The organism is Pseudoalteromonas sp. Z9A4 (genome assembly GCF_011378845.1).
GTDB classification, from domain to species: Bacteria; Pseudomonadota; Gammaproteobacteria; order Enterobacterales; family Alteromonadaceae; genus Pseudoalteromonas; species Pseudoalteromonas arctica.
Genome location: NZ_WTLA01000011.1, coordinates 57,672 through 115,342, shown reverse-complemented (window position 1 = coordinate 115,342; position 57,671 = coordinate 57,672). Strand labels below are relative to the sequence as shown.

General features: G+C 38.3%; 47 protein-coding genes (1 of these 47 only partly in view). 19 read left to right on the top strand and 28 right to left on the bottom strand.

Annotation, left to right across the window (positions count from 1 at the left end; translation table 11 throughout):
* Positions 1–489: 489 nt before the first annotated feature.
* Positions 490–1,617 (bottom strand): cysteine desulfurase DndA, encoded by a 1,128-nt coding sequence (gene dndA, locus GQR54_RS10425; protein WP_166377561.1) that lies wholly within the window; start codon positions 1,615–1,617, stop codon positions 490–492.
* 135 nt (positions 1,618–1,752) lie between these two features.
* Between dndA and dndB the strand changes: the two genes are divergently transcribed.
* Genes dndB through dndE form a run of 4 tightly spaced genes read left to right on the top strand, consistent with a single transcriptional unit; the run spans position 1,753 to position 6,799 of the window.
* Positions 1,753–2,844 (top strand): DNA sulfur modification protein DndB, encoded by a 1,092-nt coding sequence (gene dndB, locus GQR54_RS10420; protein ID WP_166377560.1) that lies wholly within the window; start codon positions 1,753–1,755, stop codon positions 2,842–2,844.
* The gene (dndC, locus tag GQR54_RS10415; RefSeq protein WP_011329737.1) at positions 2,834–4,501 is read left to right on the top strand and encodes a DNA phosphorothioation system sulfurtransferase DndC; all 1,668 of its coding nucleotides are present in this window, start codon (positions 2,834–2,836) and stop codon (positions 4,499–4,501) included. Before dndB ends, dndC begins: the two co-directional genes overlap by 11 nt.
* On the top strand, positions 4,491–6,449 hold the full coding sequence (gene dndD, locus GQR54_RS10410) for a DNA sulfur modification protein DndD (protein WP_166377559.1): 1,959 nt from the start codon (positions 4,491–4,493) through the stop codon (positions 6,447–6,449). Before dndC ends, dndD begins: the two co-directional genes overlap by 11 nt.
* The gene (dndE, locus tag GQR54_RS10405) at positions 6,449–6,799 is read left to right on the top strand and encodes a DNA sulfur modification protein DndE (RefSeq protein WP_166377558.1); all 351 of its coding nucleotides are present in this window, start codon (positions 6,449–6,451) and stop codon (positions 6,797–6,799) included. The genes dndD and dndE overlap by 1 nt, the downstream gene beginning before the upstream one ends.
* Positions 6,800–6,885: 86 nt before the next feature.
* On the opposite strand, the gene GQR54_RS10400 is transcribed toward dndE, so the two are convergent.
* The 5 genes from GQR54_RS10400 to dptF form a co-directional block, all read right to left on the bottom strand.
* Positions 6,886–7,815, bottom strand: a complete 930-nt coding sequence (locus GQR54_RS10400) for a hypothetical protein (protein ID WP_166377557.1) — start codon at positions 7,813–7,815, stop codon at positions 6,886–6,888.
* Positions 7,816–7,817: 2 nt separating this feature from the next.
* Complete coding sequence (locus tag GQR54_RS10395) at positions 7,818–9,491, bottom strand: hypothetical protein (RefSeq protein WP_166377556.1); 1,674 nt, start codon at positions 9,489–9,491, stop codon at positions 7,818–7,820.
* Between the two features lie 123 nt (positions 9,492–9,614).
* Complete coding sequence (dptH, locus tag GQR54_RS10390; RefSeq protein ID WP_240918926.1) at positions 9,615–14,678, bottom strand: DNA phosphorothioation-dependent restriction protein DptH; 5,064 nt, start codon at positions 14,676–14,678, stop codon at positions 9,615–9,617.
* A complete protein-coding gene (gene dptG / locus GQR54_RS10385) occupies positions 14,659–15,969 on the bottom strand; it encodes a DNA phosphorothioation-dependent restriction protein DptG (protein WP_166377554.1) in 1,311 nt (436 codons plus the stop codon). The genes dptH and dptG overlap by 20 nt, the downstream gene beginning before the upstream one ends.
* Before the next feature lies 1 nt (position 15,970).
* The gene (gene dptF / locus GQR54_RS10380; RefSeq protein ID WP_166377553.1) at positions 15,971–17,563 is read right to left on the bottom strand and encodes a DNA phosphorothioation-dependent restriction protein DptF; all 1,593 of its coding nucleotides are present in this window, start codon (positions 17,561–17,563) and stop codon (positions 15,971–15,973) included.
* Positions 17,564–18,007: 444 nt separating this feature from the next.
* On the opposite strand from dptF, the gene GQR54_RS10375 reads away from it, so the two are divergent.
* Positions 18,008–18,745: an ABC transporter substrate-binding protein gene (locus tag GQR54_RS10375; protein ID WP_166377552.1), complete on the top strand. Its 738-nt coding sequence runs from the start codon at positions 18,008–18,010 to the stop codon at positions 18,743–18,745.
* 236 nt (positions 18,746–18,981) lie between these two features.
* The gene (locus tag GQR54_RS10370) at positions 18,982–20,580 is read left to right on the top strand and encodes an ABC-F family ATPase (RefSeq protein ID WP_010555514.1); all 1,599 of its coding nucleotides are present in this window, start codon (positions 18,982–18,984) and stop codon (positions 20,578–20,580) included.
* Positions 20,581–21,014: 434 nt separating this feature from the next.
* Here the strand turns inward: GQR54_RS10370 and GQR54_RS10365 are convergent, their stop codons facing one another.
* The 3 genes from GQR54_RS10365 to GQR54_RS10355 form a co-directional block, all read right to left on the bottom strand.
* A complete protein-coding gene (locus GQR54_RS10365; protein WP_033028674.1) occupies positions 21,015–21,215 on the bottom strand; it encodes a ribosome alternative rescue factor ArfA in 201 nt (66 codons plus the stop codon).
* Between the two features lie 194 nt (positions 21,216–21,409).
* A complete protein-coding gene (locus tag GQR54_RS10360) occupies positions 21,410–23,938 on the bottom strand; it encodes a TonB-dependent receptor (RefSeq protein ID WP_166377551.1) in 2,529 nt (842 codons plus the stop codon).
* A 253-nt stretch (positions 23,939–24,191) separates the two neighbouring features.
* Positions 24,192–25,145 (bottom strand): HAMP domain-containing sensor histidine kinase, encoded by a 954-nt coding sequence (locus GQR54_RS10355; protein ID WP_166377550.1) that lies wholly within the window; start codon positions 25,143–25,145, stop codon positions 24,192–24,194.
* Between the two features lie 200 nt (positions 25,146–25,345).
* On the opposite strand from GQR54_RS10355, the gene GQR54_RS10350 reads away from it, so the two are divergent.
* Together GQR54_RS10350 and hemH are read left to right on the top strand one after the other, a co-directional pair.
* The gene (locus GQR54_RS10350) at positions 25,346–26,665 is read left to right on the top strand and encodes an HD domain-containing phosphohydrolase (RefSeq protein WP_166377549.1); all 1,320 of its coding nucleotides are present in this window, start codon (positions 25,346–25,348) and stop codon (positions 26,663–26,665) included.
* Between the two features lie 74 nt (positions 26,666–26,739).
* Complete coding sequence (gene hemH, locus GQR54_RS10345; protein ID WP_166377548.1) at positions 26,740–27,759, top strand: ferrochelatase; 1,020 nt, start codon at positions 26,740–26,742, stop codon at positions 27,757–27,759.
* A 253-nt stretch (positions 27,760–28,012) separates the two neighbouring features.
* On the opposite strand, the gene GQR54_RS10340 is transcribed toward hemH, so the two are convergent.
* The 4 genes from GQR54_RS10340 to arfB form a co-directional block, all read right to left on the bottom strand.
* A complete protein-coding gene (locus tag GQR54_RS10340) occupies positions 28,013–28,333 on the bottom strand; it encodes a hypothetical protein (protein WP_166377576.1) in 321 nt (106 codons plus the stop codon).
* A 9-nt stretch (positions 28,334–28,342) separates the two neighbouring features.
* Positions 28,343–29,086 carry a nuclear transport factor 2 family protein gene (locus GQR54_RS10335; RefSeq protein WP_166377547.1) on the bottom strand — a complete coding sequence of 248 codons (744 nt, stop codon included), beginning with the start codon at positions 29,084–29,086 and terminating at the stop codon, positions 28,343–28,345.
* 88 nt (positions 29,087–29,174) lie between these two features.
* Complete coding sequence (locus GQR54_RS10330) at positions 29,175–29,918, bottom strand: ferredoxin--NADP reductase (protein ID WP_166377546.1); 744 nt, start codon at positions 29,916–29,918, stop codon at positions 29,175–29,177.
* A gap of 457 nt (positions 29,919–30,375) precedes the next feature.
* Positions 30,376–30,789: an alternative ribosome rescue aminoacyl-tRNA hydrolase ArfB gene (gene arfB / locus GQR54_RS10325; RefSeq protein WP_007583522.1), complete on the bottom strand. Its 414-nt coding sequence runs from the start codon at positions 30,787–30,789 to the stop codon at positions 30,376–30,378.
* Between the two features lie 192 nt (positions 30,790–30,981).
* Between arfB and GQR54_RS10320 the strand changes: the two genes are divergently transcribed.
* Positions 30,982–31,554 (top strand): hypothetical protein, encoded by a 573-nt coding sequence (locus GQR54_RS10320; protein ID WP_010555231.1) that lies wholly within the window; start codon positions 30,982–30,984, stop codon positions 31,552–31,554.
* Positions 31,555–31,716: 162 nt separating this feature from the next.
* On the opposite strand, the gene katG is transcribed toward GQR54_RS10320, so the two are convergent.
* Positions 31,717–33,897: a catalase/peroxidase HPI gene (gene katG, locus GQR54_RS10315; protein WP_166377545.1), complete on the bottom strand. Its 2,181-nt coding sequence runs from the start codon at positions 33,895–33,897 to the stop codon at positions 31,717–31,719.
* A 905-nt stretch (positions 33,898–34,802) separates the two neighbouring features.
* On the opposite strand from katG, the gene GQR54_RS10310 reads away from it, so the two are divergent.
* Positions 34,803–35,693, top strand: coding sequence for a tetratricopeptide repeat protein (locus GQR54_RS10310; protein ID WP_007583526.1), 891 nt, complete (start codon positions 34,803–34,805; stop codon positions 35,691–35,693).
* A 1,051-nt stretch (positions 35,694–36,744) separates the two neighbouring features.
* Here GQR54_RS10310 and deoD read toward each other — a convergent pair.
* Complete coding sequence (gene deoD / locus GQR54_RS10305) at positions 36,745–37,449, bottom strand: purine-nucleoside phosphorylase (protein WP_002959109.1); 705 nt, start codon at positions 37,447–37,449, stop codon at positions 36,745–36,747.
* The gene (locus GQR54_RS10300; protein ID WP_010555228.1) at positions 37,449–38,681 is read right to left on the bottom strand and encodes a phosphopentomutase; all 1,233 of its coding nucleotides are present in this window, start codon (positions 38,679–38,681) and stop codon (positions 37,449–37,451) included. The genes deoD and GQR54_RS10300 overlap by 1 nt, the downstream gene beginning before the upstream one ends.
* A 192-nt stretch (positions 38,682–38,873) precedes the next feature.
* Here GQR54_RS10300 and udk point away from each other — a divergent pair, with 192 nt between their 5' ends.
* The 3 genes from udk (at position 38,874) to GQR54_RS10285 (ending at position 41,767) form a co-directional block, all read left to right on the top strand.
* Positions 38,874–39,506 carry a uridine kinase gene (gene udk / locus GQR54_RS10295; protein WP_007583533.1) on the top strand — a complete coding sequence of 211 codons (633 nt, stop codon included), beginning with the start codon at positions 38,874–38,876 and terminating at the stop codon, positions 39,504–39,506.
* Between the two features lie 17 nt (positions 39,507–39,523).
* Positions 39,524–40,750 (top strand): NupC/NupG family nucleoside CNT transporter, encoded by a 1,227-nt coding sequence (locus GQR54_RS10290; protein ID WP_007583535.1) that lies wholly within the window; start codon positions 39,524–39,526, stop codon positions 40,748–40,750.
* A 306-nt stretch (positions 40,751–41,056) separates the two neighbouring features.
* Positions 41,057–41,767: a transporter substrate-binding domain-containing protein gene (locus tag GQR54_RS10285; RefSeq protein ID WP_346766083.1), complete on the top strand. Its 711-nt coding sequence runs from the start codon at positions 41,057–41,059 to the stop codon at positions 41,765–41,767.
* A gap of 844 nt (positions 41,768–42,611) precedes the next feature.
* Here the strand turns inward: GQR54_RS10285 and GQR54_RS10280 are convergent.
* The 11 genes from GQR54_RS10280 to GQR54_RS10230 form a co-directional block, all read right to left on the bottom strand.
* Positions 42,612–42,821, bottom strand: a complete 210-nt coding sequence (locus tag GQR54_RS10280) for a cold-shock protein (RefSeq protein ID WP_002959120.1) — start codon at positions 42,819–42,821, stop codon at positions 42,612–42,614.
* A gap of 235 nt (positions 42,822–43,056) precedes the next feature.
* The gene (locus GQR54_RS10275; RefSeq protein WP_165740513.1) at positions 43,057–43,773 is read right to left on the bottom strand and encodes a hypothetical protein; all 717 of its coding nucleotides are present in this window, start codon (positions 43,771–43,773) and stop codon (positions 43,057–43,059) included.
* The gene (locus GQR54_RS10270) at positions 43,770–44,510 is read right to left on the bottom strand and encodes an iron transporter (RefSeq protein WP_165728801.1); all 741 of its coding nucleotides are present in this window, start codon (positions 44,508–44,510) and stop codon (positions 43,770–43,772) included. Before GQR54_RS10270 ends, GQR54_RS10275 begins: the two co-directional genes overlap by 4 nt.
* Complete coding sequence (locus tag GQR54_RS10265) at positions 44,497–44,850, bottom strand: cupredoxin domain-containing protein (protein WP_024591521.1); 354 nt, start codon at positions 44,848–44,850, stop codon at positions 44,497–44,499. The genes GQR54_RS10270 and GQR54_RS10265 overlap by 14 nt, the downstream gene beginning before the upstream one ends.
* A complete protein-coding gene (locus GQR54_RS10260; protein ID WP_166377544.1) occupies positions 44,843–46,156 on the bottom strand; it encodes an ATP-binding protein in 1,314 nt (437 codons plus the stop codon). The genes GQR54_RS10265 and GQR54_RS10260 overlap by 8 nt, the downstream gene beginning before the upstream one ends.
* A 26-nt stretch (positions 46,157–46,182) precedes the next feature.
* Positions 46,183–46,842 carry a response regulator transcription factor gene (locus GQR54_RS10255; protein WP_024592427.1) on the bottom strand — a complete coding sequence of 220 codons (660 nt, stop codon included), beginning with the start codon at positions 46,840–46,842 and terminating at the stop codon, positions 46,183–46,185.
* Positions 46,843–46,849: 7 nt separating this feature from the next.
* Complete coding sequence (locus GQR54_RS10250) at positions 46,850–47,497, bottom strand: hypothetical protein (protein ID WP_165740510.1); 648 nt, start codon at positions 47,495–47,497, stop codon at positions 46,850–46,852.
* Positions 47,498–47,520: 23 nt separating this feature from the next.
* Positions 47,521–48,291 carry an SDR family oxidoreductase gene (locus GQR54_RS10245; protein ID WP_165740509.1) on the bottom strand — a complete coding sequence of 257 codons (771 nt, stop codon included), beginning with the start codon at positions 48,289–48,291 and terminating at the stop codon, positions 47,521–47,523.
* Complete coding sequence (locus tag GQR54_RS10240) at positions 48,288–48,977, bottom strand: iron-containing redox enzyme family protein (RefSeq protein ID WP_166377543.1); 690 nt, start codon at positions 48,975–48,977, stop codon at positions 48,288–48,290. The genes GQR54_RS10245 and GQR54_RS10240 overlap by 4 nt, the downstream gene beginning before the upstream one ends.
* Positions 48,970–50,439 carry an AMP-binding protein gene (locus GQR54_RS10235; RefSeq protein ID WP_166377542.1) on the bottom strand — a complete coding sequence of 490 codons (1,470 nt, stop codon included), beginning with the start codon at positions 50,437–50,439 and terminating at the stop codon, positions 48,970–48,972. Before GQR54_RS10235 ends, GQR54_RS10240 begins: the two co-directional genes overlap by 8 nt.
* Positions 50,436–51,089 (bottom strand): thermostable hemolysin, encoded by a 654-nt coding sequence (locus GQR54_RS10230; RefSeq protein ID WP_166377574.1) that lies wholly within the window; start codon positions 51,087–51,089, stop codon positions 50,436–50,438. Before GQR54_RS10230 ends, GQR54_RS10235 begins: the two co-directional genes overlap by 4 nt.
* A 274-nt stretch (positions 51,090–51,363) precedes the next feature.
* Here GQR54_RS10230 and GQR54_RS10225 point away from each other — a divergent pair, with 274 nt between their 5' ends.
* From GQR54_RS10225 to GQR54_RS10205, 5 genes are all read left to right on the top strand, one after another.
* Positions 51,364–51,987: a fused MFS/spermidine synthase gene (locus tag GQR54_RS10225; RefSeq protein ID WP_007583564.1), complete on the top strand. Its 624-nt coding sequence runs from the start codon at positions 51,364–51,366 to the stop codon at positions 51,985–51,987.
* Positions 51,980–52,864 carry a fused MFS/spermidine synthase gene (locus tag GQR54_RS10220; protein WP_166377541.1) on the top strand — a complete coding sequence of 295 codons (885 nt, stop codon included), beginning with the start codon at positions 51,980–51,982 and terminating at the stop codon, positions 52,862–52,864. Before GQR54_RS10225 ends, GQR54_RS10220 begins: the two co-directional genes overlap by 8 nt.
* 134 nt (positions 52,865–52,998) lie before the next feature.
* Entirely contained in the window at positions 52,999–53,454 is a 456-nt protein-coding gene (locus tag GQR54_RS10215) for a MarR family transcriptional regulator (protein WP_166377540.1), read from the top strand.
* Positions 53,455–53,474: 20 nt separating this feature from the next.
* The gene (locus GQR54_RS10210) at positions 53,475–54,539 is read left to right on the top strand and encodes an HlyD family secretion protein (protein ID WP_166377539.1); all 1,065 of its coding nucleotides are present in this window, start codon (positions 53,475–53,477) and stop codon (positions 54,537–54,539) included.
* Positions 54,540–54,549: 10 nt separating this feature from the next.
* Positions 54,550–55,599: a DUF2955 domain-containing protein gene (locus GQR54_RS10205; RefSeq protein WP_166377538.1), complete on the top strand. Its 1,050-nt coding sequence runs from the start codon at positions 54,550–54,552 to the stop codon at positions 55,597–55,599.
* Between the two features lie 137 nt (positions 55,600–55,736).
* Here the strand turns inward: GQR54_RS10205 and GQR54_RS10200 are convergent, their stop codons facing one another.
* Positions 55,737–56,894 (bottom strand): benzoate/H(+) symporter BenE family transporter, encoded by a 1,158-nt coding sequence (locus GQR54_RS10200; RefSeq protein ID WP_166377537.1) that lies wholly within the window; start codon positions 56,892–56,894, stop codon positions 55,737–55,739.
* Between the two features lie 379 nt (positions 56,895–57,273).
* Here GQR54_RS10200 and GQR54_RS10195 point away from each other — a divergent pair, with 379 nt between their 5' ends.
* Positions 57,274–57,671 carry the 5' portion of a hypothetical protein gene (locus GQR54_RS10195; protein ID WP_166377536.1) on the top strand. Its footprint extends 307 nt past the window's final position, so the window shows 398 of its 705 coding nt (coding positions 1–398); its start codon is at positions 57,274–57,276; the stop codon falls past the right edge of the window.

Here is a 57,671-nt window from a genome sequence, read left to right as displayed (position 1 = left end):
AATTGCCTCATTACTTTTAAACGCTACATAGAACAATAATGCATTTTTCAATGGTGAAAACAATCCATTTTTAAGCGAGGTATAAAACCTCACCTACATCAATGCGAACACCACTCTCATCAAAACCGTAGTTGCGATTTTACATCGCGCTTTGGCTTTTAAATAAGGCCAAGCTAAACACCTGTAGGCGCTCAGCTTGCTCGCGCGAAAAGCGAAGCTTTTAAAATAATTTACTTATATCGCGTTGGCGATGGCAACCAAGGAGCGGATACCGCCGACCGCCCCTTGGAACCCCACGGCGCCCCTCAATTTCACTTATCTTTAAACAAATAATTAATATGAACGTAAACGCGATGAAAGCACATCCATGTGCAAGCATCACTTTCCTCGAATCCAGGCAAGGTAATTACTCATTAATTATGTGTTTGCAGGTGAAGTTGAAAGGGGGAATTGTCTTAGCTACGATGCTAACAATCAACTAAGCCAACATCACAACTTTAGCTGTTTTAACTTCTCAATTATTTCAGAAATAGGCAATGACTCTGTCATATGTCCCCATGAAACCCTTATAGCGCCAGCAACGCGTTTATCATCTAATTGCATTGCTGTTAGAACATGCGAGGGCGTATAACTTGATGATGTACACGCAGAGCCGTTAGATACAGCTGCGATCCCTTTTAACATAACCATTGCCGCCTCAGAGTTAATACCTGGAACGGAAAAGTTAAGCACAAAGGGTGATGTATTCTCACCGTTGTATTGCGCATCAAGAGTATTTAAAGCTGCGATCAATTCATCTTTTAATTTTTGTGCATGCTTTTGCCATGTTAAAGCATTTTTTTGTGCTATTTCACAAGCCAAGCCAAAACCTGCAATTAATGGTACCGCTAAGGTGCCTGGTCGTAGCCCTTTTTCTTGCCCACCACCAAACATAATTGGTTTTAAGGGTGGCTTTATAAAGCCGCGCTTACGCATAACTAATGCACCAACACCTTTAGGAGCATACACTTTATGTCCGCTTGCGCTAATTAAATCAATGCGTTTATTTTTTAAATCGTCGCTCAACTTTCCAAAACTTTGAGCTGCATCGATATGTAAAAATGCTGAATGTAACTCAAGTACATCGCAAATATCAGTAATAGGCTGTATAGAGCCTGTTTCGTTATTCACATGCATAATCGAAACAAGTAGCGTATCTTCTCGCAATAACTGTTTGAGGTTATCGGAGTCAACAACACCACTTTCATCAACTTCTAAAAAGCTAACTTCAAAGCCATTTTTAACTAAATACTCAATAGGCTCCAATACAGCTTTATGTTCAATTCGAGTAGTAATTATATGCTTTCTAGATTCTTGTTCACCAAATTCACGTAACCCAAGAATCGCAATGTTGTTACTCTCGGTTGCGCCACTAGTAAAAATAACCTCCGATTTATCAGCATCCACAACTTCAGCTAGTTGTTTACGTGCTTTTTCAACAGATTTTTTGGCATTAGCACCAAACTCATGAGTACGACTACCCGCATTTCCGTATTCATCTAAAAACATTTTTCTAACTAAATCAGCAACCTCATTAAGCACCGGTGCCGTGGCATTCATATCTAAATAAGTTGTCATTTTATCCTCAAAATAAACTCTTACACTAAGCAAGACAGGCCTGACATTTTCATGTAAAATCTCCGCCCTAAAGTTCGTACGAACAAAGCAATAAATTCACGAACAAATTTAACTATAACTTATTTGTAAAATACTATGAACCAAATCGTGTCAGGAACTTCATTCCCAGCTATTAAAGGAATGCAAGCAAAAACAGAATATTACATTGTAATGTGTCCACTAAAAAGACTTAGTAAAATATTTACTTTAGATGAAGGTCAATTACCTGTAAATCAGCGTGCTCAACGAATAATAAATGAAGAGCGCATTCCTGATATCGCAAATTATATTTTAGATAGTAGAGATAATTATGTTTTTTCAGCACTTACAGCATGTATCGACGGTTTAAGTGAATTTGTAGGTATTGGCGAATCAAAGCATGAGCAAAAAATTGGTACTTTAGTTATCGATGAAGATGCCGAAATTTATATTACCGATGGTCAACACCGTAATGCTGCAATCTTAGAAGCCTTGAAAGCAGACCCAACTCTTGCCGACGAAACTATTTCAGTCGTGTTTTTTACAAATAAATCACTAGAAGAACGACAACGTATTTTTAAAGATCTAAATCTATACCCAGTAAAAACTGATAGCTCTTTGAGTATTACCTACGACGATAAGCCAGATGCAATTCTTTCTAAAACTATAATATTTAGAAGTGAGCAATTCACAAAGCTTGTACACATGGAAAAAAGTAATTTAGGTCCTCGTTCTAGAAAATTAATAAGCCATAGCGCTGTAAACAAAGCTAGCAAGTACTTACTAGGCACAATAACAAAAAATAATTATGAGTCTTTAATCCCAATAGCTTTTGAGTTTTGGCACGAAGTGCTTAAAAATATGCCTGCTTGGCAATTAATTTGCGACGATAAAGCGTCTGGTGGTGAGTTACGTGACGAATCAATTCACGCACACGCAGTAACATTTCATGCCCTGGGTTTATTAGGGTTTTACCTACTCAATAACGATCCAAAATGGCAAAGTAAACTAAAAGGGCTTCAAAAAATAAATTGGAGCCGTAACAGCATAAATTGGTCTGGCCGCTGCGTCATAAATAACTCCATGACAAATAATCGAAAAGCAGCTGAGCTAACCTGTATACAGATCAAATCGCATTTAAACATTCCACTTACCGATAAAGAACAATTGGTAGAAAAAACATTTAAAGAGGCACGAAATGGCTACTGATAGCGTAGTACAGTTCCATTCTGCATTTAACCAAGATGGATTAAAAAACACTATAGAGCAAAGCATTAAACATATAAAAATGCTTTATCAAAGTGATTCTATTCCCTGGGTAATTGGCTACAGTGGCGGCAAAGATTCAACTGCTATATTGCAGTTGATTTGGTATGCCCTACAAGAGCTAGCTCAAGAAGGTAAATGCGAAAAAAAAGTACATGTAATAAGCACCGATACTCTAGTAGAAAATCCAATAGTTGCTATGTGGGTAGGAAAGTCGCTAGAGCGAATGAAAGAACAAGCCGATGCACAAGGCTTGCCTATAGTGCCACACCGCCTAACCCCTGCAGTAAAAGACCGTTTTTGGGTTAACTTAATCGGTAAGGGTTACCCTGCTCCTCGTTATAAATTTAGATGGTGTACAGACCGCCTAAAAATATCGCCATCAAATACATTTATTCAAAACATGGCTGATAAAAATGGCGAAGCCATTTTAGTACTTGGTACGCGTAAAGCCGAAAGTACAGCACGTGCTGCAAGTATGGAACGCTTTGAAAGCTCGACCACTAATACACGAAAAGCGCTTGGCTTGACCGAAAACGGCTCACTTGAGCGAGTTTGGGTTTATACACCAATTGCTAGCTGGAGTAACGATGATGTGTGGGTGTACTTAAATAGTGTAGATAACCCATGGAATTTCCCAAATCACGATTTAATGGGCATGTATCAGGGTGCAACTGAAGGCGGTGAATGCCCACTTGTAGTAGATAAATCTACGCAAAGCTGTGGTGATAGCCGTTTTGGTTGCTACGTTTGTACAATGGTATCTGAAGATAAATCAATGAATGCCATGATTGCCAACGATGATGAAAAAGAGTGGATGTATCCACTTGTAGCGCTTCGTAATGAAATAGAAGTTAACGACTCTAACCGCGCTAAAAAAATTGAAAAACTAACACGAGATAAAGCTAATCGCGACTTCAGACGTATGAATGGCAATTTAACTGTGCATATATCTAAACATGGCGCCGATTTAGTACCAGGTCCTTACATACAAAAATTTAGAGAACACTTACTTGGCAAAGTTTTAGAAGCACAGCTAGCAGTACAACAACTTGGGCCTGATGAAGTAAAAAACTTGGAGCTTTTACCATTAGAAGATCTTGAAGAAATACGCCGAATTTGGCTTGAAGAAAAGCACGAAGCTGAAGATAGCGTGCCTAAAATTTACCAAAATGTATTCAAAAAGCCTTATCCAGGTAAGCAACGCGCACACCATCCTATTCTTAATTTAGACGTACTTAATAAATTAAAAGCGCATTGCCAAGAACAAGGCGACGAAGATGGTTTGTTATACCAACAAATGCGTGCCGTTATGAGTATTGCTAATAAACATAAAAACCAACTGCGTAGAGCAAAACTATCTGATGAGCTCACACAAAGTTTAGATAAAGGCGCATTTAACAATTTATTTGAAGCAAAACAGTTTGCACTTGAACGTGAACGTAATCGCTTGCAAATACAACTGAGCAATTCTCCTAATTTAACTGAAGATGATAAAGCTGCCATTCAAGAAAAAATCATCATGGTAACTAAATCGATTAAAGAACAAGGCTACAGCTCGCTACTTATCGATTTTGAAGAGGTACAAGATGATAATTAAACAACTCACCCTTGAAAACTTTGGTATTTATCAGGGTCGTCACGAAGTCAATTTAAGCACGTCAGCAAATAAACCAATTATTCTTTTTGGTGGCTTAAATGGTGGTGGTAAAACAACCTTTCTAGATGCGTTGCAACTTGTGCTTTACGGTAAGCATGCCAAATGCTCTAACCGAGGTCATCAGTCATACGGTAACTATTTAATAAGTACCAAAAATCGTTATGTAGGTAACGACGATACAGTTGAAATTTCGCTAACGTTTACTCACACAACTGATACAACAACTAACGAGTTTGTTATTGTTCGAAGTTGGAAAACAAATACAAAAGACGTAAAAGATAAAGTTGTAGTTTATTGTAATCAACAAGAAGATTCTCATTTGAGCCAATACTGGGATGAGTTTGTAAACGAATTTATTCCACTTAGCTTATCTGATTTATTCTTTTTTGATGGCGAAAAAATAGAAAATTTAGCACACCCAGACAGAAGTGCTGATTTAATTAAAACGGGTATAGAAAATTTACTAGGGCTTGACCTACTCTCTCAGCTGCAAATTGATTTAAATAATGTAGAGCGTAAACGTAAAAGTGAAAACCTAGATACAACCGTAGTAGCCAAAGTAGAAGCTCTTGAAGCAGAAATAACTGAGCAAACAACTATTGTATCAGCCTTTAAAACTGACATTGCTAACTTAGAAAAACGTGCAAGTGATACTAACTTAAGTATTAATAAAGCCCGACAAAAAGTAAGAAGTGCAGGCGCTCATTTAATTGAAGAGCGCGACACTATAAAATTTGAACTCGGCGCGATTGAAGAAAAACTCAAAGCAAATTTAGCCGAACGTGTAAAGCTAGATGCTGGATGCGGACCACTTGGTTTAATACCTAATTTAATATCAAATACAAAAGCCCAAATTAAAAAAGAAGAACAGGCAGTACAAGCGAATGTTATTCAGAGTGCGATTGCAGAGTACGAAGCCAAAATTACACAAACGCTAGTTAATGAAAACGTGCCAAAATCCGCACTTAGCGCACTCAGCAATAAAATGGCTACCCTTGCCACAGAGCGCGAAGAACTAGCAAGCACAGAGTGTTATATTGCTAGTAACATCGCTATTTTTAATGGTCTTGATGAAAAAATTAAACTAGATAAGTTAGAGCGTTCAAACTTACTAAAAGCTCGCGAAGAATTATTTGAACAACAAGCGCTATTTAATAAAAAGCTTGAATCAATACCTGATTACGAGACTGTTCAGCATTTACTTAGCGAACTAGCCGGGCTTGAAGTAGAGCTTAAAAACAACTTTGTTTTAATAAAACAAAAACAGCAGTTGTTACAGCAAGCGCAAGCACGTGACGAAGTGTTAAATACACGCTACGCAAACTTATTAACCCAACAAAGCAAAGACACGTTTGAACAAAAACGCTCAATTCAAGTCGCTGAGCATATCGGTAAGCTTAAAAATACCATGAAGTCATTTGCAGATGAGCTAATACGTGAAAATGTAACAGGGCTTGAAGAGCACATTGCCGCTAAGTTTTTTGATCTTTCTCGTAAAAACAATTTAATCACCGGTGTTAAAATTTGCCCTGATTCATTCAAACTTACGTTACTCGATACCAATAAAAATCCAATGTCGCCAAGCCGATTATCGGCCGGTGAAAGGCAGTTACTTGCTATCGCTATTTTATGGGGATTAGCTGAAGCATCAGGCAAAGAAATCCCAACCGTTATCGATACGCCACTAGGGCGTTTAGATGGTAAACACCGTACTAAGCTAATTAATAATTACTTCCCTAAAGCGTCAAGCCAAGTAATTTTATTATCGACCGATGAAGAAATAACAGGGCAATACTACGCGAAATTAAAGCCTGCAATTTGCCGTGAATACCACATAAGTTATAACGAGCAAGAACAAACCTCAACCTTTACTGAGGGGTACTTTTAATGAATACCACACTACATACAGTTGACTCTATCAAGCTCTCTGAAAAACAAAAGCAGCAACTCGTTCGCCTAAAAAGTAAAACAGGCATCGAAAACTGGAACGTATTGTGCCGCTGGGCGCTGTGTATGTCGCTCGCTGAAGATTCAATACCGCCTGTTGAGGAAATCCCATCAGACAGTAATGTAGAAATGAGCTGGAAGGTATTTGCTGGTGAATATGCCGATGTATACTTAGCTGTGCTGCGTGAAGCTTATCAAAAACAAAATTCACACCTAGAAGATGTGCATTTTGGGGATTTTGTTAAGTTGCATTTGAATAGAGGGATTAGCTTTTATATATCCAAATATTAGATAAGTTATACTAGCTCAGACTTGCTCTAAGCTAGTACACTTAATAATCATCAATTTATCAGATTTAACTCCATAGCTAAAACAAACTACTCTAAGATATCTCTCTTTAAATACCGTTTATTCAATGTATCGTGATCTTTACAAATAACCATCATGCTCACTGGGTTTATAGATTTTGATGCTCCCAGCGAAGACGTTACAGTTAGCTCAGAATTGTAGATATTATTTTTGCAATTCGGGACTTCACACTTTCTTTTTAGACCTATTGTCCTTAACACCCAATAGTAATAGCTCTTTGGGTATAACTTATTTTTCCCTGAAGGCTTAGTACCAAAACTATACCCTGTAACATGATTACTTTTTACTTTATTAGCCCACCCACAAATTAGTCTGTAGTTATCTATACAATCTTTACCTCCGAGTGAAAATGGATACAAATGATCTACTTCGATAGATATATCTCGCTCCTTGACTCCTATAGGTCGATACCGATCGATATAGGTAGGTAATGTAAGGTCTACTTTATCTAGTTTACTCGCAGTAAAATTAAAGACAGCTTCTTTACTAAACTTGTACCCTGTTAGCCAACATCGAGGACTAGCTCCATATATACTTAGTAACTCTTCTTTAATCTCTCTTGTAATGCCTTTTCTTCTTTGTTGTTCTTCTTTAATAAACTCTACGCGCTCTAAAACTAAGTTACTTAAATGCTTGCCTATAAGTATCTTATCATCGTCATCAATCTGTTTACCTAAAAGGATCGTTAGACTTTTTGATACTTCTTTATATATTTTTATAAAGCTAACTTTTGAATTAATAAAATCATGATCAATAAATTGTTCTATTATCCATTTACACCACTCCCTAGAAACATCACCTTGAAGCAGATCAGTTCTTACTCCCATTAGTAGCTCTGGAGGTTTCAGTCCTGCAAGCTCTTTTTGATTTTTTAAATCCCATAAAGAGCCACTAGACAAAACGCTGCTACTTAATTGCTTTATAGTACCAATACTCATTATTATTTTTTCGCACTACGATAACTTTTAACTTGTGGAAGCCTTTCTGGGTTCTCTCTGTAATCAGCCCAATTTTCAGACCAGCGCTCACGGATACCTGTAGAGTCCTTTTTAACCCCTTTTAAATCCCAATCAACATCAAAATAGGCTCTGTTTACATCCTCAAGCCAATCATCCACAACCTCACTTATTTCATCGATGTGGTTAATAGTTGTTTTAGTAGTAACTAAATACTTGAAAAAATCAGCAGCTAATATTGTCAGAGAAATTTTATTAAAAATATTTGATTTACGCGTATTTCCCCAGTAATTAAACCTGCTTTCATTTGTATCTTGTGCAAGCTCATCTTTTACTTTTCTCCAAAACGCTATAAAGAAGTCTCTCCAGGTACCATTTAAAGTTCTCCATTCTTCAAATGCATCTTTTGTATTATCAGATGAAATCATTGAGCTTTCTGAAAGATATTTCTCTTTCCATCGCTTAGCATAATCATTTTTAGTATGGTAAAGGCTCCCACCTTTTAACTCTTTGAATATCTGAATGAGAGAGCCCATTACATTCCATTGTAACAAATCTTTTTTCTCACTTTGTGTTCCTCTTTCAACAAGCCCACAAAATGGACTTGATGGGTTTCTAGCTGCCCATGTTATAGCTCTAGCATCCTCCATTGCTATTCCTGAATCTTGAAGCCTCTCTGTAACAGCTTCCATTTCACTAGTTGTTAGAGAGGTAGAAATAATAGTACCAAGCAAAGACTTCCCTATTGGCGTCGCCTTTTGGTTTATGACAACAAATTGAAAAACTTGTTCTTTAGGGTCTTCTTCCATTAATAAAGATATAGGGAGTGTTCTAGCATATTTAAGAGAAAGCTCTTCTTCGATATTATCTACACATTCTCCTGCCTCTAACTTTTCTATAGCCAAATCTTGAGCTTCATCATTAGCTTTATTCCTAGCAGCTAACGTAGCCCCTTTTAATCGATGCTGCCCATCAACTAAAGTAATCGGTAATAAAAAAGCTAATAATGATTGTCGATCAAACCCTAAAAATTTATGCTCTTCAATAAAAGTCGAGCTGAGCTCTTTTAACAATTCGTGGCGTATTGCTACATCTAGTAAAAACTCATCTAAATGAGTTTCTTCAAAGATTATACTTTCTTGTTCTGTATCTTCATTTTGACTATCAACTGGCTCGTCAAAATCATCCTCATCATTCAATTCGTCAAGTTTTGATTTAAGACTGGTATAAGCTGTAGTGTTTTTATCAACCACAATCGCACCCAATCTACTCTCTAAGGATGCCCTTAACAAAGAAAATAATGTTTCAAAGCTAGCTGTATAGAGGTTGGGAAACTCTATTACTATCTCTCCTGTTATTCCATTATCGCTAAGAAAAGAAACGCTACCGCCTTCTATGTTTTTGAGTGCACAAATAAGATTATTTTGAACGACATTCTTCTCATTTTCATAAAAGCTACTTAGCTGCTTTAATCTTTTAGTGTTTTCTGTTCGTTGGAACCCAGAAGTTTCAGCAGAGCCCACATCAAATGATTTTTTTTGAGGTATCCCTGCCCATTTTTCGATTTCAATGGCATTGGCACCAAACATAATCAAAGGTTTTGAGTTATCGCTTTGTTTTATACAAACTGCAGGGTATTTGAAAGTAAGCTTGTCCATTAATATCTCACACTTAAAGTTAAACGTTTTTTGTTTCGTTACAATTTACATACCATAGCCAAAAAGTAAGCTATTCTGTTATGCAAATATAAATATTGTAATTATATTGCTGTGTAAGTAAGGTTATAGACTAACCCTAGCACACTGTATCCTAACCAACTTACCTTCTGATTTAAGATAAGCATCCCCTTTACCATTAAGTACTTCCGCACCTTGTTCATCAAGGATTACACGACTTTCAGTACCATTTTTAACTCTCAATGCGAGTTGTGCAGGGAGGTTAGAACGTAAGTTTGTGCTTATTACATCGCCACTTGGTTTTTGTGTGGCAATAATTAAGTGGATACCGGCAGCACGGGCCTTTTGCGCTAAGCGCTTTAGCTGAGCTTCAATATCCTTTTTCATGTCTTTATCTGATGTTAAATCGGCGTATTCATCAAGCACTAACACCCACCACGGTATACGCTCTTCTTGTGTTACTTTGGCGTTGTAGTCTGGCAATGAACGGACACCTTGCGCTTTGAATTGCGCATAGCGCGATTGCATTTCAGCTACTGCTTGGGTTAACAACTCTAGTGCATCTTCATCATCAAACCCAATACGCCCTATTAAGTGCGGATAGCGCTCAAAATCGTTAAGCTCTGTGCCTTTAGGGTCAATTAACATCAGTTTTAATTCACTTGGCGTGTAATGCTCAACCATGCCGTACAAAATCGTGTTTAGCGCTTCTGACTTACCACTACCGGTTGTACCGCCAATAAGTAAATGCGGGCAGTTTGATGATGAAAAATTAAGTTTAATCACCTCGCCAAAGCGGTCTTCGCCTAGAGGTACTTCAAGTGCATTTTGCGGGTGTTGCCAATTTGGCCAAATGTCGTTTTGGTCAACAAAGTAACGCTGCTCTTGGCTTTTTGGAACATCAATCGTAATGCAGCCTTTATCAATACCAAAGCCTACATCTTGTTCTTGCTCTAGTTTTAACGCGAGCTTAAGTGATTGCGATTTGGCAAATACGCTTTCAGGTTTATCACCTAAATTTAAGCCAACTCGGAATAAAATAGAGGCAGGCCCTTCAATGTAAGGTTCAACATTATCGGGTTTGAGTAACGTAATGTTATGGCTGTAGTAACAATCGATAATTTGCTGATAGATAGCGCTTAAATCGCTCTCACTCATTTTTTTACGTGCCGATGTTGCAGCCACAACTAAGTTATTTGTGTTTGCCTCTTTAACTTCTGTAGGATTTGCTTGCTCTGCACTTTTACTATCGTTGTTACTTGCTGATACATCGTCTAATGCGGTAATTTTTGTATCTTGAGTTTTTGTAAGCTCAGCTTCATCATCAGCTTTAGTGTTTTCTTCAAATACTACTTTTTGCGTTGTAGCGCCCTTAGTTAAAATATACTGTGCATCAATATGGTGTAATTTAGCAGAGGTTAAGTCGGCTAATAAGTTTTGCATAGGTGTTTTAACCCAGTGAGATAAATTACCCGCTGGTAGCTCTACTTTGAGTATGTTGTGCACTTTTAAGAAAGATGCTTTTGTGAAGTCGCGGTCTTCTACATTTACAAATAAAAAACCTGCTGGATAGTCTGCAAGTTCAGCAAGCTCATAATCGCCCTGTAGCCACTGTGCACTGCGTTGCTCAATGCTACTGAAGTAGCCCTCTTTATACACTTTATAAAGTTTGTACTTATCAATTTGCATTAATACTTGGCGCATAAATAAGCCACGATATAAATGCCCTGCAAGTGTTTGCTGCCCAAGAAGTGCTTCAAAATATTGCTTTAGCTCTTTGGCTTGCTCAACACCTTTACTATGGGTTTGGCGCTTACCTGTTTTAACTTCAACAGGCAGTAAAATCATTTGTTGGCCTTTAAAGCCTACAAATAATATATCGTCTGATATAACGCCTTTTTTAAAGCCTTGTGCATGGCGCGATAAATCGCTATCAGCCATATTTAGACCTAAGTTACCTGCCACGCGAATAACTTCCGCGATAGAAAGGGGCACCCATGTAATATCTGAGTCTGCGACTAAACAGTTAACGTATTTATAGGCACAAATAATCCCGCGTTTTTCTTTTCTTTCATTGTTGTTTGCCGTGACTAGGTTTAGCAACCATTCACCATTAAATGCATTAAACTCTTCGATAATACCACCCTCGTCATTTTCGAGTACTTTGTGGTATAGGTCGGTTTGCTTAGTTACGGTTATTGCATCGTAATTAACTGAGTTTGTGTAGTTATCAGAATAGTGAATAAGCACCATGTTTTTTTGGTTTTCAAAAAACTCTAAGGTTACTTTAGGATCGATTATTGTGGTCCAAATTGAGTTCTCGTAAGAGCGCTCTAATAACGTTTTAAAGTTCTCAGTAACTACAAGTGCTTGAGATTTAGACTCGCTGTACTCTTCATGATGGCGCTTTGCAGGCTTAATTAGTCCGCTATATTTAGCAACTAGCTTTAATTGTGGTGCACTATCAACATCAATGCCTTTTAGGCCAAAAGATGTGTAATAGCTGCCATTTTTATTTGATGCAGACTCACCTGGCATTAAGCCATGACAAACAACACCCGTTTCTTGTTTTAATAAATCAACGTCAGTCGCTTGCACACGTTCGTTATTTTTAAAAAACGACATGTGTGCATAGTGTTGCTCTTTTTGACCTTTTTCGTGCTCAAACTTACTGTACGTTAAACGCGTTCTTAGTAAATCAATAATGCTATCGGCTTGCTCGCGAGCAGCACCTTTGTTTAACTCGCAAAGCTCTTTTAGGTCATCATAGCTTGCCATGTCGGCAAATCTGTCAAACCAGGTATAACACTGTGTTTCGTCGTATAAATTTACATGGATATTGGTAACTTTATTTTTTTTGAGCTTGATGTAGTCAATCAGACCTAAAAATAGCTCTTTATTTTGCTGGTTATTTACAGAGTTAATAATGAGCGTTGTTTTACTACCCGCTACAAATAAATGTTTAAAGGCCGTGGTGAATTTGCCTACTTTATCTTTAACAAGCGTGCGTACAAAGTCATAGCTACTTTCCTGTTGTGGCACTAGTTTGGACCAAAATACATTTTCTTTTTCAGCATGGTTATACGAAAAATCATGCACAGGATCGTACACAAAAGGTAAGAGCCCTTGTGCTGTTAAGCGCTGAATAGTAACTGGAGGTAATTTTTTAAAACTACCTGTTGCCTCTTTATCTTTACTTAATACGCCTGCCAAGTTGTAATTATAAGCAAGTACCAGTGGATGATATGGCGTAATATAAGTTTGCTCATCAAAATCTGCAAAGCCAATATTTACAAGTAGCTTATGCTGTTCCAAAAGTGGTGCGTGGTAGGGTATTTCATCAATAGCAGTTTGATAAGTTTCAACAACTTGAGTAGCGAGCGCTCTAAGTTTTTCGCCCCAGCCCGATAAGCTCAACAACGATTTTGTATGTGTTAAATAATCAAATAAATCACGGTAAGCAAAGTATAAATCAGTATAATGTGATTCTAAGTCTCGTAGTTTAATATTATTGCTATTAGCAAGCTTAGCTAAGGTTAAGCTATCGAGTAACTCAGCTTCATTTTGCAATAACGTGAGCCGCTTAGCTTTAGGTGCGACTTCTTTTCCGTCAATAAGTACTTTATTTTTACTACGATTGAATTGCCCGAAGTATTCATCATTAAATAAATGATTAAAGCGCCCTTGGTCTAACAATAAAGGTAATGACAAAGTATCGGTTGATACTTCTCCTTCAACATTAAATGTTAATTGGCTAATCGCGCCTTGCACGGTAAAGTTTATTTCATCAGATTCAGTTGCTAGCTTTTTAAAATCAACAAAGCCTACTGCATTTGAATCAAATACTTGGTTGTTTTCTGCCAGAACATTAGTGTTTGTTAAATCGCTTATTTGTAATGACTGCTCATCAGTTTGCAGCGTTAACCATTGTTTTGCAGGGTCAACTAAGTAAGTGTGCTTAAAACCGTCAATGTAAAAGTCATTTTTACTAATAACTAATACTTTAAAATTGTGAGTTTCTTTTGGTTTGTCAGTTTTAACACGAAAATTAAAATAGCGAGCTTGTCCGTCAAAACTACTTGTAAGTACTGCTCTGCTTCTTATTCCGCCGGGGTTTTTAATTGTTATATCAACATTTGGCAGCTCTTTGCTTTGTTGAATTTTACAAAAGCTATCTTTTAACTTTTGGTTGATAAAGCAAAGCTCTAATTCAAATGTGTGCTGCTCTGGCTCTAGAACTAATATTAGGTGACGCTCTCTGACGCCAGCTCCTTTTTCTGACTTTGCTTTTGCAAGTAGTTCAATGTAAGGCGCTTTTTCGCTTTCAAGCTCTAACAAATTAGTTCTATTTTTTTGCTGTTCTGTAAAGCATTCACCTATATCGAGGCTTTCTTTATACTTTTCTACATTCCCCTCAGGAAAATGCTCTTTTATAAACTTTTCGCTAAAGTCTAAGGTAGCTAGTTTGTCTTGTAGTTCGTTTGGAAAATGATGAGTGATAAAATCGAGTTTATCGCTTAGCTCTTTATTTTCTTTTAAACGCAAGCTGATTTGATCACCTTCCCAACCCTCTTGTGAAAGCTGGTCATCTTTTAACAAGCCAAGTTCATGAAACTGTAAGTCACCATCAGCAATTGCATAGTAGAGCTTTTCAAAGCCAAACATAGTGGCTTCGTCTTCAACTATTTCATCAAAGTGATAATCGAGTAAACATTCAGAAACTTTAGCTTTTTCATCAGTTTGATCTATTTCTTTATGTAGCAGTAGCTTGATATTTTTTGGGTCCCAAACAACGCCAGGCTGAGCAACATCTTCAGTAGAGTTTTTTAATGTATCGAGCATAGAGTTATGGATGATTAACAAGGCAGTGCCTTTTGTTTCGCCTTCCATAGCTGAAACAACATCACGTAAATGCGCTATGTAGTTTTCTGTAAAGTTTTCACCTTCGTATACCGGTATTAATTCAACATCACCGTACTGCACTGTTTTTAGCTCAATACCTTTTACAGTTACGCTATTGTCTGCAATTTTCATAAAGGCTTGATAAAGTGCAAAGCCCTTATCACTATCAGGGCTTGTGAACTGATAACGGAAACCAACTTTTAACTCTTCAGCTGCCCAAATATTAAAATGGCTAACTAAAAACTCTTCAAACTGTTTTTCTAACATATACTGCATCTCCGCTATCACTCATTCGTTCTACGTTACCCATTCGCTCATAAAAATCGATTAAAGATTGCTGGCTTTGTTTATCAAAAAACACGCCCCTTGCTTCAAATTCTTTAATAATTTCGTGAAAACGTAATTTCTCGCGCTCGCCAATGGCAAGGTTGGTGAGTAGTACTATGTAATCTTGGTTAAACGTTAGCACTTGGCCTGCGCGGCCTCTTCGCTGAATAAATGGTTCTAAAATATTACTCAACGTACCTTTAACTACTGTGTCGTTATATTCAGTTAAGCGCCCTTTTTTATTGTCGAACTGAGCATGAGATAGGCTAAGTAATTGCTGTAATATTTCTTTTTTATCGCTTGCGTCTACCCAGTTTTGGTCGGTGTTGTACCATTTGCGTTGCATTCGGTCTTCTACAAAATCACGACCAAATTGATTCAACTTAGTAACATCGTTTTCGCTAATAGATTCAAATAGCTGCCAAAGGGGCTTAACTTCACCTTTGACTTGTATCGCCTCATTCATAAACAAATAAGGGAACAGATATTCTAGGTATTCATGTAGCTGGCTATAACCAAAGTTTTTAACTTGTGAGCGTTCATCACTGGCTTTTTCATTATCAATAATAAAAAAACAAGGCTTGCTTGAAGGGGCACCATGAGTCCAATTTTTTATATTCAACGCCATTTGCGAAATATATAAAAAGCCATATAAGCGAATAACAGAATTAAAGTTGTTGAGTAAGTAGTGAGGTCTTTTATTTAAAAACTCTAAGTCTTTTTTAAATAATTCACTTAGAAACGGCAAATAGGCAGACTCTGTTTTGAGCGTTGTTTTTGACTTTCCTGATACATAAAAACTATCAAATTCAGCTTTTATTTCTTTTTCTAAAAAATTTAAATCATTAACTGAAGAACTATCAAGTGTTAAACCATTTAACAAGCCAACAAACATGTCTCCTAATTTTTTACTGTTGGTATCTACCTCGCCATTTAATGCTTTAAAAATAAGCAGCTCTGGAGATATTTTGAATAGCTGCTCATTATCAAAATACATTTTTTCAAGTACAGACCAAAATTCTGGCTCATCTAACTTTGTTGAAAAACGCTTTTCACATAACTCTTTAAAATTATCTATATCACCATTAACTAATGACTTCCCATATAGAATATGTACGAAATAGCCCAGCACTGTATCCCAGCAGAACTTATAATGTTTGTCTTTTGTTCTTAAAGGTAAAAATGTATTAAATGCATTGTTGTTTGGTGGTGTTAAAGTTTCTTTAATCATTTTATAGCCCACTCACTTCAAACTCTTCGTCATCAATATTTTTGATAGTGAAGTGTTTATTTTCCTTAATGATATGCAACGTTGAAACTTGATTCGCCACTTGTGCAATTTCATCTATCAATTCATCTAAGAGTACAACGGTATTTTTATCGTGTTTATTAGGTCGGTAACCATCGGCGATTCTTTTCATCAACCGTAATAAATTAATGTTTACTGGGATTGTTAAAGAGTGTTCCTGCACTTTAATAAAAGCAGTAAAACTTGCAGATGACTTTGGTAAGAAGTTTGCAATACTCTTTAAATCTGCCTTGATTTCTAGCTCTGAAACTAGTTGGAAGCCGTTTAGCTCAGATATTAAATAATGACTTTTATCTAAATTAGGCGCGTTGCGGTTATTGTATTTTCGTATAGCGGTGCGAAGCGTATTGTTGTAAAAATCTTTAATCTGTTTTTTATGCTCTGGGCTATTGTCAAAATCTCTGTGTAGTTGATACACGTTTATGTATTGTTCTATAAGGGCTTCATTGAAATCTTGTTCGAATTTAACATGATAATCATTAGAGAAATGACCTCCTTTAAGAATGTAAAATAAACGCAAGTAAGAAAGACTGCTTTCTAGCATCTCTATTCCTAAGCTTTTTAAAGACTCTTTGAATTCAGTAAACTCGTGATCTGGTAGATGTAGATCATTAGCTAATATAAAACGATCTATTTTTTTTGTTCTTGAATGCGCAGGGTCGAACTCAATTATTTTATTTGCCAGCTCATTATCGCCACCTGAAAAAAGGTTATCGAAAAGGTAACCAGGTCCAGCTAACAGCATGAAAATAAAATCGAGTAATGCTCGAGCAGTTAAGAATTGATCTCGCATTAAGCGAGCTTTAAACAGTAATTCAATTATTGTCTTTTGCACTTCGGGGATGCTCAAGAGTGCGTAATTAGCCTGAAGCCTTTTACTAGCTTGGCTCGTTTGTTCTAATTTTTCTTTATCGAAAATCTGACGAATAATATTGTTATCATTTGCTGTTAGTTTTTGAAGTAATTTCTGCGCAAACTCAGAAGTATAACCCTCTTTATCGATAAAAAATTTAGGGTAATCTTCAAAGTTTATAAAGGTTATATCTTCAGTTGAGGTATTATTTGAGAGGTAATTATTTATTACACGTTTAAATTTTTCGTTTGAGCCTTCTTCAGCATAATTCCCTAGCATACCGGTGTTAATACCAACAACAAGCGGCATCGTGTCAGATTCGAATTGATCAAAAACCTTGTCTAGAGTTTGAATTGCATTTTCGCGAGGATCGAAGCTGTGAGTTGCATCTAAGTGAAAGTGAGCTCGATTGCTAAATCGTTTTTTACAATCGGTCAGTATCTCGGATTTACCATCACCACTACTACCACATAAAAATAATACTTCCGGTTTGCTTGACGAAAAGCTCGATATTTTCTTTTCTACATCAGCCGCTATTGGCATTTTGATGTACAAATATTCTTTTACATCATCCAGCTGACTTTTATTTTTACTGTCGCGTTCTGTTGAAACAGCATAAGGAGATGACTTTGATAAAACGCTAAGGGCTTCTTTCAACCGCATAATAGTATTTCCATAAGGCACGGCTCAATAATACCGGTCCTTGGTTTATCAGTTTATAACCAACTTTCGTTAAGTTAGTATTCATTTAGAAACAATTTACATGATTGTTTTTTAAAAATATAGGCTTATTAGTTATATAACCAATAAAAAACTACGCCATTAGCATTAATGTATGGCTAGTTTAACAATTATGTAATTTTACTTTAATTTTCAAACGCTAAGTACAAGCTCTTGATATATATTTAAAAACATAAGTTCAAACTTCAGCAATCTCACTTGAGCAGTAAACGCGAATGTAATACCCCCCTCTATAAAAACCTGCATACTAGGCGTTCTCATAATTACGGATGGTTTTTACATATTCACACATACCCGTGCCGCTAAAATACAAAAGCTGGTTTATACTGTTGTAATAATGAGCAAAAATAATAACAATGAGGCGTAATGAATAAATTAATTACCGTATTTTTATGTTTGCTGTTTACGGCTCCATTTAATGTATTTGCTTGTGAGAGAACCTTTAGCGTGGCATCGCATGATGCTTTTTGGCCGCCCTATGTAATGGGTATGAGTGATGTATTTAAAGGTACTGAAGTTGATGCGCTTAACCTAATTTTTAAAGACTCCCCTTTTTGCTTTAAAGTTGAACTACTTCCTAATTCAAAACGCGCTTTCACTGAAATTAGACATGGCCGAATAGATTTGGGCTGGGCTGTTAGCTATACAGATAAACGCGCTAAATATGCTCACTATACAGTTAGCTACCGCACAGAAGTTATGCGTTTATACGAAAACAAAAACAATACGCATGTAGTTAAAAATTTAGCTGATATTTTTAATCAAGGTTTAACCATAGGCGCTAACTTTGGAAGCTACTACGGAGAAGAGTTTGAGCAATATAAAACAACGCATAAAAAGCAAATTGAATACACCAGTGCAACCAGTAAACGCTTTGAAATGCTTAATAAGCAACGTATTGATTTTGCTATTGAAGACGAGTTAGTGGGTACATATTTTGGTAAAAAAGGTTCAAGTATAAAATTAGCAACCAGCGTTGAGTATGTAAACAAAGACGATATTTATTTAATGTTTAGCAAAAAAACGGTGTCGGTCACTGAGCTTGCAATAATTAATGAGCATATAAACAAAAACAAAACAGCACTTAAAGCGCTGTTTAAATAGCGGTTATTGGAGCGTGATGAAAACTTTATTATTGGCATTATTTACTCAACTAATGCAGTGTTTTTTGCTTGTGTTTATTAAAGCAAACGCTTGGTTATAAATTAGCTGCCTTTTATCTTTCATTCGTTGTGGCTGATCTGTATAATTCGCCAGCTAATTTACCCTATTGTCTGGTTCTTGTTTGTGGCGTATTGCTGCAGCGTACTCCTGTCAGTACTAATCTAGGATTACCCTTTTTGATCTCCACCGCAAATATTACGATGCAGTTTGGCGCAGAGCCGTTGTTTGAAAACATTTCAGCTAAATTTGGTAACGGTAACCGTTACGGTTTAATTGGCGCTAACGGCTGCGGCAAGTCGACTTTCATGAAAATTTTAAGCGGTGCGCTTGTTCCAAGTGCGGGTAATGTATCTATTACTCCAGGGTTGAAATTAGGTAACCTAAGCCAAGACCAGTTTGCTTTTGAGCAATACAGCGTTGTAGACGCGGTAATTATGGGCGACGTGGAGCTTTGGAAAGTAAAGCAAGAGCGCGAACGTATTTACTCGTTACCAGAAATGAGCGAAGACGACGGCATGAAAGTAGCCGATCTTGAAAGCGTATTTGCTGAAATGGACGGTTACACGGCAGAGAGCCGCGCTGAAGAAATTTTGCTTGAAGCGGGTATCGATAAAGAATTTCATTACGGGTTAATGGCAAACGTTGCTCCAGGTTGGAAACTACGTGTGCTTTTAGCACAAGCGTTATTTGCAAATCCTGACATTTTGCTACTGGATGAGCCTACCAATAACTTGGATATTCATACAATTACGTGGCTTGCTAACGAGCTTAACAAACGTAAATGTACGATGATTATTATTTCCCATGACCGTCACTTTTTAAACTCGGTATGTACACACATGGCCGACATTGATTACGGCGAGCTGCGTATTTACCCTGGTAACTACGAGAAGTTTTTAGATGCTGCGGGCCTACAACGCGAGCAACTTTTAGCTGAAAACGCTAAAAAGAGCGCTGAGATTGACGAGCTACAAGACTTTGTTAACCGTTTTGGTGCTAACGCTTCAAAAGCTAAGCAAGCGAGTTCGCGTGCTAAAAAAATGGATAAAATTAAGCTTGATGAAGTTAAATCTTCAAGCCGTATGAGCCCATCACTTTCGTTTGACGAAGGTAAAAAAATGTATCGTCAAGCGCTTGAAGTTAATAAGCTTGGCCATGGTTTTGATGGCGAAACGTTATTTACTGGTGGCGACTTACTACTAGAAGCTGGCGCTAAGCTTGCTGTAATTGGCGAAAATGGTGTGGGTAAAACTACATTTTTACGCTGTTTAGTAGATGAGCTTAAAAGTAATGAAGGCGAAATTAAATGGTCTGAAAATGCGACCTTTGGTTATTGCCCGCAAGACAGCACTAAAGATTTTGAAAACGATTTAACGTTGTTTGATTGGATGTCGCAATGGCGTACAGCTAAGCACAACGATTTAATGGTTCGTGGCATGTTAGGCCGTTTGTTGTTTACAGCAGACGATTCAAACAAAAAAGCGCGTAACTGTTCTGGTGGTGAAAAAAACCGCCTATTATTTGGTAAGTTAATGATGCAAGACGTTAATGTGCTTGTTATGGACGAACCAACTAACCACATGGATATGGAAGCCATTGAAGCGCTTAACAATGCATTAAAAGACTTTGAAGGTACGCTTATTTTTGTAAGCCATGACCGTGAGTTTGTATCGTCATTAGCTACGCGTATCATTGATATTAAAGATAAAAAAGTAATCGACTTCCAAGGTACGTTTGACGAATACCTAGCAAGTTGTGAAGAGAAAAAAGCGTAAACTTTTTCTAATTGCTTATAAAAACGGTGCTAAATTTAGCGCCGTTTTTTTATGTGTGGTGAATAGTGAATTTAGGCATTTTTGTTTAACCCCTGTACATAAACCCCGTAGACGCGCTGCTTGCTAGCGTTTAAGAACGTAGTTTTTACAATGGATGATTGAATAATTAGAAGCTACGCTTCTCGCGTGAGCAAGCTCTACGCCTACCACAAAACTTAACGCTGTGGTTTGATTTAACCTGTAGACGCGCTGCTTGCTGGCGTTTAAAAACGCAGTTTTTACAATGGGTGATTGAATAATTAGAAGCTGCGCTTCTCGCGTGAGCAAGCTCTACGCCTACCACAAAATTTAACACTGTGGTTTTATTTAATCTGTAGAAGCGCTGCTTGCTAGCGTAGGTAATCCCGACAAAAGCCCTATTTGATCGGTGCTATTTAAGCCGCGATTAAATAGGACTCTTGTCCTGAATGCTTGTTGCTGCGTTTAAACGAGCCTTTGCCTTTTTTAGCTTTAACCACTTGTGGTTTAAATAATTTAGAGGTGACCAACGCCGCTAATGCATTGTGGTTTATCACGCCTCGTCCTGTATCTACCGCGCTGGTGTTTGCGGTTTTTGCTTTAGATTTTTTAGTCATATATTTCCTATCAACTAAAGTTAAATAATAAAGAGGCTTTTATATTAGCCTATTTAAGAGATGGCGATTGTAGGCTTAATTTTCAACCGCGCAAGTATTTTTAATGCCCAACAGATACTTTTTTAATAATAAAAAAGTATAAAAAAAGCGCAGTTAATAACTGCGCTTAATATTACTTTAGTTTGCTTTATAAATTAAAAACTAAAGCTTACCTTTGCATAGTACGTTCTGCCGTCAAAGCCGTAAGGTAATGCACGTACAGGGTATTTAAATGCTCCATTTGTAATGGCATTAAGTACTTCGTCATCACCTAACTCGTCTGGTGTTTCGTCAAATACGTTATCAGCACCTACCGAAAGGGCAAACATGTCGTTAATTTGGTAGCTCACGTTTAAATCAACCAATACAGCCGATTCAACCGTACTTGTTGCTTTAAACGAGCCATCTGTTGCAAGCTCTATATGATCGTTACCAAAGTATTTTACGTCTGTTTCGCCAAAGTAGTTAAAGCGAAGTGTTGATGTGTATGCATCGCGCTCGTAATCAAACGTAAGCGTTGCACGTTCACTAGGTTGTCCGTCAGTAAAAAAGCTACGTTGTAAATCATCAAAAGCAACCGCTTCAGGAATACCGTCTTCTGCATTCACGCCGTCAATTTTAGTATCGTTTAGGTTACCTGCAAAGGTTACTCCTAAATTGCCGCCTTCAACTTCAGTGCGGTACGATGCAATAATATCAACACCTTGCGTAGTAGAATCAACCGAGTTTGAGAAGTAGTTAGCTTGCACTGCTCCTGTTGCTTGTAGCGCTGCAACTGCTTCTGAGCTAAACGATACGTCGTCAGCGGTAAGTAAGCTGCCAAGTGTAATACGATCTTCAATTTCTACGCGGTAAAAATCAACCGTTAACGAAAGCTCGCTTGTCACATCGTAAACAAAACCAGCACTGTAGTTTGTTGAAGTTTCAAGCTCTAAGCTATCTACGCCTAACGCACTTGGGAAGGCTGTACCGGTGTTTGCAGTGAACGACTGCGTTAATGTACCGTCTGAACCTAAGTTAGTTGTAAAGGCTGTATAACCACTTTGTTGAAGTGATGGTGCTCTAAAACCAGTAGATACCGCACCACGTACAGCAAAGTCATCTGAAAATTCATAACGTGTTGCTAATTTACCAATTAAATCATCCCCAGCATCTGAGAAATCTTCATAACGTAGCGCACCACTGACGTTCCATGCGTCGGTGATCATAGTTTCTACGTCTACATAAACTGCGTAGCTGTTACGGTCGCTGTCGTTAGCCGCTTCAGGGCGTAGGCCGTTATAAGCCTGAAAACCACACTGTGCAAATTGGTCTGGATCGTTTACTGATGGGTACGAGGTATCCATATTTGCTAATCCACAGGCGTATGATGCTTCATCGCCAGGCACTATTTCGTAGTTTTCTTTGCGGTATTCAGCGCCTACTGTTACATATAAAGGTTCCCCACGGCCAATATCTACAATACCGTTTACATCAAGGTTAACCGTTGTTTGATCAAATCTAAAACCACCTGAGTAACCGCCACTAGGGCCTGAATTTTCTGCAATATCGGCATCACTTGCACCTGGGTTATTAAATAGGTACTCAGCGGCGTAAGAAGCGTTTAATGTATTGCGTGATGTAAAGTCGTATTGGTTTTCACCATAAACGGCCGATACATCGTAATTCCAATCTGTGTTTATATCGCCTTTAAAACCAAGCGCGACTGAAATATCTTGTGCTTCGTTATATATGCGCGGTAAAAAACCATCGCTGTATACTTGTGTTACGTTTTTAGAGGCTTCGTTAAAGTTACGGTAAAAACCATTACCTAGTGCTGTGCGCTCAGAGTAGCCACCAAACGAGTAAAGCTCGCCGTCGCCCATTGGTAATGCCATGTTGTAAAATAACGATGTGAATTCGCTTTCTGAATTACCTTGGCCCCAACGTACATCTTCACTTAGCGTGCCGGGCTCAACATCAAGCGAGCCACCCGTATCTCGCTCTGCGCGGTTAGTGCCATCAGCATCTCGGTACTCAAGCGATAGATTAATAAAGCCACCTTCGCTGCCTATATCAAAACCACGATTTAAACCTGCTGAAATAGTGTCGCCGTCACCTTCACTTGTGCCGCCGTACTGTACAAAACCCGTTGTAATACCGGTTGAGTTATTGAGAGATAAGTTAATTACGCCTGCAATAGCATCAGAGCCATATTGCGCCGCTGCGCCATCGCGTAATACTTCAACGCCTTTAAGGGCCGTTAGCGGAATGGCATTCATATCGGTACCCGCAGCTCCTGCGCCTACTGTACCGTTAAGGCCAAAAATTGATTGGTTATGACGACGTTTACCATTTACTAGTACAAGAGTTTGATCTGGCTGTAAGCCACGAAGTGTTGCGGGTCTAAATAAATCAGAACCGTCTGATACTTGTGTACGCGAAAAGTTAAATGAAGGCGCTGTCGCTTGCAAGCTTTGACCAAGCTCGGTAAAACCACCTTTAGTTAAATCATCTGCGTCAATTAAATCAATAGGAGAAGAAGACTCAGTAGAAGTACGGTTAGATACGCGCGACCCTAATACAGATATTTGCTCAATGTTTTTAGCAGCTTGCGCTGGTGCTTCTTCTGCGTTAACAATGCTTGGTGCGCTAAACGCGAAAGCAACGGCTACAGCAAGTGTGTTTAAACGGTATGTTGGCATAGTGACGACCCTGTTTTTTTGTGTTCTTATAATATGTGTGTGGTTATGATGCTCATAACCTGTTGCAAACATCCTAGCAACATATGCAAACAAAAAGAAATGAAAAAAACTAAATATTTGGTATAAGTATGCAAATAAACTTCAATATAAGAAAAAACCACGTTTAATCGATTAAAATACACGCTACAAGAGCATTAAACCTCAAAAATAGACCTACTATCTTTTTATTTACATTGTGATTTTGTTCGTTGGTTTACGCTTTTAAAGGTAATAGGCAGCGGATGGTCGTACCTGTCCCTAATGTGCTGTTAACTTCTATTTTTCCGCCATGATCGCTTACCATGGCGTATACAAGCGTCATACCCATGCCGGTGCCTTTTCCAACTTCTTTTGTTGTGTAAAAAGGGTCAAACATATGGGTTATGGTGTCTTCATTCATTCCACAACCATTATCTTTTACCTCAATACAGATATTTGTACCTAGTAAAAAAATATTAACTTCTATAATGCAGCCTTTTTCTAAATCAAGCTCGCAAGCCTGCCAAGCATTCATTAATAAGTTTACAAAAATTTGATTGATAGACGATAAATTGCACCAGATCAGTGGTAGTGGCTCAAAGCGTGTTTTTATTTCACATAATTTGAGTTTGTTATTCAATAACCTTAAAGCGTTATTAGCTCCCGTTGTTATATCGGTTAGTTGTTTATCTTGCTTCGAGGTGGGGTGGGCAAAATTTAATAAGTCATGCACAATTTGTTTTATTCGCTTGAGTCCCTCAACGCTGTCGTCAACTTGCCCCTGCAAATTGTTATAAAGCCACGCATGCGGGTACTGTAAATTGAGTATGTCGATTTCGTGTTTAAAATGGCTCTCTTCAATTTCATTATTTAAGTATTGCTCATTAAGCTTTAGTAGTGTGATAAACAAAGGGCTAGAGCTTTGCAAGCTCTCTATATTGCTCATTGCATAGGCAAGTGGGGTATTTATTTCGTGAGCAACGCCGGCACAAAGCGTTCCCAAGGTCACCATTTTTTCGGTTTGTACAAACAGTATTTGTTGGCGCTCTAAGTCAGCTACTTTTTTTTGTAATTCGTTATTTATGGCAACTAAAACGCTACTTTTATCTTTGAGTAACTGCTCTGCAGCTAAGCGTAGCCTTTGTTCGTTTAAAAAAGCACGTTCAAAATTACCATCTGACCCATCCATTCCTTTCATCCATATAGGTAGCTTTATACTTAACGTTTAGTCGTCTGCATGCAAATTTGCAACTTTAGGGTGGGAAATTATCTACTTATAGATAATAACTATATTACGTAACCCCTGCTTTATATAAAAGGCACGCATAAAAACGCCACAGATATTTTTTTAAGCTATTATTTAACCAGAAGTAATTTAAAGGCGGCTCGATGACACAAACAACACCAATAAATCAGGTTGATGTACTTTGCATTGACGATGATGAAATAGTACTACGTACGTTAACACGTTTACTCGAAGTAAATGATCTGTCAGTTATTGTTTGCGACAATCCACAAAGCGCTCTATCGCTTTTTAAAAATCATGAGTTTGGTTTAATTATTAGCGACATGCGCATGCCAGTAATGAACGGTGCCGAGTTTTTAGAAAAAGCACATGCACTGGCTCCCGACACCCAGCGTATTTTATTGACTGGTTACGCTGATATACAAACAACCTTAGCAGCTGTTAATCAGGGACAAATAAATGGCTATATTCAAAAGCCTTGGCAAAACGATTTATTACTTCGAAGCGTTAAAGATAGCCTTGAAAAATTTGCACTAAAAAAGCAAAACCAAAAATTAGAAGCACAAGTTAAAGACCAAAATCAAGAACTGCTAGAGCTTAACAACACGCTAGAGCAACGAGTCGAAAAACGCACTTTGCAAATCAAGCAGGTTTTAAAAAAGCTTGAAGACGCAAACGAGCACGAAAAACAAGAGCACAAATCAACTGTAGAGCTACTATATAATTTTATTAACGCAAACCCTTACCTTGATGGCGATAAAGCACAAAATATTGCTAATACCTGCACACAAATAGCACTTTACTTAAATCTATCGCAAAAAAGCATTGATCTTGCCCCAATGGCTGGTTATTTAGCACAAATAGGTTTGCTTGCTATGGACCCTGAACTTTATAAAAAACCGCTAAATCGGCTAAATGAGCAACAACGTAAGACCTTTTATACTCACCCAAGTACCGCACAATTAATGCTAATGCCTGCAATACATTTACACGATTTATCTGATGCTATTTATTATCAGTTTGAACGTTTTAACGGAAATGGAATGCCCAAAGGCCTTGCCGGAAACGACATACCAATAGGGGCTATGGTGCTAGGTTTAGCACGCGATTATTGGGATGCGTTTGAGCAAAGTAATGCAAGTGATGAGAAACAGCGCCACGATGACGCGCTCGAAAGTGTAAAGCTTTATAGTGGGTCTTTTTATCACCCTAAAATTGTACGCGCACTTGAAGCGAGCCATGCAAAACTACACGAACAAAAAAGTACCGCTGGATCAATACTAATTTGTAATGCCCATGAACTTAAAGAGCAAATGGTTCTTGCCCATGCACTACACAGCCATGCGGGTATAATGTTGCTGTCTAAGGGTCATGTATTTAGCCGTAAATCAATTGAAAAACTCCAGCAGCTAGAATCAAAAAAACCAGCCCCATTTAGAATTATGGTTAAAACTGCTAAATGATTGATCTAAACAGCAGTTTTTTTCGTTACAATGTGTATAAAATAGATTATTTAATTTGCTTGAAGGAGCACTCTGTGTCGCGATTTTCTGCGGTTACTGACAATCCCCATGATGGGCGTTTTAACCAAAAAACGGGAATACTGCTTACTAATCTAGGTAGTCCTGATGCACCAACAGCGGCTGCGCTTCGTACATACTTACGTGAGTTTTTATCGGATCCACGCATTGTAGAGATACCACGCCTAGTATGGATGATAATTTTACATGGCATTATTTTGCGCGTGCGCCCTAAACGCTCGGCTAAATTATATAAAAGCATATGGACCGAAAACGGCTCGCCGCTTAGTCACATTACTCGCCAACAAAGCGTTAAGTTAAATACCTTACTAAAAGAGCAAGGTTATACTAATACTGAAGTAGTAATGGCTATGCGTTATGGCAATCCGTCAATAGAGGCTGGCCTTGAGGAACTTCGTGATAAAGGCTTAACACGTATTATTATATTGCCAATGTATCCGCAATATTCTAGCCCAACAACGGGTTCAACGTTTGATGCCGTATCGAGCGTACTGCGAAAATGGCGCTGGGTGCCAGAACTGCATTTTATAAATGGATATCATAAAAACACCCGTTACATTGAGTCGCTTGCTAATAGTATTAGTGAGGATTTAGAAGCGAATGGTATGCCACAAAAAATTGTTTTTTCGTATCACGGTATGCCTAAACTATTTTTAGAGCGCGGCGATCCGTACCATTGCCTATGTTTACAAACCACGCGTTTAGTTGTCGAAAAATTGGGCCTTGATAAAGATAAAGTAATTAGTACTTTTCAAAGTCGATTTGGTAAAGCCGAGTGGTTAAAGCCATATACCGATGCAACGCTTGAAGCCCTGCCTGATGAGGGTATTACCGATGTAGCTATTATCAGCCCTGCTTTTAGCGCCGACTGCCTAGAAACACTTGAAGAGCTTGAAGGCGAAAATCGTGAAATATTCGAAAACGCAGGCGGCAAAAAGTACCGTTACATAGCGGCACTAAACGACAGAGACGACCATATAGAAGCTGTGTTTGATGTTATAAAACCTATGTTGTAACCAGACTTACTAAAGCACATAGCTAAATATATTTCGCATTAAGCGGTGTTAAAATTAACACCGCTTTTTTTATAGGGTTTTAGGTTAAGTAATTAGAAGCTACGCTTCTCGCGTGAGCAATCTCTGCGCCTACCACTAAATTTAACTCAACAGTTTAATTTAACCTGTAGACGCGCTACTTACTGGCGTTTAAAAACGCAGTTTTTAATAAATATTAACGATTAAAGACTATTTGAAGGATCATGATTAAACGCTATCGCTTGAAGTATAAATCAATAGCTTTGCTGAGGAGCTCATCGAGCTGTTCTTCAAATTCTTCTATATTAATATCAAAGTGCTTTAGGTATGCACGAGCCTGAGCAAGTGATAAATTACGACTGTTAACGCTATATTGTCGCTCGTCTATAGATTTATCGTAACGAGGTAAAAATACAAATTGACCATAAAATGGTGATTTAATATGCTTATTCGCGAAACGACAAAAATCTTCAATGTGCTCAGCCCCTTTAGGACCAAGGCAACCGGGCTCAATACGGTATATTAAGCGAATTTTTTTGTCGTCATTCATTTGTATATAGATCCTTTATCTAAAAAACAGTACGCGTACTATTTTCCCATCTTTAATTTGGTAACTCGAAATAAGTTCTGAGCGTTTATCAACTACGTGTTCGTCAGTTGAGCAGGTTTCTGATAGTTCGTGATCAATCACTATATCGCCGTGCACTATGCGCTTAATTGGTGATGAGTGAATACACTTTAACTTTTTAAACATTAGCCCATAACGTTCTATTAGCTTTTCTTTTCCTTTAAACAATAGTTCATTAGGAAAAATATAAAACTCAACATCTTCGGCATATACACGAAGAAACTCTTCAATGTTACGTGCATTATACGCTTTAACTAATTGCTCTACCACGGCAAGTGATTCGCGCGACTGCTTAGCTTTAGTTTGCTGCTTAACTGTCAGCGCTTCTTTTGCTTGTATTACTGCTTTTTCAGCTTCGGCTACAGCGACTGCTTTTTCTATTTTATTTTTAGGCTTCTCAGCAGGTTTAATCTGCTCGTTACCTAATACTTTTGAATCGTCTGGTTTAGCCGCATCAACTGTGGGCTTTTTAAGTTCAGGCGATTTGTATTCAAGCGTATTTATTTTGTCGTCAGTTTTGGCTTGAGTTACTGGTTGCTCTTCTTCAGCTTTTGGTTTTTCAATGCTTGTTTGAGCTTTAACTTGTAGCTCTTTTTCCTCAGGCTCGCTTTGCTCTGCGGCATAAGTAATAAGCGCAACGGTAGTGATTAACAAGGCTAAAATAATAGATAACGGTTTCATAACTTTCCTAAAATGAACACTAAACACGTGTAAGGGTGCAACATAGCAAATTTTAACGTTATCGGGTAGTTAATACCACCACTGTAGCTTACCAGTACTGCTCTACGGTAATGTTTCCGGGGTTTTTACGGCGGTTGCGCGTAAAGCTTTTATCGAGAAGCAGCGCGGTTGAGTCTTTTACCATTTGTGGATTTCCGCAAATCATAAATTGCGCGTTACTAGGTTCGGGGTTTAATTTTACATATTCAAACAAGCGGTTACTCTCAATTGCGTTAGTAATTCGCCCACTTAAGCCTTGTAATGGCTCTTCTCTACTTACAACAGGAATATAGCTGAGTTGCTCGGGGTACACTCTTAATAACTCGTTAATAAGTGCTTGATAGCTTAAGTCGTTATTAAAGCGTACGCCATGTACTAAGTTTATGCTTTTGTATTTTTTCCAAACATCAGGCTGTTGCAATATCGATAAAAAGGGACCAATGGCAGTGCCTGTACCTAGCATCCAAAGCTGATCGCTTTGTGGTATTTCATCAAGAGTAAAAAAACCAGTTGCATGTTGTTCTATAAGTACGGTTTCGCCTGGCTGTAATTTAGCTAAACAGGGAGATAATAAACCATCAATTACGTTAATAAGATAAAACTCGAGATTGGGGTTTTCTGGTGCATTTACATATGAGTAAGCCCGAGCAATACGCTTGTCGCCATCCATCATAGAGAGCTTTGTAAACTGGCCTGCTTTAAATGGCTCTACGTTTGCATTAACGGTTAAGCTAAAGAGTGTTTCACTCCACCATGTTACGCTTTTTACTGTTGCTTCAACCCAGTTAGACATAGTTACCTCGTGGTTTAGCTATTAAAGTTTTAAATAACTCTCTATATAAACATTAGCATTAAGTGACAAAGACTTATAGAAGAATATGGCTAGATTTAAATCAAATAGATGGACTTTATTTGTGATCTGCTAAATATAAAATTTAATGAAAGCGAAGAGATTACATATTGCAGAGACTATTTTTAGACGCATGCAAATTAGGCATGTACAAGCCTATGTTTCACCTTACATTATTTAAACGCGTAGAAAGTAAAACGCAAAGAGTTTACACCTAGAGTACTTTTAAAACTGTATTGCGGTGTACGTTTACTCACAAAACTAAGCTCACATAACCCGGTTAAGGTCATTATTTGTTGAGAATTACCTGCTTATAATAAAGACATTGCTAACATATTTAGCATATTTTGTTGTGAACTGCTTTTATGTCCTCAACCTACTTTATTAATACCGTTTAAAACTAAAACTTTATGTTGCCGCGTAGCGCTTTGTTTTGCCCATGTTTAGTTTTTTTATCCATACGTTTGCGCTGTGAATTACGGCTAGGTTTGGTAGCACGACGCGCCTTATTGACAACGGTAGCACTGAGTATTAAATCTTTTAAGCGCTTAAGGGCATCTTCTCGGTTTAGCTCTTGTGTACGATGGCTTTGCGCTTTAATTATTAAAACGCCTTCTTTGGTAATTCTTGTATCATTTAAGGCAAGTAAGCGTTCTTTGTAGAAGTCAGGTAATTTAGAGCGGTTAATATCAAAGCGTAAATGAATGGCACTGGCGACTTTGTTAACATTTTGACCACCGGCACCTTGCGAACGAATAGCCGTTAGCTCTAGTTCCCATTCATCGATAGTGACAGTATTTGAAATTGTTAACATTGTGTTCAGCTCTATTTGTCAAAAATACATTATATCATCAGTACATTAGCTTGTGGTGAATGAACTAAATTCTTAGAACTTAAATAAATTCTCATAAATTGTACTATAAAATTAGCCAATATATTATTTTGTGTTGGCAAGTGTTGCTTATTAGTTTCTAATTGGCACAACTTTAATACTAGGAAATGCTCAATGAAAAAAATACTTGTATCACTTAGCTTATTAGCAATGAGTTTCTCAAGCCTTGCAGTAGATATTAACGAAGGTCAACTTCAAAGCTATATGAAAGCACTGCCAGCTGTAACGAGCTGGGCAAGCAGCCAAGAGTCTTTAAAAGATTTAGACTTAGCAAGTATGCTAGGTGGTTCTGCAGATCAAAGTGTTGACGAACAAAGCTCTTTAGCTAATAGCGCACTAAGCATGATTAAAGAGCAAGACCTATACAAAAGCTTCGCGGGTGTTACAGGCCGCTACGGCTTTACACCAGAGCAACTAGTAACTGTAGGTTCTGAAGTATCAATGGCTTATATCGAAAACCTTAAATCGGGTTTATCTGCTGATAATCAAGAAACAGCGAATAAAGTAATGGGCGGTTTTCAAAGCATGAAAAGTGCTAAAGATAAAGGCGCTAGCTCGTTAATGGGTTCGTTTGGTAAATCGTCAAGCGCAGCTGAGGAGTCTACAGAGTCTTTAGTAAGCGAAAGCAACCTTGAACTTGTGAGCGAATATATGCCACAGCTACAAAAGCTTTTTGCACTTCTATAAGTTTTATTGTTTTATAAAAAGGTGGCTTTTACCGCCTTTTTTAATGCCTAATTTTTATATGACTTAGATAAATTACAATATTTTATAAGTAATACTGACCGGGACTACATGCAAAAACGGGGGAGTAAATTATTACTCCCCCGTTTTTATTTAGCGTACAGATTATTTAAGATCGAATCTGTCTGCGTTCATTACTTTTACCCATGCGTTTACAAAGTCATGTACAAAGCGCTCTTTGTTGTCGTCTTGTGCATAAAACTCAGCAAGTGCGCGCAATATAGAGTTTGAACCAAATACTAAATCAACGCGTGTTGCAGTCCATTTAGTAGTGCCACTTTTACGGTCTACTATATTGTATAAACCTTTTTGAGTTGGCTCCCAACGGTTTGACATGTCAGTTAAGTTTACAAAGAAGTCGTTGGTTAATGAGCCTACGCTATTTGTAAATACGCCATGTTCGCTGCCAGCATAGTTAGTACCTAGTACTCGCATCCCACCAATAAGTACCGACATTTCTGGTGCACTTAATCCCATTAGTTGGCTGCGCTCTAGTAATAACTCTTCAGCTGATACTGCGTAATCTTTTTTCAGCCAGTTTCTAAAACCATCGTGGATTGGTTCTAGTACATCAAACGATTCTGCATCAGTCATTTCATCTGTTGCATCTCCACGTCCTGGAGCAAACGGCACGTTTACATCAACACCGGCTTGTTTTGCAGCTTGTTCTACGGCTGCTGTACCACCTAAAACAATTAAGTCGGCGATGCTAACAGGTTTACTCAAGCCAGCCTGCACTTTTTCAAGCGCACTAAGTACTGATGCTAAACGTTCTGGCTCATTACCTTGCCAATCTTTTTGCGGTGCTAAACGAATGCGTGCACCATTTGCGCCGCCACGTTTATCAGAACCACGATAAGTACGTGCGCTATCCCAAGCTGTATTTATTAAATCAGCGGCACTAACACCACAATTTAATAATGTGGTTTTTAGATTGCTAATTTCGTCGTCTGTTAATGTGTAATCAACGGTTGGAATTGGATCTTGCCAAATTAAGTCTTCGCTTGGTACGTCGGCACCTAAGTAACATGATTTAGGACCTAAATCGCGGTGAGTTAGTTTAAACCAGGCACGTGCAAACACGTCTGAAAAGTAGTCAAAGTCGTTATAAAAGCGCTCAATAATTTTACGGTACGTTGGGTCCACTTTCATGGCCATATCAGCATCTGTCATCATTGGGTTTAAACGAATTGATGAATCTTCTACATCGACAGGCTTGTCTTCTTCTTTAATATTAATAGGCTCCCACTGATGAGCACCTGCAGGGCTTTTAGTGAGTTCCCATTCGTAGGTTAATAAAAGCTTACAGTATTCGTTATCCCATTGTGTTGGGTGCGTAGTCCATGCGCCCTCTACGCCTGATGTAACTGTATCACGGCCAATACCACGGGTTGTAGTGTTATTCCAACCAAGGCCTTGCTCGTGTACGTCAGCAGCTTCTGGCTCTGGACCTAAGTTTTCTGCTTTGCCATTACCATGTGCTTTACCTACTGTGTGCCCGCCTACCGTTAATGCAGCGGTTTCTTCGTCATCCATTGCCATACGTGCAAAAGTTTCGCGAATTTGTGCCGCTGTTTTAAGCGGATCAGGGATACCATTTACACCTTCAGGGTTTACATAAATTAAGCCCATTTGTACTGCGGCTAATGGATTTTCCATGGTGTCTGGTTTATCTACACTTTCGTAACGGCCGTCACTTGGCGCTAACCATTCTTTTTCGGCTCCCCAGTAAACGTCTTTTTCAGGATGCCAAATATCTTCTCGGCCGCCGGCAAAACCAAAGGTTTTTAAGCCCATTGATTCGTATGCCATGTTGCCCGCTAAAATAATTAAGTCGGCCCATGAAAGCTTGTTACCGTATTTTTTCTTTATTGGCCAAAGTAAACGGCGCGCTTTGTCGAGGTTACCGTTATCTGGCCATGAATTTAGTGGCGCAAAACGTTGATTACCTGTACCACCGCCCCCTCTACCATCGGCTAAACGGTATGAACCCGCTGAGTGCCATGCTAGACGAATCATTAAACCGCCGTAATGTCCCCAATCGGCTGGCCACCAATCTTGGCTATCGGTCATTAAGCTTTTTACGTCTGTTTTTAGCGCGTCAAGATCGATTGATTTAAATGCTTCACCGTAATTAAAGTCGCTATTGTATGGGTTTGATTTGGTGTCGTGCTGATGAAGAATGTCTAAGTTTAGGGCATTTGGCCACCAATCAGTATTGGGATTAGACGTTTTAGTATTACTGCCGTGCATGACCGGACATTGGCCTGCTTTAGGGTTGCTCATTCTGGAATCCTTATAATAGAAAAGTAAAATACTTAATCAATCAGTATTGTTGTTTATGTATTTATAACTTTTTAAAAAGTAACGGTTATTTTTATTTAATCGGCTTACTTATTATTTAGTGTGCCTGCCTAAACACTTACGTATCCTTAATATAGGCGCATAAATTATGCTACGCCAGCCTCAACATACTATTTAAAACGATTGCTCCAATTTATATTTTTGATTGGCCTTTTGCTAATGATGTATTTAACAATAGCTTTGTAATTACGTTTTAAATAATAGTAAAAATAAATCTGATGACGCTCGTGTAAGGTATTACGTAAGATAAAAAACAAATTAGTGAATTAACCTTAACCTTTTTACTAGACCTGTGATCGAATTGAAAAATTTCGGCGTAATGGTATGTGAAGGGTTTGAAAGTGGCTTTAATTTATTTAAAGCGCACATTGGAATACCCCCCTTCACCATGAAATTGTAGTTATATAGTTATAATTATAAAGGTGCATTACTTAAGCCCAATGCACCTTTACTTTATAAACCGAATACTTTGAGTATTCTTATATTTTTAACTAATTGAATTGAATTAAGTATTTGTTCATAAAGATTCAGTTATTATGAAGTTGTTCTCCTGTGAATCCCTACGACATATTGTTGTTTTAAGCAGTTTTTGCCAGCTCATATTGAGCTGGTTTTTTTTGCCTATTTTTTCCTAAAACCACCTAAGTATTAGCAAAATGCTCATGCTTTACCCTATTATTGCTAAGCTCACTAGGCTAAAAAATTCTTACAACTATTGCTCCTATCTAAATTAGGTCAATTTTAATCCTGAAAAGTTAACGCGCCCTAGTGCCATTCAGCCCTGCATGTTAAAGTTATTACAGTAATTAATTTAATTAGGCGTACCGATGCGTTATTACCTATCTACACTTTTTGTTTGTTTAACTTTTTTTTCGGGCATAGTAAATTCTGCTGAACAAAAACCAGCAGCCCCTACAGCACAACAAGAGCAACAAGCCCTCAAACAACTTAAAGAGTCTATGTTTAAACCGCTAATGGAGCGCTACATACTCGACGAGCTAAAAGCCGTAAGGCAAGATCAACAAAAACTCCGTGAGGATGTAACTAAGCAAGTTACTCATGCACAGCTTGATACTGCAGATCGCGCATTAACGTACACTACCGACACTATTAATAATGTATTTTTTATAATTACCGCTACGGCTTCTATTTTGGTTTTAGTGGGATGGAACTCACTACGCGATGTTAAAAACAAAGTAGAAGATATTGTAAATACACGTGTAAGTGTAATTACTGACGAGTATGAAGACCGATTAAAAATTCTTGAAGAAAAACTACGCGTACGCTCAGAAGAAATACTCAGTAACCAAGAGCGCATATCAGTTACCAACGAGGTTCATTCGTTATGGATGCGCGCCAATTTAGAAAGTGATTTTGCTAATAAAATTGAAATATTTGATGAGATTTTAAAACGTAAACCAGAGGATGTTGAAGCCATTGCTTATAAGGCCGATGCGTTATTAGAAATAAATGAAACAGCACAAGCCATTGAGTTGTGTAATCAAGCCATTGATATAGATAGTGTCTATGGTTATGCCTATTGGCAACGAGCATGTGCTTATGCGCTAACACATAAGCATGCAGATGCATTAGCCGACATTAAAATGGCACTTGAATACTCTCCAAACTTACGTAATGAGCTATTACATGAGAGCGCATTTGCAAGCTTACATGACAACGACAGCTTTAATACTATAGTAGCTGGTGAAGTTGTTTAAGCACTAAGTATTTGGCCTGTATGATTAGGCGCAACATCATAAAAAAGGGCCTTGGCCCTTTTTTTGTTTTTAAAGGTTAAGTTTGTTGTGTAATACCAACCTGCATAAATTTTTGATCAATTTAACGAATTAAATTGCACTATAACGTCGTTAAAAATTTTTTATTTAGAACAACTAGATACAAAAGTTTTTGCCTAGTTCTAGCTTAATTTTCTTAACGTTAAATAGACCCCATATATAAGCAGATTGGTATAATTAGAAGCTTTACTGCGCTCTACAAACTCTGCTCTACCGTAGAGTTAAGACCTAAAGTGATTAATTCACAAAGAGGTTTAGAGACGCTGCGCTTTTAGAGAAGAGCTTAGAAGTTAAAATAATCAGAAGTTGTGCTTCTAACATGAGCAACAAGTCATACTCTAAACTTGGTATAAACACTGCTATTCGCGCAGGTTACAAGCATTTAAAGCAACGCTTGTACTTTTATAATGCCGAGTCAGCATTGGTTTTGCTCTTCTCATTTGCTCCTCTTTTTCTTCTCTGCGTGCATATTTTTTTTAGGGCTGTTATACACAAATAGGTTTAGAGATGCTGCGCTTTTAGAGTAGTTAGCTTAAGTAATTAGAAGCTGTGCTTCGCGCGCGAGCAAGCTTAGCGCCTACCTGAGAAACTTACACTCAGCAGTTTAATTTACCTGTAGACGCGCTGCTTGCAGGCGTTTAAAAACGCAGTTTTTAGATGGTTGAATTAATACCAACCCGCAATAATACTTAATCATTTTTAGGGGCTAAACGTGTCGCTACCTGCGTTAAAAAATTCTCATTTAGAACAACTAAATAGTGAATTTTTTGCCTAGCTATCAACACGTTTTTCCATCCTCAAAATAGATCACTTAATTAAGCGAATTGGTATAAGTAATTAGAAGCTGCTACCCATTTTCTTCAGGCATAAAAAAAGCCGCATAAAATGCGGCTTTGGAGGTTTAGTCTCACTTCACTTTGGGCGTGTCTCCAAAACTTAGTGAATACGTTACCAAGGAACTGTTATGTGTTATTTAAGCTATTGACTCTAATGCAATTTTAACCATTTCGTTAAACGTGCTTTGACGCTCATCAGCAGGTGTTGCTTCGCCAGTGATTACGTGGTCACTTACTGTAAATAATGCCATTGCGTTTGCGCCGTATTCAGCTGCAACGCCGTATAAGCCTGCTGTTTCCATATCTACTGCTAGCATGCCTAACTTGTCTAAGTCTTTATAGAACGAATCATCTGCTTGATAGAATGTGTCTGTCGTAAATACGTTACCTACTTTTGCTTTAATTCCTAGCTCTTTAGCAGCGTTTACGCCGTTTAAAAGTAGGTCAAAGTTAGCAATAGCAGCAAAATCGTAGCCACGTACGCGTGCACGGTTTACGTTTGAATCTGTGCTTGCACCTTGTGCAAAAATTACGTCACGAATTTTGATATCTGTGCCAATACCGCCACACGTACCAATACGTATAATATTTTTAACGCCAAAGCTTACAATTAGCTCACGTGCATAAATAGACATTGATGGAATGCCCATGCCTGAACCCATGATACTTACTGGCTTACCTTTGTAAGTACCAGTGAAACCGTACATGTTACGAACGCCTGTAACTTGTACTGCATCATCTAAAAAGTTTTCAGCAATATATTGCGCACGTAGCGGATCGCCTGGCATTAATACTGTTTCGGCGAAATCACCAACGTTTGCACTGATATGCGGAGTACTCATTAATTGTTTTCCTTTTTATTTGGCGTTTTTAGCTCATTTAAAAAGCTGTCGCCGTAATCAAGCGCAGATAAGCTAAACCACTGTGCCAGTGTTTGACCTATATCTGCAAAGCTGTTGCGTTCACCTAATGGTGTGTTACTCATACCTGGCTGGTATGCAATAACAGGTACGTATTCACGAGTGTGCTCAGAACCTGGAAAGGTTGGGTCACAGCCATGATCTGCAGTGATCATTAATACGTCATCTGCTTTTAACTGATTTAGTATAGTTGGTAAATAGTCATCAAATTCTTTTAATGCTTTTGCGTATCCTACTGGATTACGACGATGACCAAATTTTTCATCAAAATCAACTAGGTTAGTAAAGATTAAGCTACGATCTGGCGCGCTTTCCATTACTTCGCTGGTTTTTTCTAGCAAGTTCATAAGTCCAGGTGCTTTATGCTTTTGGGTTATGCCCTGATGCGCGTAAATATCTGAAATTTTACCAATACTAATTACTTCGCCGCCGTCTTTTGCTAGTACATCTAGCAATGTTGGTGCAGGCGGAAGTACTGAATAGTCACGACGATTACCCGTTCGAGCAAAGTCTTGGCTATTTGAACCCAAAAATGGCCGCGCAATCACTCGTCCTATATTCATTTCATCAAGTAGCGCCCGTGCGATTTCGCAAACTTGATAAAGCTTCTCTAGGCCGAATGACTCTTCATGCGCGGCTATTTGAAACACGCTATCAGCTGAGGTGTAACAGATTGGTTTACCTGTTTTTACGTGCTCTTCACCTAGCTGTTCTAAAATGGTAGTTCCTGATGCATGGCAATTGCCTAAAATACCAGGAATACCTGTACGAGCAATAAACTCGTCTATAAATTCTTGTGGGAAACTTGGCTGTGTTTTTGGGAAATATCCCCAATCAAATAACACCGGTACGCCTGCCATTTCCCAATGACCTGATGGCGTGTCTTTTCCGCTAGAGATTTCTTTAGCGTAACCCCATGCACCTTGAGGAGCTTGGCGGTCTGAAATTAAACACGGTTCGCCACCGGCAGCTTCGCATGCATCCACTAACCCAAGTTTTGATAGGTTAGGAAGCGACAGCGCACTGCCTGTTTCGTCGTAATATGCTTTTAGTAAGTGAGCGAATGTATTAGCCCCAAGATCGCCGAATTTATCTGCATCTGGTGCTGCACCGATTCCTAGGCTATCTGCCATTAAAATAATTGCTCTTGCCATTTTGACCTCACTTTGATTCTAGGTGGTTACTTTATCCGCTGATCGAATTTTCCGTACAGGACAAAAGTCCTGTTTCATAAAACCTAAACATTATAAATTTGCACCCTTGAGCGAAGCAAAAGAGATTAATCGTGTCTTTTTTGCTATTGTGATCTACCAACAATATATCTTTCTGTGTGGATGAGAACTTTAGTGACACGAACTACTATTATAGCCATTGCAGGCGCATCAGCGTCGGGCAAATCTCTTTTTAGCCAAACAATTTACAATGAATTGGTTAATGAGCTTGAACCAGGCGCTATCGCCATTATTGAAGAAGATGCTTATTACAAGGATCAGTCGCATTTGCCGATGGCTCATCGTACGCAAACAAATTACGACCATCCAGATGCATTTGAACACGCATTAATGCTTGAGCATTTAACGCAACTTCGTTGTGGTAACTCAGTAGAAGTACCAACGTATGATTATGCACAGCACACGCGTAGCGCAACCACACGCCGAGTGCCAGCTGCTAAAATACTGATTGTTGAAGGTATTTTACTATTGAGTGATAAAGCGCTTAATAAAGAATTTGATATTAAGGTGTTTATAGACACACCTTTAGATATTTGTTTAATGCGTCGTATGCAACGTGATATGGAGCAACGAGGCAGAACATTACAATCTGTTGTTGAGCAATATCAGGCAACTGTTAGACCGATGTTTTATCAATTCATTGAGCCTTCTAAGCATAATGCTGATTTAGTTGTGACTCGAGGCGGCATGAACCGCGTTGCGATTGATATAATAAAAAGTAAAATTAAATATTTACTACAAGAATAACAACGGGAAACATTTGTATGACAACATTTATGAGCTTAGTAGGCATGTGTGTGCTACTAAGCATTGCCTTTGCTGCGTCAACTAATCGCAAGGCAATTAATTTAAGAACCGTTGGTATAGCATTTGCGATGCAAATTGTTATAGGCGGTTTTGTTCTGTTTTTCGAAGCAGGAAAAAATGTGTTAACTAGCATGTCATCAGCCGTCTCGTCGGTTATTGGTTATGCTAATGATGGTATTGGGTTTTTATTTGGTCCACTCGCCTCACAAGACACATTAGGTTTTATTTTTGCAATTCAAGTTTTGCCAGTTATCGTGTTTTTCTCAGCGCTTGTTGCTGTGTTATATCACCTTGGCATTATGGATTGGATAATTAGGATTTTAGGCGGCGGTTTACAAAAATTATTGAAGACCTCTCGCACAGAATCGCTTTCAGCAACTGCAAATATTTTTGTAGGCCAAACTGAAGCACCGTTAATAGTTAAGCCATTTATAGCAACGATGACAAAATCGGAATTGTTTGCAGTAATGGTAGGTGGCTTAGCCACTGTAGCAGGCTCTGTAATGGCCGGTTACGTAATTATTGGCGTAGATCTTAAGTATCTTATTGCTGCGAGCTTTATGGCTGCACCAGGTGGTTTCTTAATGGCCAAGATGATTGTGCCAGAAACTGAAACGCCTAGAGATAACTTAGCTGATTTAGATTTAGATGACGAAGATAAACCTGTAAATGTAATTGATGCAGCTGCATCAGGTGCTGCAAACGGTATGCATTTAGCACTTAATGTAGGTGCAATGTTACTTGCTTTTGTAGCGCTAATTGCATTATTAAACGGTTTATTAGGCGGTATTGGCGGGTGGTTTGATTACCCAACATTAACGCTTCAAGAAATATTAGGTTATGTATTTGCTCCAGTTGCATGGTTACTAGGTGTGCCATGGGATGAAGCGATTATAGCCGGCAGCTTTATTGGTCAAAAGATAGTAGTAAACGAGTTTGTTGCTTACTTAGACTTTATAAATTATCGCGATACGTTAAGCGCGCACACACAAGCAATCGTTACTTTTGCTTTATGTGGGTTTGCTAACTTATCATCGATAGCCATTTTACTAGGTGGGTTAGGCGGTATGGCGCCTAGTCGGCGGAAGGATATCGCACGCTTAGGGCTCAGAGCAGTGTTAGCAGGATCTATGGCTAACCTTATGAGCGCAGCAATTGCTGGGTTTTTCCTCTCGCTAGCTTAGAAACTTATTGAGATGAACACCGGTGTTGCAAAACAAGAGGATAGCGCTTTAAGGGGTTAAAGCTCTATCTGACTTGAACGATACTTCACCAAGGGCCGCAAGGCCCTTTTATCGTTTTAGGCCTTAATTTTTAGCCTCAACTACTTCAAACCCCAAGCCACTTATCTATCTAGCCCCCTTTATAGTTATACATAACTCAAATAAACCAATATCTTAGTAACAAGTTCACATAAATAATTTTTGTGTTTTTCATATTTTCAGCCACACTTATTATTACTTAAGCTAACCGAATGACGATTCGCTATTGTGAAATATATTCTTTATTCTCTTTTTTTAATTTGCTCTGTGTATGTTCAAGCAAAGGAAGCCCTGCTTGTTGTTACAGAGTTAGCACCACCAAACCAAGTATTGATTAATGGCGAGGTAGCAGGTGAAGGTACTCAGTTTATTAGAGATATATTTGCTGAGGCTGATCTCACACCTAACATTCAAATGTATCCTTGGGCACGTGCTTATAAAATTGCAGATGAGTTAAAAAACACCTTTATATACAGCCTTGCACGCACTTTAGAGCGAGAAAATAAATTTTATTGGATTGGACCAGTTGGACGATTTGAGCTGGGCTTTATCGGCCTATCAGAGCGTGATGATCTTATTATAAATAATACTGAACAAGCAAAAGTGTATAAAATTGCAATGCAACGCAATGACTTTTCAACACAAACCCTCACGAAACTTGGATTTGAAGTTGTTTTAACCTCTGATATTCAAAAATCATACTCTTTACTATTAGCTAAAAAAGTAGATTTAATAGTAGACGATCCATTATATATGCAGCAGATGAGCGACTATTTAAAGCTTGAACCAGCACACTTAAAGTTTATTTATAAAATAGATGAGCTAACAATTGATGCTTATTTAGCTGCGAATAAAAAAACAGATATGCATTTAATAGAAGCACTGCAAGCTGCATTTTTAAAAATAAAGCAAAATAAAGGGCTGCCTTATGAAAGATAAATCATTGAAGGTAAGTATGCTTATAGGCGGCAAAATCATCTTTCATTTTTAACTTTTTATATTCTTTGTTAAATCGCTTTATGACACGCACAACTACTTACTTATTAAATGCGATGCAATTGCTAGCAAGCGCACAAAGATATAATTTTTACAGCCTTTCAGCACCTTCCCCACTTTATAGTCAAAGGTTCCAGCTGATGCATTATTGTCATTATGAGCCCAAAATTAGATCTATTTTTCTTTTTAAAAACAAATCCATATATTGTTTTCGCCTCCAAACATTAGTAAGTTTTTACCCGCTTTAAAACCAATTTAATTTACTATGATTCGTATATATCACCCCTTACAATTTTAAAGAAAACTGCTTTGCATCTTTTTGATTATTTATACTAATACCAATTCCAATAAATAGAGGTTCACGTTCGGTGTTTTCGCTATTGAAACAATGCCTAAGTGAGGGTCTTTATGAACTAAGTTATAAGCACCCTTCCAAAGAAGCAATTTAAACTCGCAGGTTATATCAATAGCTGTGCAAATATCTTTTACAATATCGAAAGTACTACTAACAAGCTGGTCTTTGTCGTTTTGAATTTGTTGTTTTGAATTTGTTGTTTTGAAATTATAAGGGAGAAATGTTCGGTATAAATTACAAGCTTAAACTCACTTGCATTAGCGCACGCAATGACTTAGAAGAATAGAAAAATAAATATTAGGAGGGGCTTAATAATAGCAATATCATTTAGTTAATTTACATTGATAATGGACGTTGCTTGGTTTGAGTCAAATTTCAGACACAAAAAAAGCGCCTTAAGCGCTTTTTTTTCATTTCACTTAAAAAGTAAAATTATACAGCTGTGATGTTATCAGCTTGTGGACCTTTTTGACCTTGTGAAAGAGTAAACTCTACACGTTGGCCTTCAGCTAAAGTTTTGAAACCTTCGCTTTTGATTGCTGAGAAATGTGCGAAAACGTCTGGGCCATTTTCTTGCTCGATGAAACCAAAACCTTTAGACTCGTTAAACCACTTAACTGTACCTGATACGATGTTAGACATTGTAATATCCTGAAATAAAAATAAAAATATGCTCATAAGAGCGGGTGTAGCAAAAAATGAGATGGTACTTTAAAAACTTCAGGACGGTACTACAAGTATTACTTATATCGAAATGGAGATTTATAGCTTACATGCTTTCTTTCTAGCTGCGGCCCACTATATAGAGTTTAAATAATATGTCAAGTACCTATCTATAATCAGAATGATAAACAACCAAAACAGCTATCATTGGTTATTAAAATTCAAATTCTAATGCGAGCCTAAAACTATGGTTTTTTTCTGATTGGCTTATCTCAGTGATGAAACCCGCTTCCCATTTTAATTGCTTTTGCCCATCAAAGCGCTGCAAACCTATAAAGCCAGGCCCTATACCAATAAAGTCTTCACCTAGGTAAACCTCTATAGAAGGCTGGAAAGCAGAGCGATATCGATAGCGATATTGTGCTCTAAACTCACTTTCCCATTCGTTTTTAATGTCTTGCCCCCACTCATAAACCAAAAAAGCATTTAGCGTAAGACTTGTTTTTCCAAATTCTTTTTCGATCACAAAACCCGAGGTTGCCTCATACACATCTTCGTTATGTTTTTTTTCAAGCTCAAATAACGCGCCCCAATCAGCCCATAATTTACCTTGTTCAATTAATTGCCAACGTAGCTCAAGCTCATAAGCTTCTAATCCAAAATCGCCGTTATCGTCTCGCTCACCAACTAAATAGCCTTCGAGTGCCATTGTATCGTTAATAGCACCGCCACCACCCAAACGCTGCGCTAGTATGTTGCCACTATCTGTTTGGTGCGACACTAATCGCCACTCAAATTCACGCTCAAAAGGCAAAACATAGGGGTGATATACCTTATCAACAACAATACCATCAGCCTTTGCTTGGATTGAGAATACCAACAAACAAAGAGCGGTAAAACTAAGCGCTAAATATAGGTTGAGTGCTTTCATACACGTTCCTTAGTTATTGAAGCCGGAATAACATAACAAAGTAATAAAAATAACACGCTGCTTGTACTATATATAAGTACACTCATTAAATCAGGAGTGGCCTCGTAACCAACAAGCGCACGCAGTACGCGCCCAAGTTCAGAATTTTCACTTAGCACATCACGTAAATCCCACACTGTTGATGTATTTGTAATTAAATCTATTTGGCTTGCCAAATCCAGTGCAACTAATAACTTAGCCGCGCTGTTAAAAGCAAGCAAAGTAAAAAGCGGGTACATACCAAAACGGTGCTTAATTGCATTCATTAAAAAGTACAGCAATACGCTAAAACTTAAACAAATTCCAACACCTAATAAAGTGCCAATAAATAAGCTTTGCCCTGCATCACTATTTTGCCAAAAACTGGTGAGGTAAATAATATAATGGCTTAAATAGAGCGTTATTGTGCTTATAACTGCGATATAAAATGCCGCTGACTTTTGCTTTAGTGCAAATACCAATACAGCAATAAATATAGTGATACATAGCCCTATTTGTGAGTACTCTAACCCTTGGTGTTCAAACCACTGGCTCACCCACGACGCACTTTGCATGTACAAAAACGACATTACCGCGCCTATTAATAAAGCAGAATATATTCGCAAAGAGCTCTGTTTTTTAACTACTTGTAGTAATACTAATAAAATAGCCACAGGTAGTAATTGGTTAAGGCTCATGACTAAACTAGTTATTAGCATGCTGCGCCCCTTCATCGCTAACTATAACAACGCCCCTTGCTGTATTTGGCGAAAACTCACCAAAAAACTCGTAATGCCCTTTACTTAGCGGTCCTATATAAATAATGCTTTTACGATTTGGGTAGAGTACTTTTTCTCTGTTTAGATCAAAGCTATCAAACTCTTCTGGTGTGCTGTCTTGGTTTTCTATCAATAGTTTTACTTTTTTATTTGCGGGAATAATTATTTGCGAGGGATAAAACAAATGATCTTTTAAAATAATAAGGTACTCTTTACTCGCCGCGTTAAACGACAAAAATAGCAAACAACAAAGACATTGATTGAATAAACGTTTAGTCACTTTTTACTCCTGTAAAAGTAACCTTAACGGTTAATCCACCTAAAGAGCTATTCGCTAAATGAATTTTTGCGTCATAAATAGCAATAATGTGTTGAACAATCGCCATACCTAAACCGGCACCTTGCTCGCCTGATGGATGTTGATCGCCACCTACGCGATAAAAGCGATTAAATATTCGGTCTTTTTGCTCTTCAGTCATCCCCGCACCAGAATCATCAATTTGCCAACTATAGTCATTATTACTTGATGCTAATTTAATTATAATTTGACCGTTACTAGGTGTGTATTTAATCGCATTACTGAGCAAGTTAGAGATAAGGGTCGTTAATGTAAACTCATCACCATTAATTACAAAATCATCGCCTTCGAGGCTAATCGTTTGGTTTTTTTCGTCTATTTTATCGTATTGCTCCGACACGGCTTGTTGGGTAATGGTTAGCAATGATTGCTCGCTAAACTGCTTCTGCCATTGCTCAGGCTGGGTGCGCCCTAAAATTAGCATTTGTTCAACAATATTACTTAAGCGGTTAATGCCCTGCGACATGGCTTGTAATTCTTGATGGTCTTGCAGATTACTTTGTTTATTAGCCAAATTATGTACATTAATTTTTAAGCTACTGAGCGGGGTACGTAATTCGTGAGCTGCATCTGAGGCAAAAAAGCGCTCTCGTAAGTAAGCGGTTTCTACGCGTTTAAATAAGTCGTTTAAACGATTAATAACCGGTTTAATTTCTTCGTCGGTTACTTGCCAGTTAATTGGCGTAAAGTCGTTAGCTTGGCGAGACGCCAACTGCTTAGATAATCGGGTAAGAGGGGCTAATGCGTATTTAACAAAAAAGCTAATAAAAATAGCAAGCAGAGGGACTGCCCATAGCATAGGTAACATTGCAGATAAAATAACGGCTTCAGCTAATTCAAAACGCTTTGCCATAGGTTCAGCAACAATGACTTTACGGGTGTTTTTACTCATCACAAATACCCGCATACGCTGCCCTGCTACATTGGCTGTTTGAAAGCCCTCGCTAAAACTAATTTGGTTATTCGTTAAACTCGATGAGCCACTAAGTAAATTATTATTTTGCCAAATTTGATACAACAACTGAGCGCTATTATTACTTACTTGTACTGCATTTGTGCTCAGTGTCAATGGTTGCTCAATTAAAACGCCAGCCACTATTTTAAGTTCATTATCAAGCAAGTTTTCACCGTGGTGCATGCTTTTTTGATAGCCTTTTACTAAAGCTAAAAAGCAAGTTAGCACCATCATTGAAAGTAAAATTAAGGTCAGACGTTTACGAATAGACATTTTCAACCTCGAAATATAAACACACTCTAACGCTTACCAACCACGTAGCCAATGCCACGTAAGGTTTTAATAAAATCGCTAGGGAATTTTTTACGAAGATGATGAATATGGACCTCTATGGCATTAGAGCCAACTTCTTCACCCCATTGGTAAAGTTTGTTTTCGAGTTGTTGTTTTGATTGCACCCTTCCCTGATTTTCCATCAGCGCTTTTAAAAGCATGTACTCTTTTCGCGGCAGTGTAAGTGATTGCCCACTTAGTGTAACTGTATGAGCAGATGTATCCATTACCACATCACCACAGCGTAATAAGCTTGATTGTGTTTGGTTAATGCGCCGACTTGCTACACGTAAACGGGCAAATAGCTCCGCGGGGTCAAACGGCTTTGCAAGGTAATCGTCAGCGCCCATGTCAAGCCCTTGGACTTTGTCATCAATACTGCCGCGAGCAGTTAAAATAACCACCGGTATTACTTTTTTTTGCGCTTTAATATGCTTTAAAACTTGCGAGCCATCGCCGTCAGGTAATCCTAAATCGAGAATAACAAGCTCAATTTCACCACTAGAAAGGCACTCTAAGGCATGCTTAACTGTGCCACTATGCTCTACACTGTAGCCCTCTTGACGCAAAGAGCGAATAAGCCCTTGCGCCACTAAATGATCATCCTCAACGAGTAATAAATGCATTATGTGTTTATCTTTTTAGTTTTTTATCTACTTTTACCAATAGCTGGCTTATTGCTTGTTGGCGATATTCATCTGCTTTTGCACGAGTATCACGAATGCCCGCAGCTTGTGCTACGAGTAGTCGTGCTTTAGCTTGTTTATAATCGCCTTCGTCATACAAATATTCACCGTATAAGTAATTAGTATCAATGCCTTCGAGATTAAAAGCGAGCGCTTGTTTAAATAATTTTTCAGCTTTGTCGTCATCACCAAAACCAATTGGCCAACCAGGTACTTTACTGTAAAGCGTTGCAAGGCTTGCGTAAGCTGAGCCATTTAATGCAGTGCCATCTATTGAGAGTGCATTTTCAAGTGACACTTTTGCCTCTTTTGCCAAACCAAGTGCACCCAAGCCCCCTTTTGCACCTGCAAAGCTAGCTAACACAATTCCATTCCAAATATGTGTTTGTGCTGAGCTTGGGTAGTTTTTAACAAATAACGCGCTTTGCTCACTTAGTTGCGTAAACGCGTCTATTTGCGCATCGTCTTCAAGTTCGTAGTTGGCAATTGCCCACTTTTGTTGAATTGAGGTTAAGTCTTGCGCTTCATCTGCCTGTACTGCGGTCGTAAATACAGCCGTTAATATTAAATATAATGCGAGTGTAAATTTATACATAATTTTGCCCTTGTATGTGTTTGTTAACTTAAAAAGCGTTTGATTTTAGGAAGTTGTTTTGCAATAGCGTTATCAACAACGCTTGGGAATGCGCCATTTATGCGTGCAAATAATTTTTCAGGAAAACCAATAAAGCGCCTTGTTTGGTTCGAACTTATAAGTGCTAATAACTCTTGAGCAACTAATTCTGGCGAGTCCATTTTATTACCGAGCTCTTTATTCATTGCCCGCGCTTTACTGCTATTAATAGAGGTATCTGTTGCTCTTGGTGCTAAATAGGTCACTTTAACGCCTGAACCATTCAACTCACGCGATAACGCTTCTGTAAAACCACGTAAACCAAATTTACTGGCGCAATAAAGTGTTTGAAACGGGTAACCAATACTGCCAAACGATGATCCCACGTTAACAATGGTGCCTTTGGTATATTGTAACTGCCCTAAAAATAGTTGGCATAATTTAATAGGTACCGACAAATTAGTAGTCAGCATATTATCTATTTGCTCATTACTTGTGTGCTCAAGGCTTTGCATCGTATTTACGCCAGCGTTATTAATAAGTAATTTAACGCCACCGAGTTGCTTGGCTTTTATGGCTAAGTTAATGCGTGTTGTATCGTCGGTTAAATCGCCAGTAAATGTTTCACTGTCTGGGCATTCACGGCTCAGTTTTTCAAGAGCTTGCGTATTACGCCCTACAAGCAGTAACGTCCACCCTTTTGCATATAGGGCTTTAGCAATTGCTTGCCCTATTCCGCCTGTTGCACCAGTTAGCACACATAAAGAGCTGCTCATGCCGATTTGCCTTGTGCACTTGCTTTAAAAAACGGTTCATCATCGAGTCCACGAAATATATCGCCGTATAAACGATAAAAGCGCTTTGCACCATGAAGTATGGCTTCTTGATCCGCCTCATCTGTTATTTGGTTCATTAGGTTTTCAAAAAACTTTACATGCTCTATATCAAGCGCGCCGTGAGAGGTTAAATAACTAAATGCTTTTTTAGGTAAGTCCACAGCATTTGCAATGTTTGAAGCTGCGCCATCAGCAAGCGCTATAGAAGTGCCTTCAAGCACATGCACCATGCCAAAAAAGCTCAACGGATTTTTACGTGCAATGGAGTCGTACGCATACGACACCATCATTTCGGTAGCGTATTGCGGCTGACTACACCGCACTATCTCTTTGTCAAAACCACAGGCTGCAATATCATTAAGTACCCACTCTTGATGACCAATCTCTTCTTCAATGTATTCTGCGATGGCTTCGCGCAGCCATTCTTGATTGTCGGTTAATCGTGCACCAACCGACATCATTAATGGCACTGTGTGTTTAACATGGTGATACGCTTGTGCTAAAAACGAGGCGTATTCTTCAAGTGATGCTTCGCCTTTAAAAACACGCTGGATAATAGGCGCTGCAAGCAGATAGTTTTGTTCTTGTTTAGTTTGCTCTTTAAGGGTGTTAAAAAAATCACTCATTAATTACTTCTCCAAGTCGGTAAAATTGCTCAAACACAGCATGGTACTGCTTACTTATGGCATCTCGTTTTGGACGATTATTTGTTGTTAATAATCCTTGTTGCACACTTAATGGGGCAGTTAAACGATGCCATTTTTGAATTCGTGCATAGTCGGGTAGTTGTTTATTAATTGCGTTAATGTATTGCGCTAACACTGGGTTACTTAGCTTTGTATCGGCGTAAATAATGGCACTCAGAAAAGGTTGCCCCTCACCAAATACAACCGCTTGTAAAATACCGCTTTGACTTAGTAATAGTGACTCAGGCCACTCGGCACTAATGTTGCGCCCCATACTGGTAATAATTAGGTTTTTTAATCGGCCTTTAATAAATAAGGTGTTTTGATGCTGATCGACCAGATCGCCGGTTGCATACCAGTGGTTTTTGTTGTGAGGTTGATGGTTTAAGTAACCTAAAAACAAATCGCCTTTTATAAAAAGCTGACCATTTTCAATTTTAGTTTGAATATGAGGTAACACAGAGCCGGCACTGTGGAGGTTATCGTTTGTGGGTGTATTTAAACTAACGACAGATGCCGCCTCAGAAAGCCCATAACCTTGGTACACTGGTAAGTTTAAGCTACGCGCTTTAACTATTAGCATTTCGCTGACAAGCGCACCACCCACAGCAAGAAACTGTAACGAACTAGGCGGTTGCCATCCATCTTCTGCAAAAGCAACTAAGCATGCTAATAGTTCTGGCACTAAAATAAGCGTATTTGGCTTAACTTTATCAATAGCAGCAATAAGTTGTGCGGGCTGTTTTAATGCTGTTCCAATAAAGCCTAATTCATTTAACGGCATTAAATGCACTGTACCGCCACTTTTTAAAGGCGCATATACACCGGCTATATTTTCAAGTAACACAGCAAGCGGCAATAAACATAAATGCACAGGCTTTTTAATATTAATTTTATCGCACAGAGATTGAGCTACCTGCATTTGGCTCTTTGCAGATAAACACACGCCTTTTGGTTGTCCAGTAGAGCCTGATGTAAACGTTACTTTTTGAGTTTCTGGAAAATAACTGACGGGTTTAGCTGCAACAATTTCGTAAATATATAATGTGTAACACTCAAATAAATTGATTGATGCGGTCGGCTCCCCAAATAAAGGGTTTAGCGTGTCGCTCATAAATACATTAGCGCCGCATTGCGCTAGTACATATTGAGTTTGTTGTTCACTAAAAAAGTGAGCAATTGGCACAGCCACTTTATTAGAAACCGCAGTAGCGGCATCAATAACAAGCCAAGCTGGCGTATTATCGAGCTTATAAGCGACACATTTGCCGTTAAAGCTTTGTAGTATTTTTACTACTTTTTGTATTTGCTGGTTAAACTCATCACCGTTAATTTCACGTGTTAGATCTTTATTATGGGCAATAATTAATGGCGATACTGAATGAGTATTATAGTAGTTCATACATTCACCAATGCGTTTACCAAAGAATTGATATTTGAGTGGTTTTGCTGCATCAAACTATAAAGCATTGGGGTATTTAATACTTGTTGGTGAGCTTGCTCTAGGCTCACAATGCATACTGTTGGTTGGTTGGCGTAATAGCTGCCCCACTTTAATGGGTTCTCAACTACAAAACTGCTCGCAAGTGCAATTTCGGTACACGTAACACCAAGTAAGCGCAATAAAGCACGCACTTTGTTGGTTGCACAAAACACTAAATGTTTTGCCCCCACACTTTGCAGAGCTTCGTTAACAATAATAAAATGTGCAAGTGTTGCTCTTCGATTTGTAGAGCAGAGATTACCAAGTTCAAAAATCTTATTGCGAGAAATGCTCTCATCTAAAAAATCTTCAACGGGTGATGCTAAATATTGCTCAATAAACAATGGCGAAGTTGCTTGCCTTAGCCCTAACGTGCACTTTCCTTGCTCGGTAACGTATTGGCAAAGTAGTGGCATAAAAGAGGTAAGCTTAGCGTTATACGCAACTAAAAAACCTTCTTTCACTGTGTTTTCGAGATTTTTTCGATGCACATCATTAATACGAGCACTAATAAATTGACTGTTATTTTGTGTTAAACCTAATGATGTAGAAGTGTGGGCTAATTGCATAAGCTCGCTCATTTAAACCTGTTTATATTTCAGGGTTTAAACTTAACGAGTGAAACTTAAAGAAAACTTAAGAAAATTAATTTAAATGAAAAAGCGTCTTAAGTGTTAAATCGCGAGGGCCTAGGCAAGCTAAATAGATCAGAATTCAACTAACTAACAAATTGCTATAACAAAACTTCTTTTTTAAATTAAACTTAGGTTAATTATTACCCTAGCAGCTTTGTATGCATCACGTTAGTATAGTGTTCTACTTAAGTTACATAACGATAATTACATGAGCATAAAAACAAACGCGTTAATTTACTTTTTAGCTTTTTGCAGCGGCTTTTGCATAATGGGCATTGAGCTTTTAGGTGGGAGAATTCTTGCCCCCTTTTTTGGCAGTAGCGTGCATATTTGGGGCAGTATAATTACTGTGTTTATGCTTAGTTTATCTTTTGGGTATTTACTTGGTGGTAAACTCAGCACTAAAAATGCATCCCTTACCAAATATGGTCTAATATTTTTAATTGCCAGCATTATGGTTGTGCCTATTACATTATTTTCGCAGCCTATAATGGAATTTATATTTACCCATATTGAAGATAGCCGCTACGGCTCACTCTTAGCGTCAACTGCTTTATTTTTTATACCTACCGTTATTTTAGGCATGATCTCGCCCTACTCTGTGCGCTTACTGGTAACAGATAGCGATAAAAGCGGCCAAGTGGCTGGGCGTTTATACTTTGTAAGTACGCTTGGCAGTGCCCTGGGTACTATAATTACCTCTTTTTACTTTGTACTCGCGTTTGACGTGAATACAATTATTAGCGCCTTTGCTTTAACACTTGGGGCACTGGGTTTAGTCGCGATTGTTATTAATACCTTGGTTAATAATAAGGGGCTTGCTCATGCTTAAATATTTGCTACTGCCATTAATTGTGTTTTCAGGTTCTGCGTTTAGTAAGGTTATTCATGAAGAACGCTCGCTTTATCGCAATATTATTGTTGAAGAAACAAGCGACTTACGTTGCCTTAAATTTAATACTAAAAGTAGCCAAACAAGCCAAAGTTGCATGTATAAAAGCAATCCCGACAAACTTGTTTTTAATTACACAAAATTGACGTTTGCGAGCCTTTTAGTAACCGACAACCCTAAAAGTGTACTTATTATAGGATTGGGTGGCGGTACACTTTCTAACGTTATTCATGAGCTATACCCCACTGCAAATATTCATAATGTTGAAATAGATCCTGCAGTAACTAAAGTTGCACGCGATTACTTTAACTTTATAGAAAACGACTTAGTGACATCAAGCGTGCAAGATGGCCGTATTTTTATAAAGCGCGCCGCTATTAAAAAGAAAAAGTACGATTGGATTATTTTGGATGCGTTTAACGGTGACTATATTCCGGAGCATTTGCTCACTAAAGAGTTTTTTGAAGAAGTACAAAGCGTATTAGCCGATGGTGGCGTTATTGCCGCAAATACGTTTTCAAGTAGTAAACTTTATGAGCATGAGTCGGCAACTTACCACGCTGTATTTGGCGACTTTATAAATGTAAGCCGCGAAAATCGCAGCAACCGTATTATTTTAGCGGGACTTAAATCAATACCGAGCGAAGCGCAAATTAACACGCGTGTTAATGCTCTCGCCCCTAAATTAGTAAAATACGGTGTAGATATAAAAGCGATTAGCCAACTTATGCACTTTACTAAAGACGGCCAAGATTGGCCTGCAGATACAAAAGTACTTACCGATCAATACTCCCCAGCTAATTTACTTAACTTTTAAAACTCCCTAAACCTCACCATTTTTTTACAGGTGAGGTTTAGCAAATATTTTGCCACTTCTCGCACTTACGCATATTTACTTAGCTTGCTAAGTAATGATAAAATAGTTAGCTTGCTAACTATGTTGGGATGGCTATGCCTACACAAAAACCTTTTCACGAGACGCTCGATTTAACCGTTATCGGTAATATGGGCCGAGTTCATCGCTTATGCCGCGAAGCAGTAACCATTGCTGTTGAGCCTTTGGGGCTTACTCAGTCGCGCTGGACTGCACTAATGCATATAAATATGCGTGGTGAGGGACTAACACAACTTGAACTTGCTAATAGCTTAGGGATAGAAATGCCTTCACTGACTCGCACGCTTAAGCAATTAGAGGAGCAATCGTTAATCGTTCGCCGTGTAGACAAACATGATAAGCGCAGTAAAAGACTCTATTTTACTGAACAAAGTGATGCCATTTTACATTCATTGCAAGAGACCATTTCCGATATAAAAAATCAGTTATACAGCGGTTTATCTGTTGAGCAGCTAGATGCCATTGCATTTGGTTTGATCAAAATAGAGCAAAACGCCCTTAAATGTATTTAAGTTAATAAGTAAGGCTAAAAATGACACCGGATCAAAAGTTTGCACGCTATGTAAGGTTTTCTCTCATAGGATTTATCTTAGTATTTATTTACTATTTAGTGGCCGATATGGTTTTACCTGTGACACCACAGGCACGTGTATACCACCCTGTTGTGCAAATATCACCGCAAATTAGTGGCCGAGTCACTAGTGTGCAAGTTAATAATAACCAACCAGTTAAAGCGGGCGATATATTATTTAGTATCGATGAAGGCCCATATAATTTAGCCAAAGAGCAAGCTCAACTCGCGCTTGATGATGCCAAATTACAAAATAAGCGTCTTGATACCAATGTTAAAGCCCTTGAAGCACAAATTAGTGCTGCAAATGCTAAGCAGCATGAGCAAAAGCTATTAAAAAGCAGAGGCGAAAAACTCTATACTCAAAAGTCTATATCGGAGCAAGAGCTTGAAAGCATTCGTGCTAACTTTGAAGCCAGTAAAGCAAATGTTGCGGCTCTAGAAGCGCAGTTAGCTGAAGCAGTTTTAGCTAGAGGTGACTCAGGTAATAAAAACTTAGCTATGCGTCATGCTGCTAACCAGTTAGCGCTGGCTGAGTTAAATTTATCCTACACGCAAGTACGTGCACTAAGTGACGGCGTAGTTGCTAACTTACAGTTATTAGACGGCGCGTATGCTGTTGCAGGTAGCCCATTATTAGCTATTGTCGCTAAAAAAGCCGATTTAGTTGCCGACTTTAGAGAAAAGTCACTCTCAAATATGAAGCAAGGCACTCAAGCGCGCGTAGTATTTGATAGCCGCCCAGGTGAAGTTTACGACGCAATACTAGAAACATTTGAAGCAGGTGTTAGCAACGGTCAACTTAGTGCAAATGGTTTACTAAGTACAACAGAAACCAGCAATCGTTGGGTACGCGATGCACAGCGTCAACGCATTCATTTAAAGCTCGTAAATCATCAAGACTTAATAGCAAACATGCCGAGCGGGTCACGTGCAACAGTACAATTATTACCAGAATCGACAATTGGGCAATGGTTTGGCTCTGCACAAATTAGGTTTATTAGCTGGTTACACTACATTTATTAATGGAGACTTTATGACTCAAATTGTTAGCCAAGGCCCACAATTAGACTCTAATGGCCTTCGCCAAGCACTACGCATTGCAGGTGGATGCACCCTTGGCTTTACTATTAGTAAATTAATGAACTGGCCAAATGGTATATTTTTTACCGTTTATCCTATGTTGATATTGGGCATGGTACCTACGTTAAGTCGTGGGCTTATAAATCAATTTATAGCATCTGCTGCATTTAGCGCGCTTATAGTGCTGATAATGCAGGGATTGTTTTCTCACTTACCAGTCGTTATGACATTATTAGTGTTTGGTGTTTTTTGCTTTTTATTTTACCAAATGAGTAGCGGTAGTGCCTTTTTATTTGGCGCTTTAGGCGTGATAAGCCTTTCTATTCAGCTACATTTTTCGAGCTATGTTGATGAAGAAAGTAGTATTTATCCGTTAATTTTAACTAATGGTTTGGCTATATTTTTAACCGTTGTTATTGGAGCATTAATGCATGGCCTATTTCCTGATGTAACCGCAAGGCCCGGGCGAGTAATGCCAGCTAAAGCAAAAGAAAGTATTCGCCATGAGGTATTGTTATGCTCAACCGTGGCTACGCTCTCTTTTGTGGTTTTTCAGGTTCTTGATTTACAAGACTCAATATCTGCGCAGGCAGCTTCTGTGCTTATTTTGTTTTCATTATGCTGGAAAGCCGCAGGTATGGCTGGTTGGCAGCGAGCAATTGGAACGCTTATAGGGTGTAATGCAGCGTTACTATCGCAACTATTTTTGTATAGTCACTCTGATTTTTTACTTTTTCCGATGGCTATTTTATGGATACTTTCGTTTCTTTTTGCGCGTTTTCATATTTTAGGCGGAGGCATACCTGGTATTGGTTTTGGTGTGTTGACTACGTTTGGTATTTTATTTGGGAACTCACTCGGACCAGGCCAAGATCTTGTTTATAGCGCAATGTACCGGTTTAGCTCGGTATCGGTGGCTATAATATTAAGTCTGTGCGTTGTGTATATTATGCACCATATACTTAATCGGTTTAGTGTAACTCGCCATCATACTTTTGATTAGGTAAATCTTGTTTTATAAAACTAAAGGCTGCAATTGCAGCCTTTTTTATAAGCTTAGTTAAGTTATTTTAATGATATAAATAAACTATAATTTTGTTTTAAATACTCACCAACGGCTCTTTGTACACAATAAAGCTTTTAGTCTTTTTGGGTGATAAGAATAGTAAGCACACCCCCTATAATTCCCCAAAAAGCAGACCCCACTGATAGCAATGTTAAGTTAGATGCTGTTACTAAAAAAGTAACAATTGCGGCCTCCGTATATTTAATACTACTAAGGGCTTGCTGCAAACTATTAGCAATAGTGCCAAATAGCGCAATGCCCGCCAAAGCTAAAATAAGTGCCTGCGGTAAACTTGCTACCAACCCAACCAATGTAGCCGCGCACAGCGCCATTAAAATATAAAATACGCCCGCCGCTATACTCGCCCAATAACGTTTATCATGATTTTCATCCGCTTCATCACTCATACAAATAGCAGCGGTAATAGCGGCTAAATTAATAGAGTAGGCTCCAAACGGGGCACTAAGCATATTTACAAAACCAGTCACATTAAGAGATGCAGATATAGGCGCTTTATATTTGTGCGCTTTTAAAACAGCAATGCCCGGTAAATTTTGCGAGGTCATGGTAACTATATAAAGTGGTAAACCTATGCTAATGCATGCTTGCAAGTGAAAAACGGGTTCAATATAAGCAAATTCGCTCATTTTCCAGTGCAGTGCGCTGGTATCAATATGGCCCATTTGCCAAGCGAGTAGTACACCTATAATAAGCACGCTTAACATAGCAAAGCGGGCAAAAAAGCGTTTACCAATAAAGTACATAACGACCATTAAGCCAATTACTAAAGGCATGTCGTTCATAAAATTAAACACATCGATACCAAAGGTAACAAGCACGCCGGCCAACATGGCGCATGCAAGCTCACTTGGAATACGGTTCATTATTTTTTCAAACCAGCCCGTCACCCCCGACAAAAAAACGAGCAATGCACTGAGCATAAACGCGCCAATAGCCTCGTTTAAGTTATACCCTTGTGCACTTGAAATCAGTAATGCAGCCCCCGTGGTAGACCACGCAATTAAAACAGGCACTTTGTAATAGTACGACAAACCTATTGACGTTGTGCCCATCACTAAACCAAGCATTAAAATCCAACTAGCTACTAAATCGGGCGTGCCTCCAAGGGTTATCACCACCTGATAAATCAATGCAATAGAACTCGAAAAACCAATAATTACAGCCACAAGTCCTGCTGTAATTCGGTTAAGCAACTGATCAGACACCTTCATAAATCCCTCGTAATGCCATTTATGCAGCACACAACATACGTGCCCGATAAATGCATTGCAATTAGCGATTAGTTTACAAAGAGTGAAAAAAATTCACTTTTTATTTTTCATTGTAATTAACGTCAAAAAGTCACTTTTAACCATTGTATTTAACTAAACAAACAAGTACCCACAAACGCGCCAAAGGCCGCATAAACCCTACAAAAAACCAATACTAAAAAGAGTGAAAAACATACCAAAAATAAATATCCTTATATTTTATAAGGAATTATGAAATTTAGAATTAATTCTTTTCGGTTACATTTATTATCTTGATCTAATCCATTTAATAATATAAAACGTAACAAACAGTTAACCAAAAACACTAAAAGAGAAACAAATGAAGAGATCTGTCGTCTTACTAATTGCTATACCATTATCGGCATTTGCAGTTTATGGGCTATTTTTTAATGCAGATGAAACGGGCGAACCTATCGCGCCTGTTGCTATTGATTTTGTTCCTATTGATTTACAAAAAACGCGCAATACACATCCCCCTGCACCTATTGATATGAGTAAAGATCCAATTACAGTTAAACCTATTGTTGCCCCTGACAACAGCTTACCGTTTGAAGAATTTGATGCCGTAAATCGCCAATCCGACAAAGCAAAGCAAGTGCTTATAAACGCAAAAGTTTTACCTACCGACTTACATAACGAAGCCTACATTGAGTTTGATTTAAATTCTTTACAGGCTTTAGAAACTGGCGAAAATTTTGATTTAGCTATTCCGCAAAC

Excerpts from the sequence above, each read along its gene's own strand:
- dndA (WP_166377561.1), bottom strand. The coding sequence starts at position 1,617 with ATGACAACTTATTTAGATATGAATGCCACGGCACCGGTGCTTAATGAG.
- dndB (WP_166377560.1), top strand. The coding sequence starts at position 1,753 with ATGAACCAAATCGTGTCAGGAACTTCATTCCCAGCTATTAAAGGAATG.
- dndC (WP_011329737.1), top strand. The coding sequence starts at position 2,834 with ATGGCTACTGATAGCGTAGTACAGTTCCATTCTGCATTTAACCAAGAT.
- dndD (WP_166377559.1), top strand. The coding sequence starts at position 4,491 with ATGATAATTAAACAACTCACCCTTGAAAACTTTGGTATTTATCAGGGT.
- dndE (WP_166377558.1), top strand. The coding sequence starts at position 6,449 with ATGAATACCACACTACATACAGTTGACTCTATCAAGCTCTCTGAAAAA.
- GQR54_RS10400 (WP_166377557.1), bottom strand. The coding sequence starts at position 7,815 with ATGAGTATTGGTACTATAAAGCAATTAAGTAGCAGCGTTTTGTCTAGT.
- GQR54_RS10395 (WP_166377556.1), bottom strand. The coding sequence starts at position 9,491 with ATGGACAAGCTTACTTTCAAATACCCTGCAGTTTGTATAAAACAAAGC.
- dptH (WP_240918926.1), bottom strand. The coding sequence starts at position 14,678 with ATGTTAGAAAAACAGTTTGAAGAGTTTTTAGTTAGCCATTTTAATATT.
- dptG (WP_166377554.1), bottom strand. The coding sequence starts at position 15,969 with ATGATTAAAGAAACTTTAACACCACCAAACAACAATGCATTTAATACA.
- dptF (WP_166377553.1), bottom strand. The coding sequence starts at position 17,563 with ATGCGGTTGAAAGAAGCCCTTAGCGTTTTATCAAAGTCATCTCCTTAT.
- GQR54_RS10375 (WP_166377552.1), top strand. The coding sequence starts at position 18,008 with ATGAATAAATTAATTACCGTATTTTTATGTTTGCTGTTTACGGCTCCA.
- GQR54_RS10365 (WP_033028674.1), bottom strand. The coding sequence starts at position 21,215 with ATGACTAAAAAATCTAAAGCAAAAACCGCAAACACCAGCGCGGTAGAT.
- GQR54_RS10360 (WP_166377551.1), bottom strand. The coding sequence starts at position 23,938 with ATGCCAACATACCGTTTAAACACACTTGCTGTAGCCGTTGCTTTCGCG.
- GQR54_RS10355 (WP_166377550.1), bottom strand. The coding sequence starts at position 25,145 with ATGGATGGGTCAGATGGTAATTTTGAACGTGCTTTTTTAAACGAACAA.
- GQR54_RS10350 (WP_166377549.1), top strand. The coding sequence starts at position 25,346 with ATGACACAAACAACACCAATAAATCAGGTTGATGTACTTTGCATTGAC.
- GQR54_RS10335 (WP_166377547.1), bottom strand. The coding sequence starts at position 29,086 with ATGAAACCGTTATCTATTATTTTAGCCTTGTTAATCACTACCGTTGCG.
- GQR54_RS10330 (WP_166377546.1), bottom strand. The coding sequence starts at position 29,918 with ATGTCTAACTGGGTTGAAGCAACAGTAAAAAGCGTAACATGGTGGAGT.
- arfB (WP_007583522.1), bottom strand. The coding sequence starts at position 30,789 with ATGTTAACAATTTCAAATACTGTCACTATCGATGAATGGGAACTAGAG.
- GQR54_RS10320 (WP_010555231.1), top strand. The coding sequence starts at position 30,982 with ATGAAAAAAATACTTGTATCACTTAGCTTATTAGCAATGAGTTTCTCA.
- katG (WP_166377545.1), bottom strand. The coding sequence starts at position 33,897 with ATGAGCAACCCTAAAGCAGGCCAATGTCCGGTCATGCACGGCAGTAAT.
- GQR54_RS10310 (WP_007583526.1), top strand. The coding sequence starts at position 34,803 with ATGCGTTATTACCTATCTACACTTTTTGTTTGTTTAACTTTTTTTTCG.
- deoD (WP_002959109.1), bottom strand. The coding sequence starts at position 37,449 with ATGAGTACTCCGCATATCAGTGCAAACGTTGGTGATTTCGCCGAAACA.
- GQR54_RS10300 (WP_010555228.1), bottom strand. The coding sequence starts at position 38,681 with ATGGCAAGAGCAATTATTTTAATGGCAGATAGCCTAGGAATCGGTGCA.
- GQR54_RS10290 (WP_007583535.1), top strand. The coding sequence starts at position 39,524 with ATGACAACATTTATGAGCTTAGTAGGCATGTGTGTGCTACTAAGCATT.
- GQR54_RS10280 (WP_002959120.1), bottom strand. The coding sequence starts at position 42,821 with ATGTCTAACATCGTATCAGGTACAGTTAAGTGGTTTAACGAGTCTAAA.
- GQR54_RS10275 (WP_165740513.1), bottom strand. The coding sequence starts at position 43,773 with ATGAAAGCACTCAACCTATATTTAGCGCTTAGTTTTACCGCTCTTTGT.
- GQR54_RS10270 (WP_165728801.1), bottom strand. The coding sequence starts at position 44,510 with ATGCTAATAACTAGTTTAGTCATGAGCCTTAACCAATTACTACCTGTG.
- GQR54_RS10260 (WP_166377544.1), bottom strand. The coding sequence starts at position 46,156 with ATGTCTATTCGTAAACGTCTGACCTTAATTTTACTTTCAATGATGGTG.
- GQR54_RS10255 (WP_024592427.1), bottom strand. The coding sequence starts at position 46,842 with ATGCATTTATTACTCGTTGAGGATGATCATTTAGTGGCGCAAGGGCTT.
- GQR54_RS10250 (WP_165740510.1), bottom strand. The coding sequence starts at position 47,497 with ATGTATAAATTTACACTCGCATTATATTTAATATTAACGGCTGTATTT.
- GQR54_RS10245 (WP_165740509.1), bottom strand. The coding sequence starts at position 48,291 with ATGAGCAGCTCTTTATGTGTGCTAACTGGTGCAACAGGCGGAATAGGG.
- GQR54_RS10240 (WP_166377543.1), bottom strand. The coding sequence starts at position 48,977 with ATGAGTGATTTTTTTAACACCCTTAAAGAGCAAACTAAACAAGAACAA.
- GQR54_RS10235 (WP_166377542.1), bottom strand. The coding sequence starts at position 50,439 with ATGAACTACTATAATACTCATTCAGTATCGCCATTAATTATTGCCCAT.
- GQR54_RS10230 (WP_166377574.1), bottom strand. The coding sequence starts at position 51,089 with ATGCAATTAGCCCACACTTCTACATCATTAGGTTTAACACAAAATAAC.
- GQR54_RS10225 (WP_007583564.1), top strand. The coding sequence starts at position 51,364 with ATGAGCATAAAAACAAACGCGTTAATTTACTTTTTAGCTTTTTGCAGC.
- GQR54_RS10220 (WP_166377541.1), top strand. The coding sequence starts at position 51,980 with ATGCTTAAATATTTGCTACTGCCATTAATTGTGTTTTCAGGTTCTGCG.
- GQR54_RS10215 (WP_166377540.1), top strand. The coding sequence starts at position 52,999 with ATGCCTACACAAAAACCTTTTCACGAGACGCTCGATTTAACCGTTATC.
- GQR54_RS10210 (WP_166377539.1), top strand. The coding sequence starts at position 53,475 with ATGACACCGGATCAAAAGTTTGCACGCTATGTAAGGTTTTCTCTCATA.
- GQR54_RS10205 (WP_166377538.1), top strand. The coding sequence starts at position 54,550 with ATGACTCAAATTGTTAGCCAAGGCCCACAATTAGACTCTAATGGCCTT.
- GQR54_RS10200 (WP_166377537.1), bottom strand. The coding sequence starts at position 56,894 with ATGAAGGTGTCTGATCAGTTGCTTAACCGAATTACAGCAGGACTTGTG.